Here is a 57,671-nt window from a genome sequence, read left to right as displayed (position 1 = left end):
AGAATTTTCTCAGATGTTCAATATTGCAAGTCGGCCGATTATTGTCGCTGGTAGCTCTCATGCTCCAGAAGAAGATGTACTCCTTGATGCTCACAAATTAATTCTGCAACACATTCCTGACGCACTGCTTATCATAGTACCTCGCCACCCCCAGCGTTTTGACGATGTCTATCAGATATGTAAATCAAGTGGCTTATGCAGCCTGAGAAGCTCTGACGAAAAGCCTTGTGATACAGACACCCAAGTCTTGCTAGTTGATGAAATGGGCAAACTGCAAGCCTTGTATGCTCTGGCTACAATTGCCTTTGTAGGGGGCAGTATTGCAGATAGAGGCGGGCATAACGCCCTTGAACCTGCGGCCTTTGAAGTCCCCATATTGATGGGAGTGCACCGGTATAACAACCCAGCAATATGCCAAGTGCTCAGTGACAATGGCGCGTTATTCGAAGCTGATACCCCAGAACAAATAAGCCAAAAAGTCATGCTGTGGTTAGGGAATGAGACACTACGTAAACGTGCAGGCAAAGCAGGAAAACAAGTTTTACAGGAAAACAGTGGCGCTGTTAGCGCCACGTTGCAGGCGTTAGGATTTGCTATGAGCAATCATTAACGAGTGCTATTGCAACCCTTTAAACAAATCAACCAAGGCTTTCGCTTCCCGCTCTACCGTGTAATGAGCCAATACCCGTTCACGGCCAGCTAAGCCTTTTTGTTTCAATTTTTCTGGATCTGATAGTAGTGAATCCATTTTTGCTGTCACCGCGGGTAAATCATTCACAGGCACTACGTGGCCATCTATGTCTTCGCGAATGATCTCTTCCCACGCGCCTGCTTGCGTCGCTAACACCGCAGCGCTGCAACTCATAGCTTCAAGTACAGTTAAACCAAAGCCTTCATTGTCGCTCAACGCAGATACCATAGATAAAGCACTGAAAATGGGCGGAATGCGCTCAAACGGCAGTTCACCAGTAAAGATGATACGCTCGCTCAAACCTGCTTTATCGATTTTCGCTTTTAATTCTTCAACAAACTCTTGATGACTAGATGAGATAGCCCCCACTACAACCGCTGTGTAGTCCGGGTATTTCGGCAGCACTTCGATGCACGCATCGACGAACAGATGAACACCTTTTTGTTTGCGCACACGGCCTAAAATACCGATACCGTATTTTCCACCATAGCCTAAATCCTGCCACGCTTGCTCTTTGTTCGGGGCTGGGGCGAAGTTTTCAATTTGAATACCGTGAGGAATAATCGCATCGGGTGGCTCAGCCAAATACTTTGCTGATGACTGACTAATGGCCACCACAGCGTCCATTTTGCGGGTTAACCATAAGGTAGAGCCTGAACGAAAGCGCTGAGCAGCAGAACTGAAGACCATTTTTATTTTGGCACCGAATACATATTTCAACAGCACAGCTTGGATCATTTCATCTACACGGCGAGCATGAAAAACACGGTACTTACCATTGCTCAGCGGCTTACGACACATCTTCACCACCTGCCAGAATGTCATAGCTTGGCTCTGATCAGGTAAAAAATGCTTACCCATGACACGCAAATTAATCAACTTTTGTTGATAAGACATGACCTGCAACATGGTTGAAGTCACACCCGAAAAATTGGAATTCGAATTTCCCAGAATCAACTCAACTTCATCTTGCTTACTGGTTTTCGTCACATCATTTTCCATAGTTAATGGGTACTCACTTATTTAAAATTAATCGTTATGCATTTATTCAGAATCAATCGTTACAGATTTGGCGCGAGCCATGGGCGTAGAAGCTCGCATTCATCAGCGATACAGGTATACACTAAGCCAAATTTTGCAACCACCTCGTGTTAAATGCCAAACATTCAGCAAACATCTAAAGATCGCAGCACCATTATATTTGATGCTGAAATATTCGCAGCCCCTGATTTGCATATTTTTGATGGTCACTACTGGCAATCGAAACAGCAATTAACCGGCAGTGCTACCGGTCGCGGCACAACGTATTTTTTTAGGCATAAAAATAACGAATATGTTTTGCGCCATTATCGACGCGGTGGCTTAATCGGCAAGTTAATTGAAGACAGCTATCTTTTTAGAGGTTTGTCACGCACGAGAGCATGGCGCGAGTTTACTCTTCTAGAACAGATGCACAGTCTTGGTTTGCCCGTACCTGAGCCTGTCGCAGCACAAGTAACACGACACAATGTGATGTACCGAGGCGACATCATTATAAAGCGTATACCCAATAGCCAAGATATGTTTAGCCATTTATGTGAAGCGCCGCAACCACAAACCACTTGGCAAGCCATTGGCACCTGCATTCGCCAATTTCATGATCACAATGTATATCATCACGACTTAAACATTCACAATGTTATGCTCGATGGTGCAGGCAAAATTTGGCTTATCGATTTTGATAAATGTGCCATACATGCTAGCAATAATTGGAAAAAAGCTAATTTAGACCGACTCTTACGCTCATTGCATAAAGAGCAAGCCAAACAACAAACCTTCCATTTCAATGAGCAAAATTGGCAAGTTTTGCTGTCCGCCTACGGTGAGCCAGCCTAATGAAGACAACCTGTGGCGACATCACTGATTGATCTGGTGAATACTCATTACAAAGCACAATACAATTTAATCTTGAATTGTTACACTCGATTTTTTGTCACCTGCCGTTTTGGAATGAAATAATACATGTCACGTTATTGGATAATCGGCTTTTTGCTAGTCGCGTCACAAGGATGGGCGAAAGGGCTTTCCCCCTACCTTCCGCTACAAATTTCACCTGAAATTGAATCTCAGATAGAAAAAGTCATGGCACTGACCCCTGGGGCACCCCTTACCAAGCCGTACAAAGCGGTTGATGTTATGCGCCGCAACAAACTTATTGCCACACGATTTCCTGAGCTTCACCGCTCGGTTGACGCTTATTTAGCCCGGTTTAAAGATACGTTAGCGTTAACCCATGTGAGCGCATCAATATCTGCAGTTGACGATGAAAGCAGCCCTGTGCCGAATCAAAGAGGTATTAAACGCGACTCCAGCTACCAAATCTCGGCTTCTGGCGTGGCTTTTATCTCACCTTATGCCTATGTGGCAGGCGGTGCCTTGTATGCTGATGGCGAAGATGCCGTGTTGTATAACACCCATGTCGCCTTTGGTTATGAGTACGCACAAATCGAAGCGGGTTACCGAGAACACTGGTTATCGCCAATGCAAGATTCGGCTTTATTAAGTAGTACCAACGCCGAGCCAAGCCTGTCTGTTACTGTGAGTAACGCCACCCCTATCACAGATTGGGGTATCCGATATGAGCTGTTTTATTCGAAGCTTGAAGATACGCTGGGCGTTAGCCAGCAAGGTGAATTGTTCCGTGGTGAACCCAATTTATTAGGCTTTCACTTGAGTGTATCCCCTGTTGAAGCGTGGACTATAGGCTACAGCCGCACCCTGAAATATGCTGGAGCGAATAACAACTTGAGTGTCGGTGATGCTTTCCAAGATTTATTCAGCCCCTCAGGTGAAGATAAAGCACCTGAACTTTATCCTCAAGCGTTAGCAAGCGATCAGAAAACGGCAATTTCCAGTAAGATTAATTTACCCTTCGCTTTCCCTGTATCTCTTTATGGCGAGATTGCCTTTGACCACGCTCCTGAAAGCAAGGATCAAGAAGCAGATGACAAAGCCCTTGCTTTTGGGGTCTATTTCCCTATGGTAACCAACAACCTGTCTTTGCGATATGAATTCACTCGCTTAGACGAGCTTTTCTACCAATCCAGCTTCTACACCACAGGTTACACCAATGAAGGCTTATCACTTGGTCATTGGGCGAGCGATCTTTTTGCTTCCCAAGATCAGGTTCAAAAGACAACGCATTCGGTCAATATGAATTGGAAATTTGCGTCTGATCAGGTTATTGATATCACATTCAGAAGTGCAGATAGCGACATGAACCCAAACACGGAACAAGCATTCCGGGAATTAACGGTGCGTTATAGTTACGCGACACAGTACGGTTTCTGGGGTATTGATCTTGATGTAGGTGAAGATCGTTTTGGCGAACAATTTAAACGAGTAAGTGCATTTTACCGCTGGTAAGCATTTAACAAGGCGGCATACGCGGCCACATTGATAAGGTATAACAACATGCACACAAAAGCTGTCTATCCGGGCACATTTGATCCCATCACAAATGGCCATGCAGATTTAATTGAGCGCGCAGCCAACATGTTTGCACATGTCATTGTCGGCATTGCCGCAAACCCCAGTAAAAAACCTTTGTTCAGCTTACAGGAGCGTGTTGACCTGATTAAAGAAGTGACAGAGCACCTGCCTAACGTTGAGGTCATCGGCTTTGAAGGTTTGCTGGCAGATTTTGCTGATAGCCAAGGCGCTACCGTATTGATCCGCGGTTTACGTGCGGTATCAGATTTTGAGTATGAATTTCAGTTAGCCAACATGAATCGTCGATTAAATCCCAATTTGGAAAGTATTTTCTTAACCCCTGCCGAAGAGAACTCGTTTATATCATCGACGCTGGTCAAAGAGGTCGCGCTGCACCGTGGCAAAGTCGATCAATTCTGCCACCCAGCGGTTCAAGCGGCATTAAAAGAAAAACTTCAGCAATAACCTATACTCGCTTTTGTTGCATCAAACAGAGCGAGAACAGCAAAGTAATATACCATCGCGCGCTTATCCTCTAAGCGCGTCATTAACAATACAATTGAGAAACCATGGCAAAACATTACCTTTTTTACATCTCCGAAAATTATGCATTTCAAATACTGCGCCCCTTGCAGGACGAAATTCAAAGAAGAGGCGATACCGTCGCTTGGTTTGTAGAAGGTAACAACGTCAACAGAGCTTATTTCAAGCCCCATGAAACGCAACTACCTGATGTTCAGGCCGTAATTGATTTTCACCCTATTGCCGTATTTGTTCCTGGTAATATGATTCCGTCATTTATCCCTGGCTTGAAAGTCTGTGTCCGCCATGGCTTCATTGGTTTTAAAACTCGTAAAAAAGACGGTTTGAACTATTCGTTTATTATTCGAGATTGTTTTGATTTGTATTGTACGCATGGGCCATCAATGACCGACACATTCAAATTACTGGAGCAAAAGCATCAGTTCTTCAAAGTAGTCGAAACAGGGTTTTGTAAAATGGACCCGTTTTTTGATCGTTCAATGGTTGCTGAGAAGGACGCTGCCGCTAACACAACAGCACAAAGGGACGAGCGCCCAGTGGTGTTATTTTCATCCACATTTTCTCCTCGAATGTCTCAAGCCGAAGCGCTTTTGCCAACCATTAAGCGCTTATCTCAAGATACTAAATGGCGTTGGTTAGTGACCTTCCATCCTAAAATGGCACAAAGTACGGTGGATGCCTATAAAGCCGCTCAACATGAGAATTTAACCTTTATCGAAACCGATAATGCCATGCCATTAATGCTCGAGGCTGACTTAATGCTTGGGGATAATTCATCTATGCTGGTTGAGTTTTTAATGTTGAATAAACCTGTGGTGACCATGAAAAATGAGCATCCTAAGCCGCATTTTATTAATGTTACCGATGCTGAAAAAATTGAAGAAAGCATAGAATACGCATTAACTAGGCCGCCTGAGTTGATGGATAAATTAGACGACTACGCAGCGCAAACTCACCCTTACACTGATGGTCAGTCAAGTGCTCGTATAGTAGATGCCACACAAGACATGCTGGACAATCCCCCTAAGTTGAAAAATAAGCCGTTCAATCTAATCCGAAGTATCAAAATGCGTAAAAAGCTAGGTTACTGGAGGTGGTAAAGGCGTGTGACGCCCGCTAGCAATAACGTCGGGGCGATCATGCTTTGAGCCTTTTAGTGCTATTAATCTTTATTCACAATCGTGTGACTATTTTTGGCACTGCTCACAAAAAAACGTATTACGCTGCCCTAAGGTCACTGACTGAATTTCGCTCTCGCAGACTTCGCACGCTTGGCCTTTACGCCCATATACGCGCAGGTGCTGTGCAAAATAGCCTGGGTTGCCATCTGCTTGGGTAAAGTCTTTTAACGTTGTACCGCCCTGCTCTATCGCTTTTGCGAGTACTTGCTTAATAATGTTACCTAACGCTAAATAACTTTTTTTGCTGACTTTTTTAGCTGCTTTGCGTGGGTCAATACCAGCAATGAATAACGACTCATTGGCGTAGATATTCCCCACGCCGACCACGACTTTGTTGTCCATGATAAAGTTCTTCACTGGCACACTCTTGGTGCGAGAAAGATCATATAAGCGTTGCCCATCAAAGTCAGATGTTAATGGCTCAGGCCCAAGAGCAGCTATCATACCAATTTCAGGGTCGCCGACACGTTGCCATAAACAAGCGCCAAAGCGGCGGGCGTCGTTGAAACGTAAACACACACCATTGGTCAATACGATATCGACATGATCATGTTTAATCACCGGTGTTTCACTGTTCACAATCCGTAATTTACCCGACATACCCAAATGCAAAATAATGCTACCTGCATCGGTATCAATAAATAGGTACTTAGCGCGACGACGCACGTCATTCACCATGTGCCCCTCAGCTAAATGCACGTCATCAGGCACCCACCAACGTAATTGTTTATGACGCACAATAATCTGCTCAATATGCTGACCAATTAAGTGTGGGCTAATACCTAAACGGCTCACTTCAACTTCGGGTAATTCAGGCATAGGGTGTGTCCGTTAAAAGGTATTGGTTAAAAAGCACTTGTTAAAAGCGATTATCAAAAAAGAGCTCAGACCATGTTTTGTTGGTCACTTTATAAAGTTGAGCGCCTTGCGTTGGGTATTGCACCAGCATGTCAGCACCGACTTGAAAAAACAGATAGTGACGGGGGGCGCTTTCTCCCGCTAGCCAAACATTGACCTGAGTCGCGCCCGCCAGCGTCGCCTCACCGATAGGCTCAAGCAAGGCCTCTTGCCATGCCATGACGTTGTCTGTGAGTATCTGATTGTCTATTTCGTTGTCGCTCGTTTCTTTGTTCTTATTTGCTACAAGGTCGTTGTTATTACTCTCTTTGGTAGCCATTAAAAAGCGCCATCCTCTGCCTACTCGCTCGAGAGTATAGTCATGGGTGACAATGCTCGTGAGCATAGCGTCAGTGGGGACAAGCTTATCAATAGTTTCATCTTTAACGCTACTGCCGGAAAACAGATTTCCAGTTAGGTTAAACATCAAAATCAGCAGCAACATCGAAATAATTAATACATTATTCCATGCGCGGGACGTCAATCGGATCATCGTGAAATAGAGTAAAATAACGAATGCATTGACTGATTATGCCATGTAATGCACAACAGAAAACAGTCTATTTGGCAGGTCTACGAGAGAAAGTAAAACGCAAAAAACCCGACATGAGCCGGGTTTTTCGGGAGACAAAACAAGTATTAATTACTTAATTTTGGCTTCTTTAAACAAAACGTGCTGACGTACTTTAGGATCAAACTTTTTGATCTCCATTTTGCCAGGCATGTTACGTTTGTTTTTATCTGTGGTGTAGTAAAAACCGGTACCAGCAGAAGACACTAACTTGATTTTATCACGCATAATCTGTGTTCCTTAAATTTTTACGCCATTGGCACGGATATCAGTTAATACTGAATCAATACCTTTCTTATCAATAATACGCATACCTTTAGCAGATAAACGCAATTTAACGAAACGGTTTTCGCTTTCAACCCAAAAACGGTGGGTTTGTAGATTTGGCAAAAAACGACGACGAGTCGAGTTTTTAGCGTGTGAACGGTTGTTACCTACCGCTGGACGCTTGCCTGTCACTATACATACTTTGGACATCGTATTTGTCTCCAAACAATTCTAAAAATATTTAGCTCTGACAAGCATGCAAATACGCGTGCCAGCTTTAGCTATCAACAAGAGGGCGCATTTTATACAGCAAACAGCTATTTAATTCAACGATTAACTGATAAAAACCCTAGTCTTTTATTATGCCATAAGCGGTACGGGTTAATTTATTTGATTTTGTGGTCGCTCGAATAGCTTTATTTTTAGCAATCATGTCAGGTGTAACATAGCGATGATCGTGCTCCAAATGCAGGCAGGCTGCAGAATAGCGAATTTGGATGCCTCGAACACCACGGTTAAACAAGCGCTCGCCTAACTCCCTGTCTTGCCCACCGTACTGCATTCTCTCATCAAATCCATTGACGGCAAAAATATCGTCGCGCCAGCCAGAAGCATTGTGCCCATTCCAGGTTGGTTTAGCCGGAGTGACTGAATTTAGTACCGTTCGCTTCCATTGCAATGTGGTCAATTTCCCCAATTTGCGATTACGTTTAACGCCATTTTCTACCAGCCAATTTCGCTCAAACGCCTGACCCGAGGCAATGTGTTGCTGGTTAATCAAATCACTAGTGGGCATAGGAAGTTTGAAATAACCTCCCGAGAGAAATTTTCCCGGTCTGGCATGCGCTTTATGCACAGCAACAAAATCACGTCTGGGTATACAGTCACCATCGGTAAACAGCACATAATCACAGGTACTGGTGAGCAGTGCTTTGTTCATAATACGTGACTTTTGAAAACCATCATCTTCTTGCCACACGTGTTTAATGTCCAAACCTGAGCCCTGAATAAAACGGTCAATACAGGCTTTCGTATCCGACGTTGAACCATCATCTGCGATGATCAGCTCAAAATTTTTATCCGTTTGATAATGAAAGCCCCACAGGACCTTTTCAAGCCATACGGGAGAGTTGTAGGTAGTAAAAATAACAGATATTTTCATAATGAAACCGATTTTGACTTTAGAAGCAATCGTGTTATCTAATCTCGTTTCTTTGACAATGACATGACCAACGCATGACACTTTTGTGGTAGTTGACGAGCCTTAAGGTCACGTCGTCAAGCTACGGCTACGGCTACGGCTAAATCAAACCCCGCTCGGCAAACGATACGGCAACACCATCCCCAACCACAAGATGATCAAGCACTTTGATGTCCAGTAAGCTCATCGCGCTGATAATCCTCGCGGTGATGTGCTCATCGGCCTGACTCGGCTCAGCCACGCCTGACGGATGATTGTGGGTCAATATCACAGCAGCAGCGTTATCTTCTAGCGCCTGTTTCACTAGAACTCGAGGATAGACCGATGCGCTATCAATGGTGCCGAAGAACATTTTGCGAAATTTGATCAATTGGTGCTGACTGTCTAGCAGTAGCATGCCAAACACCTCATTGGGCTCGTCACGCAATTGGGCGATCAAAAAGTGCTTGGTTTGTTGAGCGCTGTTAAACACGGTTTCACGCTGTAATTGTTCGGCAAAAAAGCGCTGACTTAACTCGATGGATGCTTGCAGTTGCACAAATTTCGCTTCCCCTAACCCTTTGGCTAAGCAGAAATCCTGCTGACTCGCACTGATTAGCCCCCGCAGTGAGCCAAAGGTATTTAGAAGGTTGCGCGCCAAATCAACGGCACTTAATCCTTTGATGCCCGTTCGCAAAAATATGGCCAATAGCTCCGCATCAGACAAGGCATCGGGCCCTTGGGTGAGCAGCTTTTCTCTTGGTCTTTCATGGGCAGGCCATTGGGTTATTTTCATGCGTCCCTGTCTTATTAAACGTTTCTTTTTTGCGCCTACTACCGGTACGAAATAGAAATTAAGTGGAAATTAAGTGGAAATTAAGCCTAGCAAAAGCGGTCTATTCCAGCCAATAATGGCCGTATAAAATGAGTAAGATAGCAAAATGATCCCTATGCAATTAGCCCAACAGAAGATCCTACTTGGTATAACAGGCGGTATAGCAGCCTACAAAACCCCAGATTTAGTCAGAAAACTCACTGCGCTTGGCGCACAGGTACGTTGCGTGATGAGTGCTTCAGCAGCAGAATTCGTGAGCCCACTGGCTTTACAGGCGGTCTCAGGTAACCCTGTAGGTGATGACCTACTGGATCGTACCGCGGAAGCCGCTATGGGCCACATAGAGCTGGCAAAATGGGCTGATAAAGTGCTTATTGCCCCTGCTACGGCAAATTTCATGGCCAAACTCACCCATGGCTTAGCCGATGATTTGTTATCCACGTTATGCCTAGCCACCAGCGCACCGATGTATATTGCCCCTGCGATGAATCAGCAGATGTGGCATGCGCAGGCAACACAAGCAAACCTCAATATTTTACAACAAAGAGGCGTCACCATTTTAGGGCCAGCTCCCGGCGAGCAAGCCTGTGGTGATATCGGCCTAGGGCGAATGATAGAGCCGATTGATATCGCCAATATGTTAGCCCAAAGTCCAATGGAGCCCTTGCTCGCTAACAGGCATATTGTGATTACGGCAGGGCCAACACGGGAAGAAATCGATCCCGTGCGCTTCATTAGCAATCACAGCTCAGGAAAGATGGGCTACGCATTAGCGAAAGCGGCTGTTGCTTTAGGTGCAAGAGTCACATTGGTATCAGGGCCGGTGAATTTGACGCGCCCAGTAGGTGTTAATGTCATTGATGTAGTCAGTGCAGAGCAAATGCACAATGCCGTTATGACAGCCGTGAGCAAGTCCCAAGTTAATGACGCGCAGTCAGATAGCATGCAGCTTAATTGCGACATATTCATCGGTTGTGCAGCCGTAGCAGATTACAAGCCACAGCAAAAAACCGAGCAAAAGATTAAGAAGTCCGATACGGAGTTAACACTTACTTTTACTAGAAACCCTGATATCCTTAGTGATGTTGCCCATTTAGCTCAACCCCCTTTCACGGTTGGCTTCGCCGCTGAAACGCAAGACGTGGCTCATTACGCACAAGACAAACTGAAACGCAAAAAGCTCGATATGATTGCCGCAAACGACGTATCCCAAGCCGGTTTAGGCTTCAATAGCGAGCAAAACGCACTCAATGTTTATTGGAATAATGGTGGAAAAAACCTTGGCGTTGCCGATAAGAGTCAGTTGGCGATTTCGCTATTGACCTTAGTTGCTCAGCGTCACGCATTAAAAACAACATAAACCACACTAGGGATAAAACTCGTTAGGTAATAACGCACACAGAGGTCACTTTAGGATAGAAAATGGCAATAGCAAAAAAGATAAATCGCCGTGCGCAAATATTACAAGCACTTGCCAGTATGCTGCAAACCAACCCAGGCCAGCGGATCACTACCGCTAAATTAGCGGCTCATGTTGGTGTGTCAGAAGCCGCGCTGTACCGTCACTTTCCCAGCAAAGCCCGCATGTTTGAGGGCTTAATAGAGTTTATTGAAGAGACTCTTTTTTCGCGTATTAATAAAATTATTAATGAAGAAAAAGATTCCACGACTCGCTGCCAACTGATTCTGCGCCTTATACTTGGCTTTGCGGAGAAAAACCCGGGGATCACACGCATCTTAAACGGTGACGCTTTAATGGGCGAGCAAGACCGATTGCGTGACCGAATAGCCCAATTATTTGAACGTTTAGAAACCCAGTTAAAACAAGTTCTCAGAGAAAGAAAATTACGCGAAGGTAAATCACTTCCCGCTGAAGAGGCCATAATCGCGAATTTCCTTATTTGCTATGTAGACGGGCGAATTAATCTGTTTATTCGCAGTAAATTTACCCGCCGCCCAACAGAGGGTTTCAACGACCAATGGCAGTTAATTAGCACTCAGTTCTTTTTGAACTAACCACGTTAGAATTTGCACATAAAAAAGCCCGTTGAGTCACAACTCAACGGGCTTTTTACTTTTATTTATATCTGCAATGAATTAATCCGCTTTATTCGCAGATTGCTGCACATCCGCTACCCAAGCTTTGACTTTCTGTTCAAGAATATTCAGTGGCACAGGGCCATCTTTTAGCACTTGGGCATGAAAGCCACGAATATCGAATTGCTCACCGAGTTCTGCTTGCGACCATGCACGCAATTCCATGATCTTCAACTTACCAATCATATATGCCGTCGCTTGGCCCGGCATAGCAATGTAACGCTCAATCGCTTTAACCGAGTCATTCTTCGGGTTTGGTGTATTTTCGATGAGATAATTAATAGCTTGCTCACGACTCCACTTTTTACTGTGAATACCGGTATCAACCACTAATCGACAAGCACGCCATAGCTCCATCGCTAAGCGACCAAAGTCAGAGTATGGGTCTTGGTAAAAACCCATATCTTTAGCTAGTTCTTCAGTATACAGGCCCCACCCTTCGGTATAGGCAGTAAATGAACTGTATTTTTGAAACTCAGGAATATCCTCAAGCTCTTGAGCGATCGCTCGCTGCATATGATGCCCAGGTATACCTTCATGATAGGCCAAGGCTTCCATTTGATAGGTAGGCATGTCGTTCATGTCGTAAAGGTTTGCGTAGTATATGCCTGGTCGAGAGCCATCTTTCGCAGGGCTTTGATAAAACGCTTTGCCGGCTGACTTTTCACGAAACGGCTCAACACGTTTAACCACCATCTCAGCCTGTGGAATTAAGCTAAAATATTCAGGTAGTTTGTCACGCATGGTGTCAATAAGCGCTTTCGCTTCAAGCAAGTAAGCATCACGCCCTTCGTCCGTATTGGCGTAGTAGAATTGTTTGTCAGTTCGCATAAATTCGAAAAATTCATTCAAACTGCCGTCAAACTTCACTTTTTTCATGATGCTGCGCATATCTTGATGAATACGCTCAACGTTTTGTAAGCCAATGTTGTGCACTTCATCGGCGCTTAAATCAGTAGTAGTAAACCATGCAAGACGATTTTCGTACCACTTGTCGCCGTCAGGCAAGCGCCATACACCATCACCTTCTGGGGTTAAATCTCGCTGCACTTTCAACTCGCGAATGAGTGCTTGATACGCAGGTTGAACCGACGTCAGAAGGGCGTTGCTAGCATCATCAAGTAAGGTCTTACGCTCGCTGTCGGTTAACTCTAACTTGCTGACTTTGTCTTGGAAGTCCTGCCAGATGCTTGATGTACTGTCGCTGCTATCAAAGGGGGCTCCGGTAATCACGTTTTTTGATGCTTGTAGCATCTGATCGTAAGACCATTTTGGTGGAAATACGCCTATTTTTTGTCGAATACGTAGCTGGTCAATGACTTGTGAAAACAAGGTTTTTACCCCTTGCAGACGACTGATGTAGGCTTGAGCGTCTTCCGTGTTGGTGACTCTGTGCACATTAATCAAGAAGCTGGGGACCATAGTGTGGTAAGCACTAAACTGATCCATGATATAAGTGTGATGACGAAACTCATCATTAGCTAGTTGGCGCTCTAAGGACACTTTATTGAGCGCTAAACTGATTTTCTCTGCGGCGCTTAACTGACTTTCATCAAAACCTTTTAACGTATTTAACTGCTTCTTGGCGAGTTCGCTGCTTTGTTCAATGAATGTTTCACTGATGTTGTTCCACTTATCGTAATCCCACTTGTAACCTAAATAGCTTTGAAACTGCGGTGAACGATGCAGTCGCTGTTTAAAGTTATTAGCAAAAAAGTCGGCTAATCGTTGTGATTCCGTTTGCGCGGTGTCGACTGTATGGGTGGTGGATTCATTATCCTGGCGGGCTTGTACGTTCAATGCCGCAAACGACAAAGACGCAGCCGCAAGCGAAAGGGCGATGATAGATAGTTTCATGTTAGCTCCCTGATTTTTTTATTATGTATTTTAAGCCTCTGTGAGTCATGCAATTGCAAAGGTAGGTAACTGCATGACGGCACAAAACAAAATGAGTGCAAGTTAGTAAGCTTGCACTCACTGGTCCATGATGAATAACGCAATAACGCGCCTTACACGCTGCTACTTAGAAAACGTATCACCAAAGAAGTCACCTTCATTCCAACTAGAACGCTTAGCTTGGTTAGCCAAGGTGAGACCGATGTAATAATTCACTTCGGCGAATTTAGTTGCCGCCTTCCAGTTAAAGGGCTGATTAAAATCATCCCCTGGCTTGTGGTAATTAGTTGCTAAAAATTCACCGAATTTTTTGCTGCCATCAACTGCTGGGTCGGCTGATTGCAGACCAGGCACTAAAAATACTGACGGTACCCCCTGTTTAACAAAACTGTAGTGATCAGAACGGGTAAACAACGCCTGCTCAGGCCACGGATCTGGGCTTAGGGTTAAACCAATTTTTTGTGCTGCAAGACTCACCGACTCTTTCAAATCACTATGATCTGCACCAAAGGCGATGACGTCGTTGAACTCGTAAGTTAAAATCGGCATGTCTAAATTAACGTTCGCCACCATGGCGTCTTTTGCCACGGTGGGGTTTTGTGCGAAGTAATCTGAGCCAAGTAAACCCTTTTCTTCTGCCGTGACCGCAACAAATAATATTGAACGCTTAGGGCGCTCAGCCAGTTGGCTGAACAAGCGGGCGGTTTCAAGTAACACCGAAGTACCTGTTGCGTTGTCCATGGCGCCATTGTTGATCTTGTCTTTCTTGACTGTTTTGGCGATCCCGATGTGATCAGAGTGGGCTGAATACACAATATACTCATTCTTCAGTGTCGGGTCTGAGCCTTCCAATATAGCCGCAACATTAGGGCTACTGATGGTCTTGTGCACGCTACGCTTACTGAAATCAATACTTACCGGTAAAGAGAAACCTTTAGGTGACTCGTCTTCTTCAAGTAGTTGGTAAATCTGCTCTAAATTCATATCCGCATTGGCAAACAATAATTCAGCCGCTTCTTTGCTTAAATAAGCACTGTTTTTCAGTGCAGGATAAACATTGGCTGGCTGGCCGTTTTGATTTAACCAGCGTACCGTCGGCGTGTGAATGTAATTAAGAAGGTTTTGATAAGGTCGCACTTTCTCAGCAGTAGGCGTGGTAATAGTCACATAACCAATGGCGCCGTGCTCTGCAGCGTGGCGTTTCTTCTCATTGGTTGAACCAAAGTGCGCGCCTTCTTCACTTGGGAAAGAAGCCGGCTTACCAGAAAGCACCACTACAACTTTGCCTTTTACGTCTAAGTCAGCGTAGTCATCGTGTTCAAGTTCTGGGGCAATAATCCCATAACCTGCAAAGACCAATTGCCCTTTGACACTGGCCATTTCGCTCACTGGGCTTGCACTGGTGATGTATTGTTTGGGATAAGCTAATTCGACACTGCCTTTGGCAGTTTCAAGTACGAACGAAGGCGAAGCTTGATCAAGTGATGCTTGGCGAAAAGGGGCGCGTTGTAGAAAACTGCCGTCATCGCCAGCAGGTTTAAGGCCATAACCTTCTAATTCTGAGGCAATGTACAAAGAAGCAATTTCATGACCACGAGAGCCAGTATCACGACCTTCTAATAAGTCATCAGATAAAAAACGTAAGTGGGATTTAATTCGTTCTGCATCAGCATGAACACTTTGTTTGACAGGGGCTTCTTGGGTTGCATTTTGATTTGCTGATTGGCAACCAGCAAGCATAAGCCCAGCTGAAAGCATGCCTAAATACATGATTTGGCGCATTGTTGTTCCTTTCTATCGGTGCGTTTATATTATTTTATCAACAGCTTGACGAGCAAAGTAGGTGTTCGCAAGACTTGTGGCTAAAATTGCTGTCATCCTGTTGTTCGCTAAATTGTACGGCAAAGCCTAGGGCAAACAAAATCAAGTACGGCCAATGACGGGTTTTATCAGCTCACTTGTGCTTTTCTTGGCTATATTGGTTTTCACTGTAATTTCTAGTACTTGGCGAAAAGCCATGGACTGGGTAGACTGCAGCACTTTTTAAATTATCTACACTTTACGCAGTAATAACCCAAACTATGTCGAAAAATACTTCACTCTTTAGAATTCAATTTATCGCCAATGGCGTACGCTACGAACTATATGTGCGCGAATTATGTCAGGGCAGCTTATTTGGTTTTATCGAAATTGGCGATTTTGTGTGGGACAACCACACCAGCGTGGTAGTTGACCCAAGCCATGAAAAACTCAAAGATGAGTTTGCTGATGTCACCACCACGTACATACCAATGCACAATGTTTTACGCATCGATGAGGTAAAAAAACAAGGTACGGCTAAAATCAGCGAGCTATCTGATAAGGTAACGGCTTTCCCAAGCCCAATTTATACTCCGAAAAAGTAAATACCTTGAACGCGAAATAATAATCGAAATGACAACGAGGGATCTTTATGTACAAGCGCAGTTTGATGCTAGCGGCAGTAATGTTGAGTTTTTGCTTTCAAGCCTTCGGAGCAAGCGAGCCTTCACAGTCACGTAAATTAAGTGCTTTGCTAGAGCAAATTTGGCAGTACCAGTTGTCAGTTGACCCAATAAAGGCCACCCGTTATCGAAACAACCGCTACAACGACAAACTGAAAGATCTCTCCCCCGAGGCTTTACAGATCCATGAACAGCGAAACCAGCAGTTTTTAGCTCGCTTAAAGGGCGTGGACGATAGCGGCTTAAACCATCAGCAAAAGATCAACAAATTGATGCAGATGCGCGGGCTGCAAAACGACATTGACTTATATCGCTTCAACGCCCATTACACACCGATTACGTCAGAGTCGGGCTTTTACAGCTCGTTGGCATTTTTACCAGCCTCAGCCCCGTTTAAAACTCAGCAAGATTATCAAAACTACCTAGCTCGCTTAAACCAATTTCCTCGCTATTTCGCCCAACAAATTGCTTGGATGAAAAAAGGTATTGAAACTGGCCGCGTGCAGCCAAAATCGGTGCTTGTTGGGTTTGACGACACTGTTAAAAAATTCATTACCGAAGACCTACACGACAGTCAATTTTTCGCCCCGTTTAAACGCCTTGCCGAATCAAGTTTTAGTTCAGCCGTTCAGGCTAGCTTATACACGCAAGGTGAAACCGCCATTAACCAGAGTGTGTTGCCTGCCTATCAGAGCTTTTATGACTTTTTAGTGAATGAATACATCCCCAATGCAAAACAAGATATTGCCGCCAACACATGGCAAAACGGCGCTGCGTTTTATCAAAATCGTAGCGATTACTACACCAGTACCAACCTAGATGTAGCCGATATTCACCAAACCGGTTTGCAAGAGGTAAAACGCATTCGCAGTGAAATGCAGAGCGTTTTAGACACCCTTAACTTTGAAGGTGATATTAATCAGTTTATTCAGTACTTACGCACCTCCCCTAAGTTTTATGCCACCAGTGCAGACGAGCTTTTAATGCGTGCTTCATATATAGCCAAACGCATTGATGCCATGCTCACTCAGTTATTTTACACTTTGCCCCGCGTGCCTTACGGTGTGGCGCCGGTGCCTGATAATATCGCCCCTAAATATACCACTGGGCGTTATATCGCCCCAACAAGAGACGACCAGCCGGGTTACTATTGGGTGAACACTTATGCGCTGGATAAGCGCCCCTTGTATGCCCTGCCCGCGCTTACCTTGCACGAAGCCGTACCCGGTCATCATTTGCAAATATCGCTGGCAAGTGAAATGCAAGACTTACCTCCTGTTCGCCGTTACACCTATATTTCAGCGTTTGGTGAGGGCTGGGGTTTATATTCTGAATTCTTGGGTAAAGAAGTGGGGATTTACACCACACCTTATGAAGAATTTGGCCGCTTAAGCTATGAAATGTGGCGCGCGTGTCGTTTAGTGGTCGATACGGGTATGCATATGCAAGGTTGGTCGCGCCAACAAGCCATTGACTACATGCTGGAAAACACTGCTTTGTCTGAACATAATGTCACCACAGAAGTGGACCGCTACATATCATGGCCAGCCCAGGCTTTATCCTACAAAATTGGTGAATTAACCATTAAACGCCTACGTAAAAAAGCCGAAGACGCATTGGGCGACAAGTTCGACTTACGCGCCTTTCACGATGCAGTGCTAGCCTACGGCTCGGTGCCCTTGTCGATTTTAGAACAGAATATAGATATGTTTATTGAGGAGAGTCGTTGACTTAGAGTTTTAATATGCCAGCTTGTTGTTAAATATTAAATAGTGCCTTTCGATAAATATAGGTTTGATACCAAAAATGACTGCTGGCACAAATACATTTGGTTCTTGATAGATAGTCATTTTATCGATGTAGCCAACATCAATGTAAAACTAGGAACAAAAATAATTTTAAATAAGAACGGAGTGAGATTATCTATAATTGCATCTCCACCCCATGTTTTATGTTTGTTCCCAAGTGCAAAAAGAGTTGCCCATGCAGTTAGCAACGTTCCCGTAAAATTGAGTGTTTTTTTGAAACCAATAGCCCAAAAAAGATTTAAGGCATCAGCATAAAAACCATAGATAACACATAAAAAACCAATACATATGGTAATGACGAATGTTAAAAATAATTGCTTTCGAAAATTAGTCCATTCTCGATCTCTTCTATCATCCTCGTAGTCCATTGTTCGTCCAACTAATCGACCAAACGCAACTCGATTGAAAAGCAAATATAGCACTGCCAATAATAAGTTCTTCACAATTCTAACTATGACCTCTTGCACTCTTAATCGTTTGTTAGTCAATAATCTTTTAGTTATAAAGACAAGCTAATATTTGATTTTCAGGCGGATGCACTATCCTTTTGCCACCGCCAACAACGCTGAAAACTCATGCTCATTCACTGGCATGATAGACAATCGATGGCCTTTTTTGACTAAGCCGATTTCGTTTATCTCGGGCATGCTTTTTATTTTTTTAAGCGACAAAATAGCGGGAAATTTCTCGACAAACCTCACTTCGACCATCACCCATCTGGGATTGTCAGGGCTTGATTTAGGGTCATAGTAATGGCTTTCAGGGTCAAACTGTGTGTGATCTGGGTAGGCTTCTTTGACGACTTCTGCAAGCCCCGCGATGCCAACGTCTTTACAGCTAGAATGATAAATAAAGACCTTATCGCCCTGCTTTACTTGGTCACGCAAAAAATTACGCGCTTGGTAATTGCGAATACCGTCCCAGTGCTCCGTCTGCTCAGGCTTTGCAGCTAAGTCATCGATGCTAAACGCATCAGGTTCTGTTTTAAATAACCAATATTGCATTTGGGTTCTCATCTCTTAAAAAGACAACTTATCAATCAAAAAGTAATTATGCCAACAATAAACCTGCGTGGAATCAATCAGATCCATAGTTTGACAAAAGTGCCCTGCACCTAAAACTTGCTAATCATATTGTGTTTTATATACTGTATGAATGCACAGTATATAAAACCCATGGTGATGTATGAACTCAACAATCGATCAGCTCAAAAACAAGCGTCTAGTTTGGCGAGCCAGCCAAGCAAGTGGTGCTCATAAGGTTTTGCCCAGCGGTTTTGATGCTCTCGATGCTCACCTAGAAGGTGGTTTACCTGAGCAAGGTGTAGTTGATATTAGTAGCCCAATTGGCATTGGTGAATTGCGCTTACTCTTACCTAGCTTCGTATTGCGCCAACAAAACAGCGACAAACTTTTAGTCTTTATTGGTGCCCCCGCACGGTTGAATGCACCCATGCTGGCGAAAATGGGCTTTGAGTTATCGCGTATTCTGATTATTGAACCCAAGAATGCGAAGGATGCTTTATGGTCAACTGAGCAATGCTTAAAAAGTGGCTGCTGTGATGGAGTATTGTTGTGGCATCAGGGCCTAGAAGTACACCAAGCAAAGCGACTACAATTCGCGGCAGAGGCAGGCGGGGCATTAAATATTGTGCTACGCCAGCAACAAAAACAGGTATTTTCATTGCCGGTGGCTTTAGCAATGCAGTTATCCTCATCTTCTCAGGGTATCGAGGTAACCATTACTAAACGCAAAGGCGGTTGTCATAGCCAGCCCTTCACCGTCAATATGAGCAAGATCTGGCCATCATTAACGCGACCTATACCAGCAAATAATGTTCTTCCTCTCACTGGCTTACATAGCCTTACCGGCTAATTAGCCACCATGCAACCTCTATGGCTCTACCTACATTTCCCAAATTTGCAGCTCGACTCTTATCACGTGCATGAGGGTGCCGAGAGCAAAGGATATATTGACGGCACAGGCAATCATAAGAGTACATCGTCGATCCCTATTGTAATACTCGATACAGCCCATGGTATCGTGCAGCTTAATAAATGCGCCAGGCAAGCAGGCATTCAACCCTTCATGAGCTTAGGCACAGCTGCGGCTTTACATGGAGGCTTGCAGGTTATGCCGTTTAACCCGGAAACCGAAAAACAGCAGCTGAGTATAATTGCGCAACGCTTATACATGGTTGTTTCAGATATTTGCTTTTTCAGTGAGCAAGGGCTGTTACTTCGAGTGCACAATATGTTGCGTTTATATTCGAGTTTAAACGAACTGTGGAGCATGATTAAAAGCCAGCTTGTACCATTGAATGTAAGTTTCTCATTCGCCACTGGCCATTCACCTTTAGCGGCCAAATTACTCGCCGTCAAAGGATGGAACCAAATCACGGATGAACCCTCGGCCATACAGCACGCCTTAAAAAAAGTCGATTTAAGCCTTACTGAACTTTCTTCAAAGGATGTAACTAAGCTTAACAGCATTGGCGTAAAATCTGTTGAGCAACTTCTCATCATTCCGTTTAGTGATTTACACAAACGCTTCGATACTCAAATGATTACTTACTTAGGGCAGCTAAGAGGCGATTTCAAACATCCGGTAATTTTTTTTCATCCCCAAGCAAACTTCAAGCAATACATTGAACTGCTGTATGAGATAGAGCGCACCGATTTACTTCTCAAACCCATACAAAAATTGCTTTCAAACTTAGAGAATTTTTTGCTGCTAAGAGACGAGTTAACCCAAGAGCTGCGCATAATTTTATATCAGCGAGATAAAAGCAAAATCGAATTTACGGTAGGGGCGCAGCAAGGAGAATATCGTGCCAAAGACTGGTTGGGGTTGCTCGCATTAAAACTCGAAAATGTGCTGCTGAATGCTCCAATTATCGCACTGCAACTTTCCACTGGTAAAACTTTTGTTCGTCATCCTGATAAACAAGATTTGTTCCTTGGGAAACAAGGGGTTGTATCCCGCTTACAACTTATATCAGCATTACAAGCTAAGCTTGGCGATGATGTACTTTTTAGCCCGCAAACCATTAACGACTATCGACCTGAGCGGGCATCCCAATATTGTTCCGTATTAACAGTGAATGAGGGAAACCCAATTTACCGCTCTCCGCTAAGACCAAGTTTTTTGTTAACTGAACCTAGTTTGCTTACTCAACACGTTTCAATCGTGCATGGCCCTGAACGCATTAGCACAGGTTGGTGGGACCAACAACCTGTGCTACGAGATTACTTCATTGCGGTGAGTAAAGAGGGGCAATGGTTTTGGGTGTTCAAAACACCAGAAAACACGTGGTTCTTGCAAGGCATTTTTAGTTAATTATGGCATTCAAAAAGGATCAGTATGCTGAGTTATTTTGTCAGAGTAATTTCAGTTTCTTACAAGCCGCATCGCATCCAAGTGAACTCATTAATCAAGCAGAATTTTTAGGTTACCAAGCACTTGCTATTACTGATGAATGCAGTGTAGCAGGGATAGTACGTGCTCACTCCGCAATAAAAAGAAAAGGCTTATCCATTAAGTTAGTTGTCGGTAGCATGTTCTACTACAATGCTGAACTTCAACTTATTCTATTATGCCCTAATCATAAAGCATACGCCGAGCTATGCCGCATTATTACCAATGCGCGACGCCGTGCAGATAAGGGGGAGTATAAGCTCGATTTATGGGATCTTAGAACGACCAAGCATTGCTTGGCTATTTGGATCCCAAGTGGCAACCCCGAGCAAAATGAGTATTGGGCAACATGGCTAACCAATCATTATGACGCTCGTTTATGGATAGGATATCAACGACATTTACTTGCTGAAGAGCATATTCATCAAGCACATTGCGAGCATTTAAGCAGTCGCTTTAATATCCCTATTACCGCTTGCGGTGGGGTATTAATGCACGAAATTGAACGATATGACTTACTCTGCGTTATAAATTCGATACGAAAAGTAAAAAATATTGAACATTCAGTGCAAGACATCCCACAAAACGCTGAACGCTCCTTGAGACCAGTCCAAAATCTATCTCGCCTATATCCTGCCCTATGGTTGGCCGAAAGTGTCAGTATTGCGAATTTATGTACTTTCGATTTGAGCGAATTAAGTTATCAATACCCTGCGGAACTCATTCCTGAGGGTTCAACACCGACACTTTATTTACGTAAGTTGGTTAAGCAAGGTATGTCTTTACGATTCCCTGAAGGAGTAAATTTCGCAATAAAACGCATCATTGCAAAAGAGTTAAAGCTGATCGAGGAACTTAAATACGAGTTCTTTTTTTTAACTATTTCAGACATCGTGCAATATGCAAAATCCCAGCATATTTTATATCAAGGTCGAGGCTCTGCAGCGAATTCTGTGGTCTGCTATTGCTTAGAAATTACCGCTGTTGATCCAAGACAAATATCAGTTTTATTCGAGCGATTTATCTCAAAAGAGCGCAACGAACCACCAGATATTGATGTTGATTTTGAGCACGAAAGACGTGAAGAGATCATTCAGTATATTTATAAAAAATATGGTCGCGAACGAACAGCTATCGCAGCAACAGTGATCTCATATCGGCAAAAAAGTGCGATTCGAGACGTGGGAAAAGCGCTGGGTATTCACGAATCACAGTTGGATTTTTTTATTAAAAATATTAACCGACGTGACAAAGGGCTTAACTGGCAAGCACAAATTTCAGAACTGGGTTTGGACCCAAGCTCAGGCAAAGGTAAACACTTCATTAAGCTCGTTAATGAGATAAAAGGCTTCCCTCGTCACTTGTCTCAACATGTAGGCGGGTTCGTCATATCAGCTACCCCTTTATATCAACTTGTTCCTATTGAAAATGCCTCGATGCCCGATCGTAGTGTTATTCAGTGGGACAAAGACGATTTAGAGAACTTAGGGCTACTCAAGGTCGATGTACTCGCTCTCGGCATGTTGACTGCTATTCGCAAGAGTTTTGATTTAATTGAGAAACATCAGGGTAAAACCATTTCAATTGCCGATATCACCCGACTGCCTAGCGACCCAGATGTTTACGCTATGATACAGCGCGCCGATACAGTAGGTGTATTTCAGATAGAGTCCCGAGCCCAGATGACCATGCTACCTCGTCTACGCCCTAAGTGTTTCTATGATCTTGTGATTCAGATTGCCATTGTTAGACCTGGGCCTATTCAGGGCGATATGGTCCATCCCTTCCTTAAACGGCGCGACGGTCTTGAACCCGTTGATTATCCGTCTAAAGAAGTAGAGTCTGTACTGTCACGCACTATGGGCGTTCCTATCTTCCAAGAACAGGTCATTAAGATAGCGATGGTCGCTGCTGGCTTTAGTGGAGGCGAGGCAGACCAGCTTCGTAGAGCAATGGCCAGTTGGAAGAAAACCGGTGAATTAATTAAATTTAAGCACAAGCTGATTAAAGGCATGCTTGCTAGAGGTTATAAAAGTCAATTTGCCGAACAGTTATATAAACAGATTTGCGGCTTTGGTGAATATGGTTTTCCCGAATCACATTCAGCCTCTTTTTCCGTATTGGCTTATGTGTCTTCTTGGTTGAAATACTATTATCCAGAAAGCTTTTATTGTGGCCTACTCAATAGTTGGCCCATGGGTTTCTATACCCCAGATCAACTGATTCAAGATGCTAAGCGTCATCACATTGAAGTTTTGCCTGTATGCATTAATGCATCTGACTATGATCACATCCTAGAGCAGGTTAAAGGAAACCTTGCTCTTCGTTTAGGTTATCGACTAATTAAAGGCTTATCCCGAAAGGAAATGGAAAGCTTTGTGAATTTGCGCCCAAATAAAGGCTTTAGTGCTTTAGCTCAACTTAAAGAATCAGGCTTAACTAAAACATCCTTAGAAGTATTGGCTAGTGCCAATGCATTTAGCAGTATTAGCGATAACCGCTACACAGCCAAATGGTTACTTATGGATTCAGAAAGTGAATTACCGCTGTTTAAACAACTGACTATGGATAATTCATTTGACCCTGAGCGGCCTAGTGACCTTAACGCCCTGTTAGAAGATTACCGAACTACAGGGCTAAGCTTAGACTCTCACCCAGTACGTTTACTCAATCACGCCCGATTATTGGGCCATTATACGCCGGCGGCTCAACTAGACACCATCGCACATAAATCTGTGGTCAAGGTCGTTGGCTTAGTAAAAGGAAGGCAAAGCCCAGGCACAGCATCGGGTGTTACCTTCATCACCCTTGAAGATGATACAGGCAATAGCAACGTGATCGTATGGCAGGCAACCGCCCGCGCCCAAAAGCAAGCCTACTTAAAAGCTCAAATACTCAAAGTCAGCGGTATATTAGAAAGAGGAGATGGCGGCGTAACTCATATCATCGCCGGAAGACTAGAAGACCTAAGCCATTTAGTAGACGAACTAGCCATCCACTCAAGAGATTTTCATTAGTAATGATCCGCTAAAAACACGCATGGTTTTAAACCACTACCCCCTCACAGCGCTATTGCAACACGGTTGTCGCATCGGATGCCGCGCATGGGGGTGAAAGCGGGGCTTTTAGGAGCGTAGTTCCTGGCGCTTGAACGGGTAGCATGGATGCTGCACTGGAGGTAGCCCCATGGATGGGTGGCAACGAGTAGCTTAATATTTTCTCAGCTATTGCATGGGATGCCCCGCATGAAATTCGAGGGATTTGGTTTATCCATGTGTGGGTAGCATTGCGCGACAGCGCTTAAGGGGAAGGGCTATCCGTTTGTGTTTGCATTTCCCTTGCAATAATATTTCTTACACATGCAAAAAAGGGCTACCTCGGTCGCCGCGCGATTGAGGATAGTCATTTCTTTATTGGGAGTCTGGGTAAGGCTGGTATCTTTAGTTGCGCAGCAACGTCCAGCCGCACGACACGCCATGGAGGGCGTGGCTGCCACTTTGTTGCGGGGAATGCTTCATCATGGACGTGTTTATATCGTAGTTGATACACCCCTGAAGGTTTGTTGCTGAGTCGCTTTTGCGCGAAGCGCATATACGAAAAAGCCCTGACCGTTTTTTTGGTCAGGGCTTTTCGTGTAATGGGAGTCTGGCAGTGTGCTACTCTCGCATGGGGGCGAAGGCGGAGGCTTTTGCGAAGCGCAGCTTTGCGCGACTGAACGACACGCCATGGATGGCGTGGCTGGTGCGCAACACCAGGGATGGGTTGTTCTTCAGCTTTCATGCAAAGCACTAGAGTTGAAAGCCCTTGATGGATGAAAACGCGGCTCTGTGGAGCACCGCTCCAGCCGTTTGAACGACCGACATGGATGTCGGGCTGGACTGAACTACAGGGAAGTATGACACCTAGGCGTCTACTTCGTTAACAAGCTTTAAAATGCGATTTCGACTACAGTTGATTTTTCTATAGCAGAAACGAAAAAAGCCACCCGATTAGGTGGCTTCATTCTAAATGGGAGTCTGGCAGTGTGCTACTCTCGCATGGGGAAACCCCATACTACCATCGCCGCTAATGCGTTTCACTTCTGAGTTCGAGATGGGATCAGGTGGGGCCGCATCGCTATGGCCGCCAGACATAAACTGTTATTTATCAAGCCGTAGCTCAATAAATCAATATGTAAAAAGCTGATGCCGTTCCCTTGCAGGTCTGGCTGTAATCATCGCTAAATCTCTTTAGTCTTACTCTTGATTTTAATACTTGTCATACATGCAACACTCAAACATTTTATTTAGCTCTAACTTTAGCGAGTAGGTAATTGGTCAGGAAGGTTTCCTTCCGTTTAAGCCATTTAACACGACTCGTTCGCTAGAACGATATAAAAAGTCATTTGGGCGTTGTATGGTTAAGCCTCACGGGCAATTAGTACAGGTTAGCTTAACGCCTTGCAACGCTTCCACATCCTGCCTATCAACGTCGTAGTCTTCAACAACCCTTTAGGACAGTTAAACTGCCAGGGATGACTCATCTTGGGGCTCGCTTCCCGCTTAGATGCTTTCAGCGGTTATCGATTCCGAACGTAGCTACCGGGCAATGCTTTTGGCAAAACAACCCGAACACCAGCGGTTCGTCCACTCCGGTCCTCTCGTACTAGGAGCAGCTCCCCTCAATCATCCAACGCCCACACCAGATAGGGACCGAACTGTCTCACGACGTTCTAAACCCAGCTCGCGTACCACTTTAAATGGCGAACAGCCATACCCTTGGGACCGACTTCAGCCCCAGGATGTGATGAGCCGACATCGAGGTGCCAAACACCGCCGTCGATATGAACTCTTGGGCGGTATCAGCCTGTTATCCCCGGAGTACCTTTTATCCGTTGAGCGATGGCCCTTCCATACAGAACCACCGGATCACTATGACCTACTTTCGTACCTGCTCGACGTGTCTGTCTCGCAGTTAAGCTGGCTTATGCCATTGCACTAACCTCCTGATGTCCGACCAGGATTAGCCAACCTTCGTGCTCCTCCGTTACTCTTTGGGAGGAGACCGCCCCAGTCAAACTACCCACCAGGCACTGTCCGCATTCCCGATAAGGGAACAACGTTAGAACATCAAACGTACAAGGGTGGTATTTCAAGGTTGACTCCACGCAAACTGGCGTTCACGCTTCAAAGTCTCCCACCTATCCTACACATGTAGGGTCAATGTTCAGTGCCAAGCTATAGTAAAGGTTCACGGGGTCTTTCCGTCTAGGTGCGGGTACACAGCATCTTCACTGCGATTTCAATTTCACTGAGTCTCGGGTGGAGACAGCGTGGCCATGGTTACACCATTCGTGCAGGTCGGAACTTACCCGACAAGGAATTTCGCTACCTTAGGACCGTTATAGTTACGGCCGCCGTTTACCGGGGCTTCGATCAAGAGCTTCGCTTGCGCTAACCCCATCAATTAACCTTCCGGCACCGGGCAGGTGTCACACCGTATACGTCATCTTTCGATTTAGCACAGTGCTGTGTTTTTAATAAACAGTCCCAGCCACCTTTTCACTGCGGCCCCCATTCGCTCAAAGAGCAAGTCTCATCACAAACAGGGGCGTACCTTCTCCCGAAGTTACGGTACGATTTTGCCGAGTTCCTTCACCCGAGTTCTCTCAAGCGCCTTAGTATTCTCTACCTGACCACCTGTGTCGGTTTGGGGTACGGTTCGATATATCATAAGTTTAGAGGCTTTTCCTGGAAGCAGGGTATTTGCAACTTCAATTCCGTAGAATCTCGTCTCGTGTCTCAGGCATGTAGAATCCCGGATTTACCTAAGATTCAACCCTACACACTTTCACATAGACAACCAACGCTATGCTTGCATAACCTTCTCCGTCCCCCCATCACTGATATACCAAGTACGGAAATATTAATCCGTTTCCCATCGACTACGCATTTCTGCCTCGCCTTAGGGGCCGACTTACCCTGCCCTGATTAGCATGGGACAGGAAACCTTGGTCTTCCGGCGTGCGGGTTTTTCACCCGCATTATCGTTACTCATGTCAGCATTCGCACTTGTGATATGTCCAGCAAACCTCTCAGTTCACCTTCAGCCACTTACACAACGCTCCCCTACCACGCAAAGTAAACTTTGCGTCCGCAGCTTCGGTATATTGCTTAGCCCCGTTACATCTTCCGCGCAGGCCGACTCGACTAGTGAGCTATTACGCTTTCTTTAAAGGGTGGCTGCTTCTAAGCCAACCTCCTAGCTGTCTTAGCCTTCCCACATCGTTTCCCACTTAGCAATAATTTTGGGACCTTAGCTGGCGGTCTGGGTTGTTTCCCTCTTCACGACGGACGTTAGCACCCGCCGTGTGTCTCCCGGATAGTACTCACTGGTATTCGGAGTTTGCAAAGGGTTGGTAAGTCGGGATGACCCCCTAGCCTTAACAGTGCTCTACCCCCAGTGGTATTCGTCCGAGGCGCTACCTAAATAGCTTTCGGGGAGAACCAGCTATCTCCCGGTTTGATTGGCCTTTCACCCCCAGCCACAAGTCATCCGCTAACTTTTCAACGTTAGTCGGTTCGGTCCTCCAGTTGATGTTACTCAACCTTCAACCTGCCCATGGCTAGATCACCGGGTTTCGGGTCTATACCTTGCAACTAAAACGCGCAGTTAACACTCGCTTTCGCTACGGCTCCCCTATTCGGTTAACCTTGCTACAAAATATAAGTCGCTGACCCATTATACAAAAGGTACGCAGTCACAGAACAAGTCTGCTCCCACTGCTTGTACGTATACGGTTTCAGGTTCTATTTCACTCCCCTCACAGGGGTTCTTTTCGCCTTTCCCTCACGGTACTAGTTCACTATCGGTCAGTTAGGAGTATTTAGCCTTGGAGGATGGTCCCCCCATGTTCAGTCAAGATAACACGTGTCCCGACCTACTCGATTTCACTTAAAATTCGCGTTCGTGTACAGGGCTATCACCTTGTATCGCTGTGCTTTCCAACACCTTCCACTCGCTTATTATTAGCTTAAGGGCTAATCCCCGTTCGCTCGCCGCTACTAGGGGAATCTCGGTTGATTTCTTTTCCTAAGGGTACTTAGATGTTTCAGTTCCCCTCGTTTGCCTCATACAGCTATGTATTCACTGTATGATACCGCCGAAGCGGTGGGTTTCCCCATTCGGACATTTGTGGATCAAAGCATTTTGTCGGCTCCCCACAACTTTTCGCAGACTTACACGTCCTTCATCGCCTCTAACTGCCTAGGCATCCACCGTATACGCTTAGTCACTTAACCATACAACCCCAAATAACCTTCAATATTTGACGTATAGACGTTACTCATAACCGAAGTTATCAGCGTATCTACTGTGTATGCGTGACAAGTATTCATTTTCAAATCAGATAGAGTAAGCTCTTAAAGAGTTCTCTTAGTTTTGATTACTTTTATCAGCTTTCCATATTGTTAAAGAACATTGTGATACCGAAGTACGCACAATTAAGGTTTAAAAAACCTTAATCAATAAACATTTAATGTAATGCGTATTGATTAAGGCTACTTAATCTTTTTGAGCAAAAATCACTTTCTTAGAAAGTGGTGGAGCTAAGCAGGATCGAACTGCTGACCTCCTGCGTGCAAGGCAGGCGCTCTCCCAGCTGAGCTATAGCCCCTCAAAAATCATTGAGGATTTTATTTTTTGGCCAGTTCGTATTTAGGCTAGGCGGATACCGAGGACGTTTAGCCTGCTAAACGACGAGGTGTCCAACACCGCATAAATGCGAAATGGTAGGCTTGGGCAGACTTGAACTGCCGACCTCACCCTTATCAGGGGTGCGCTCTAACCAGCTGAGCTACAAGCCTCTTGCTCGGTCTTTGTCATTGATACTGCCTTGCTGCAGAATTTGCTTGGTCATTAACAGACGTTAACTCCCGGCGACAAATTCTTCGCGGCGTTGCCTCAATAACAAATCCACTTCGCAATCTTCTTTCGAACATTGCGACAAGTTGCTTGAATATCCCAAGCACTTCTTTTTTGCTCTTCTTTACTAACAACAAAACAATCTGTGTGAACACTCAGCCTGATGAGGCCTAACCTAATAGTAAGGAGGTGATCCAACCCCAGGTTCCCCTAGGGTTACCTTGTTACGACTTCACCCCAGTCATGAATCACAAAGTGGTAACCGTCCTCCCGAAGGTTAAACTAGCTACTTCTTTTGCAACCCACTCCCATGGTGTGACGGGCGGTGTGTACAAGGCCCGGGAACGTATTCACCGCAACATTCTGATTTGCGATTACTAGCGATTCCGACTTCATGGAGTCGAGTTGCAGACTCCAATCCGGACTACGACGAGCTTTAAGGGATCCGCTTACTCTCGCAAGTTTGCTTCCCTCTGTACTCGCCATTGTAGCACGTGTGTAGCCCTACTCGTAAGGGCCATGATGACTTGACGTCGTCCCCACCTTCCTCCGGTTTGTCACCGGCAGTCTCCTTAGAGTGCCCAACTTAAGGCTGGCAACTAAGGACAGGGGTTGCGCTCGTTGCGGGACTTAACCCAACATCTCACGACACGAGCTGACGACAGCCATGCAGCACCTGTATCTAGATTCCCGAAGGCACCAATTCATCTCTGAAAAGTTTCTAGTATGTCAAGAGTAGGTAAGGTTCTTCGCGTTGCATCGAATTAAACCACATGCTCCACCGCTTGTGCGGGCCCCCGTCAATTCATTTGAGTTTTAACCTTGCGGCCGTACTCCCCAGGCGGTCTACTTATCGCGTTAGCTTCGCTACTCACGGATTAAATCCACAAACAGCTAGTAGACAGCGTTTACGGTGTGGACTACCAGGGTATCTAATCCTGTTCGCTACCCACACTTTCGCACATGAGCGTCAGTTACTGACCAGGGAGTCGCCTTCGCCACTGATGTTCCTCCAGATATCTACGCATTTCACCGCTACACCTGGAATTCCACTCCCCTCTCCAAAACTCTAGCCTGCCAGTTCTAAATGCAATTCCCAGGTTGAGCCCAGGGCTTTCACATCTAGCTTAACAAACCGCCTGCGTGCGCTTTACGCCCAGTAATTCCGATTAACGCTCGGACCCTCCGTATTACCGCGGCTGCTGGCACGGAGTTAGCCGGTCCTTCTTCTGTTGCTAACGTCACAGCTAACGGGTATTAACCGTTAACCTTTCCTCACAACTGAAAGTGCTTTACAACCCGAAGGCCTTCTTCACACACGCGGCATGGCTGCATCAGGGTTTCCCCCATTGTGCAATATTCCCCACTGCTGCCTCCCGTAGGAGTCTGGACCGTGTCTCAGTTCCAGTGTGGCTGATCTTCCTCTCAGAACAGCTAGAGATCGTCGCCTTGGTGAGCCTTTACCTCACCAACAAGCTAATCTCGCTTAGGCTACTCTTTGCGCGGGAGCCGAAGCCCCCTTTGGTCCGAAGACGTTATGCGGTATTAGCTATCGTTTCCAATAGTTATCCCCCACACAAAGGCATATTCCTAAGTATTACTCACCCGTCCGCCACTCGTCATCTTCTAGCAAGCTAGAAATGTTACCGTTCGACTTGCATGTGTTAGGCCTGCCGCCAGCGTTCAATCTGAGCCATGATCAAACTCTTCAATTAAATATTTATCGAACATGAATTTTTTTGGTAGACACTCATCAAGTGAGTGCCCACACAGATTGTCTTGTTATTAATTGTTAAAGAACAGTGCTACCGAAGTAGCGTGCTTCCTTGGAAGCGGCTTAAGATGCTGTCCGTGGACCCTCTTAAGCGGGAGGCGTATAATACGCTCTCAAGTTTTGATGTCAACAAATTTTTTAATTTAATTTCAAACTAAGCAACTTGCTGAATCCCACTAACCACAACACTCTTAGAGCATCGCAATGACATGATTTATAGTTAAAAAATCCTGTCTCGATAAGCCGTTTTAAGTGGCCTCCCCGAAGCGAGATGCGCATTATAGAGATCCCAACTTAGAGCGCAACCCTTTATTTGAAAAAATCGTTCAACTGCCGATTTAATAAGCGGTTCGTTCAAAGTAAAAGCAAACCGATGATTTTTACGACAGTAATAGTGATTCCAAGACATATTCAGTTTGTTATCATCACGCTATAACACAGCAGAATGGACTGACAATGAGTATTAGAATGTATAAGGGCATAAAGCCAACTCTGGCAGAGAGTTGTTATATAGATGAATCAAGTGTGGTGGTGGGTGATATCGAATGCGGCGATGACGTGAGTATTTGGCCATTGGTTGCAGCACGTGGTGATGTTAACTACATAAAGATAGGTGCTAGAAGTAATATTCAAGATGGTTCAGTGCTGCATGTGAGCCGAGTGACTAAAGAAAACCCTAAAGGCCATCCGCTTATTATTGGGGAGGATGTCACTGTCGGTCATAAATGTATGTTGCATGGCTGCGTGTTAGGTAACCGCATTCTCGTTGGTATGGGGGCGATCGTAATGGATGGTGCTATCGTTGAAGACGACGTATTTATTGGAGCAGGCAGTTTAGTTCCACCAAATAAGCGTTTAGAGAGCGGTTATCTTTATGTAGGTAGCCCAATTAAGCAAGCTAGGCCACTGAAAGATTCTGAACGTGCTTTTTTGAAAGTATCGGCTGATAACTACGTCAGACTTAAAAATGAGTATCTAGAAGAAGTATAGGCGTATCTTAGAAAGCTCAAGAAAGAGCTTTCTGACAAGTTTTACTCTAGGCTTCCATCGATTTGGCGTTAATGTGAATAACGCCATTTTCATCCCATTGCTCATTCTCTACAAGTTCGGAGATTGTTTCTTCCAAGTCGAACTGATTCGCTTGGTAAAATTCATCCATATCACCTATTGCTATTCCACATACATGGCAATGCATAATGAGCCCAGACACGATTAGATTTATAACCATAATGTCGTCTAGTATTTCGAAGCCATCTTGAATTTGAACAGCCTGATTCACAGCATTTCTCGCACAATTTCAATAATAGGTTCTATTTTGGGTCGAACTTTTCGCCAAACATAGAAGCTTTCGGCTGCTTGACCCACTAACATGCCCAGTCCATCGGCCGTTCTAATACTAGGGGTACATTCTTGAGCCCAGACCATAAAAGATGTTGCCTGTGCTTTATACGTCATGTCATAAGCATATGATGCATTGATAAAAATACTCGGAGTGATTTCGGGTAACCCTCCATCCAAGCTCGAAGAGGTACAGTTAACAATCAGGTCGAACTGTATTTCGGGTAAGTCGTTAAAGCCTGAAGCAGTAATAACCCCTTCTTTTTTAAACCTATCCGCTAGCTGCTGGGCTTTGCTCGCCGTACGATTAGCAATATGAATATTTTGTACTTTAGCAGTGAGTAGAGGAAGAATGACTCCACGAGTCGCCCCACCAGCGCCAATCAACAATAAACGCTTTCCGTTTAACTCCCCCCATAAGCGCTGAAGATCCTGAACTAAGCCAGCCCCATCGGTGTTGTCACCCAAAATTGAACCATCTTGGCGCTTATATAGCGTATTGACCGCTTCAGCAGCTCTAGCGCGTGGTGTCAGTTCATCGGCAAAGCGAAATGCGTCAAGTTTGAATGGGGAAGTAACGTTTGCTCCAATAAAGCCCTCGGTAAAGAATGCATTGATTGCATCATTGAACCCGTTAGCATCGGGTTGTTGACGTCCGTATTCAATGACTTGTTGGGTCTGTTTAGCGAACAGCGTGTGGATCAAAGGGGATTTACTGTGCTCAATGGGATTACCAAAAACGGCGTATCGGTCCATAGTCTCAAAGGTCGTAATCAATTTGTATGGCAAGACTAGCGTAAAATTATGTTCGACTGAATAGCGAAGGTGCTGAATAAAGATAAGAAAGGCTGAATTAGTAATAAGTAACTGGAAGCGACGCACTTACGTCGCTTCCATTTGTATTAAAACTTGTAGCCTAGCATGAGCGAATATACCCATGGGTCGATATCGACTGATACCTGAGCAGGCAAATCCAAAACGTCAAACTTTGCTTCTGTATCAATATCGATATAGCGCACCGACGCGTTTATTAACCAGTGTTCATCTAACTTGTAATCCATACCTATTTGCGCGGCAATACCAAACGACTCATCAAGACTTAAATTATTAAAAGACTGAGCTTCTCTATTGCCCACAAATTGCTCATCGAAGAAAACTGTGTAATTTAGTCCAATCCCCACATACGGCTGTATGGTTTCAGAAACGGGGAAGTAATAAAGAGCACTAAGTGTCGGAGGTAATTGTTTACTTTCAGCTAATTTACCGTCACCTAAACCTAGCTCATTATCGAGTGTGTTATTCAACGTAATATCATGTGTGAATGGGCTGGCTGCTAATAATTCTAAGCCAATGTTGCTGGTAAACATATAGACCGCATTCAGACCCAACTGAGTGTTGTTGTTTACTGATGCTCCCATGCCCACATTTCCAACGCTTTGCACCGTTACATTTGAACTTGATTCATCTGGAGCGACTGTCGTTAAACCTGCTCGTACTATCATGTCACCTGGTTCGTAGGCATTGGCTGTGCCCATTATGGTGGCCGTTAAAGCTAAACTGGATAACACTATTTTGAAGACTTTCATTATTACCTCTGCGTATAAATTTTAACGGCAGTGTAATGAGCAATCGCCAGTCATTATTGATCTATATCAATATTTTTATCAGGTTATAAGTGAGAGAATTCGAGGGATGATTAAATTTGAGCTGGATCAAGAAAACAATAGATTCGCACCGACACCAATTGATGGTGCCAAGTGCTAATACTTATACATGTTTAGTAAAGGGCTACTCGTTTAACCAGTCCCGAGGATGCAGATAATCTGCATACAAAGCATCTTCTTTACTGCCTGGTATTGGGTGGAAGTCGTACTCCCAACGAGCAAGAGGCGGCATAGACATCAATATTGACTCTGTTCGCCCTCCCGTTTGCAAGCCGAATAAGGTTCCTCTGTCCCAAACCAAATTAAACTCTACATACCGGCCTCTTCTATATAGCTGGAAGCTTCTTTCCTGCTCTGAAAAAGACGTATCTTTACGTTTTTCTAAAATAGGTACATAGGCATCTAAAAAACCATTACCGACAGCTTGCATGAATGCAAAACTACGTTCAAAGCCCCATTCATTTAAATCATCAAAGAAAAGCCCCCCTACTCCCCGCGTTTCATCGCGATGTTTTAAGTAAAAGTAGTCGTCACACCATTTTTTATATTTGCTGTATACGTCTTTACCAAAGGGCTCACATAAATCCTTGGCAGTTTGATGCCAATGGAGTACATCTTCATGCACCGGGTAGAAAGGTGTTAAGTCGAAACCACCGCCAAACCACCAGATAGGCTCTTCACCTTCTTTTTCAGCAATGAATATGCGCACATTCGCATGGGAGGTCGGTACGTGAGGATTTTTAGGATGAATAACGAGTGAAACGCCCATCGCTTGAAAGCTCCGACCTGCTAGCTCTGGTCGAGACGCCGTTGCAGATGCCGGAAGTTGCCCACCGTATACATGAGAAAAGTTAACTCCGCCCTGCTCAATCACCTGGCCATTCGTCAGCACGCGCGTACGCCCGCCCCCACCTAATTCTCTCTGCCAGTTGTCTTCGATGAAACTACCCTTACCGTCAGCCATTTCTAGCGTTTGGCAAATATTGTCTTGCAGATCAAGCAAAAACTGCTTTACCGATTCGATATCGGTCACGTGTGGTTGGGGCATGGTTTAATTATCTCTAATAGTTTGGCCACTATGGCCGTGACGAATTTTACTGGGGCTGCGGGATCCACCAAGCGAGCCGTCGATTAAGATCACTTGGTCAGAAAAATAAGATGTAACCTCATCGGCACTCAGCGCTGGCGGATGACCAGCAGTGTTTGCACTTGTAGAAACTAGCGGCTTATTTGCTCGCTGACAAAGATCCTTTATGAGTGGGTGAGCACTGACTCTGACAGCAATGAATTCAGACTCCCCTGTCACCCAACTCGGTGCTGTTTTCGATTTAGGAAGCAGCCAGGTTATCGGTCCAGGCCAACTTGAAAATATCTCGGTGCGCTTAGTCATTTTGATGGCGCTGTCATCTACATATGGCAATAACTGTGAATAGTTATCCCCGACCAGAATCAATCCCTTGCTGACATCGCGTTGCTTTAAAGCAAGTAGTTTGGTGACCGCCTGTTCGTTATCAGGATCGCATCCTAGGCCAAAGACGGCTTCCGTCGGATAGGCAAAAACCTTCCCAGCTAAATAGTCGAGTAAAAAAGGGTCGTCAGTGTGGTTTGCTGTCATTTTTATATTGCTTAGAGTTTATATGGCACAGAGTGTAAAACAGGACGTAACAAGGATAAACCTAAAGGTCATTCCTGCGCAGGCTGCTTGTAACCACATTTACGCTCGGGGCACTGCCAAATAAGTCCTGCCGCTGCTTTTTTCTCCTGCATAACAGGCCAAGCGCATTTGGGGCACGCATGGGCGACTGGTGTAAAATTCAGTGCGTAGTGACATTGAGGATACTGGTCACAGGGATAGAAGTTCTTCCCATATTTATTGGCCCTCTTTGTTAGGTGCCCTTTATGGCAAGAGGGGCATTCGACCTTATCTGTGTCTTGAGTTTTATTTGATTTTACGTAGTGGCATTCAGGAAAATTGCTGCAAGCGATATACATACCGTAGCGCCCTTTTCTAATCACCAACTCGGACTCGCATTCAGGACAGTGGGAGCCTTCAATAACGGTTAATTCAGTATTGTCGCTATCATGAAGTGGTTTGCTGTACTCACATTTTGGATAATCACTACAGCCGATAAACGCACCATTTTTACTATGTCGAAGTTGCAATGGCGCATTGCAATCCGGACAGGGCCCGGGGTCAAACGCGGATTCATGAGTGCTGAAAAGAGAATGATCAATTTTAGACATGTGACAGGTGTGCCTTAGCAATCACGGGTTTACGCTCTAAACCCGTGTCAGAGTGATTAATGCAACGGCCCTTCTGGCTCTTCAAATAATAAATCTTCCATTTGTGCATAAGCATTTTCTTTACCCGGCACGTTGAACAGCACCATAAGCACAACCCACTTCATGTCCTCTAAACAGAATTCTTTAGAGTCGATTTCCATGACGCGATCAATAACCATCTCACGCGTTGTAGAGTCCAGTACATTAATTTGCTCTAAAAACATGAGAAAGCCACGGCACTCGATATCGAGGCGCATCTCTTCTTCATGCGTATAAATACGTGTAACAAAAGAAGTAGGCCCTTTCACTAAATAAGGGTTTATGTCAGTTTCTTGTAAAGCCGCTAGTTTTTCGAGCCAAGATAATGCTTTGTATATTTCATCTTGATGAAAACCGGCGCGCACCAGTTCGTCGGTCAATTCATCTTGATCGACGCGAATTTCTGTTTCACTGTGAATGAAATTTTCAAAAAGATACATGAGGATATCAAACATGTTATTTTTCCCCCAATTTAAGGTAACCGCCTGGGACTGCTGCAACTAACCCACGCAATTCGTATTCTAATAATTGAGACATAACCTCAGCAACTGGCATGCCACATCGCTCTACAACTATATCCAACGGTGTGGTTTCAAAATCTACACTATCTAACAATTTGTCAGAAGCCAAGCTTTGTCTCGCGCTTTTTTGCAATTCACTCTGCTGGATATTCAAGAAATTAAGTGCCAGATGCTGATATTCATCGTTAATATCACCCACACATTCCACCAGCTTTGCACCCTGTTTTATTAAATAGTGGCATCCTTTAGATAATACGTTGTTTATATTACCAGGCACCGCAAACACGTCCCTGTTTTGCTCAAGCGCATAACGTGCGGTGATTAGAGACCCGCTTTTTATAGCAGCTTCGATGATTAATGTACCCAACGACATGCCGCTGATAATTCGATTCCGCCGGGGAAAATTTTCAGGCTTTGCAGGCATCTCAGGGACAAATTCAGAAACAAGCGCGCCCCCTTGTTCAAGTATACTGTCAGCCATTTTAACGTGCCGCTTGGGATAAATATTATTTAGACCTGTCCCTAGCACCGCAACAGTATTGCCTTGAACGTTAAGTACTCCATCATGAGCAAGACCATCAATGCCCAATGCCAACCCGCTGGTTACTGTCCATCCGCATTGAGATAAACCTTGGGCAAAATACTGAGCGTTTTGCTTACCAGCGATAGAAGGGTTGCGACTTCCTACTATTGCTATCTGATGAGTATTTAATAAATCTTTATTTCCAAGACAATATAATAATATGGGTGGTCTGGCCGTTTGCAATAGCACTTTAGGGTAATGCTTCGAGGTTATGTTAAGCAGTGAGCTGCTTGTTTGCTCAGACCACTGTAAGCTTTTGTCCAATCGCCGCTCATCAGGATGCTGCAATTGCTGTATTTGCCCATCGGTGAAGCCGTAGGCAGCTAGTTGCTTTGGATTAGCGTTAAATAAATCCGCTATTTGTATAGCGTTCTTGCGCAATATGGTTGCCAGTTTAGCAACAGAAAATCGTGGTAGCTGGGCTAGTATTAGCCACTGGCGCTGCTCACTCTCAGATGTTTCACGATAGGCATGTTCGTTTTCTTGATACATAAGGCTCCACTCAAACTGGCAGCCCTACGGTTTTGCAACGATAGCGCCTTTTCGAATAACTGTAGACGAACGCGTGACGAGTGCATAACTTACCTTGTCAAAGACGCTAAAGACCAAAAGTTCTCCCACCTTCATCCACAGCTGGGGCAATACATCATTTTCTGCAAACAGTTTCTCAATCGTTTGAGCCTCAGCGAGATACTTTGGCGGCTCTCCATCGATCACTGCTGCACCTTGTTGATAAATGCCCATTACCGTGCCGCGTTTAATATTACTGCTGCCAACATCGATAACCACAACGCTAAATTTGCCTGATAATTGGTATTGGGATACATCAGCAATAATATTTCCTCTTTGCTCTATCGCTGCTGTTATATTGAGCAACGCTTCAACATTATTATTAGGGGTTTCTTTTAAGAGTTTATCACCTCGCTTTACTTCCAAATTAGCGGATGACAACGTCACTAAGGATTGCTTAGGTAAAGCTGGAGCTAATGCCTGCCCGTCGGCCACATGGCGAACTTGCACACCCAAAAATTCACCTTTGGCACTGAATAGAGACTGCTGCTTACGCACAACCTGATAATGACCCAATGGCAATTTTTCATGATTAACCAACACCAGATCATTGTTTGAAAAGTATTCAGTTCCTTTCGTGCTACCGACAATAGATGGTAATTCAGCATAGAGCTTTTCACTCAGCACAAGCTCTTGATTAAAATAAGGTTCTATCTCATGCCAAGGGAGTACAGCAATAGGTTGATTCGATTTATTGATTTGTGTGGCTGAGGGTGAGCGCACTAGATACGGTTTTTTTTCGCCACGAATTAAATCGACGAACGGCTTTCCCGCGGCACTAACCGTTAGGCGTAATTGGTCCCCCGGAAAAATGAGATGCGGATTGATAATTTGCGTATTCGTTCGCCAAATTTGCGGCCAATACCAAGGTTTGTGCAGAAAAAGGTTAGAGATGTCCCACAATGTGTCGCCATGTTTTACGACATAAGTACGTGGGGCGTTCTCTTTTAGTTTTATCACGTCCGCATGCGCCCAAAATGGCGAAAGTAGAAGCACAAGGCTCAAGCGAAGTAGATTATTCAACATGTGGCATGGCACCTTGTATCTAGGGCTATTATGTTTTTATTCCATATCGGTTAGAATAGCCTGTTATTGCAAAGATTAAATAGCCTGAAGATCAGGTTAGTATGATAATTGATACCAAGAGCACCGATACCTCCTTGATTGACAACCATAGAATTGAGGAACCGAGTGCGCTATTTTTTGAATACCTCCTTGCCATTTTTTATTTATTTGGTGGGAGCAAAATGAGTTAAATGTAAACATGGCTATATTAGATGTATTGAGATTTCCTGATGAGCGCTTGCGCACAGTTGCCACGCCTGTTGATAAAATAGACAGCTCCATAAAGACACTGGTGAGCGACATGCTTGAAACCATGAAGGATGAAAATGGTATTGGGTTAGCAGCAACACAAATAAACGTGCACAAGCGCGTAGTGGTCATTGACGTTTCTGAAGAGCAAGATAAACCACAAGTGTTTATTAATCCTGAGATTACGCACATGGATGGCACAACGATCAGTGAAGAAGGCTGCTTGTCTGTTCCTAATAACTACGCCAAAGTTGAGCGAGCAGAGAAAGTAACCGTAAAAGCGTTAGACGAAAATGGCGATGCATTTACGTTGGATGCAGATGGCTTACTGGCTATTTGTATTCAACATGAGTTGGATCATTTAAAAGGTAAACTTTTTGTAGATTACTTGTCGCCACTTAAGCGCCAGCGTATCCGAACCAAATTAGAAAAAGAAGCCCGCTTAGCAGCCAAGGCTTAAGAGGTTACATTGAAATCAGGTCTTAAAATTGTTTTCGCTGGTACGCCAGAGTTCGCCGCCAATCATTTATCCGCGCTAATAGAATCTGAACATCAGGTAATCGCGGCTTACACTCAACCTGATAGACCTGCTGGTCGAGGGAAAAAACTGCACGCTAGCGCGGTGAAGCAGCTTGCTCAGCAGCACGATATACCGGTTTACCAACCAGCATCACTTAAATCAGAAGAAGCCCAACAGCAACTTGCTGCATTAAATGCTGATGTCATGGTTGTCGTCGCCTATGGCTTGATTTTACCGCAGATTATTCTTGATACGCCCAAGTACGGTTGCTTGAATGTACATGGTTCACTGTTACCCAAGTGGCGTGGTGCGGCTCCTATTCAAAGAGCAATATGGGCAGGTGATGCAGAAACAGGGGTCACCATCATGCAAATGGATAAAGGTTTGGATACAGGCGCGGTGCTAAGCGAATTACGTCTTGCGATTACCCCTATAGATACCAGCGCAACCTTATATACAAAGTTAGCGGAGCTTGGCCCTAAGGGATTATTAGAGACTTTAGCCTCTTTAGGAGACCTTACGCCTCAGGCACAAGACAACACATTGGCTACTTACGCTGAAAAGCTATCCAAACAAGAAGCTAAAATTGATTGGACCATGACAGCAGCTCAGCTTGAGCGTAATGTTCGTGCATTTGACCCTTGGCCTGTTGCGTATTTCGAAGCAAACGGCGCCGCTATTAAAGTGCGTAGCGCTGAAGTGCAACAGACGCCAATTTGCGATAACGCTAAGCCAGGCCAAATTATTCAAGCAGATAAGCATGCAATTGGTGTACAAACCGGTGACGGCGTTTTGTTGATTAAAACATTACAGTTACCGGGTAAGAAGCCGCTGGCGACTCAAGACATACTCAATGGTCACAGTGATTGGTTTAGCGTCGGTACAATACTTTCATGAGCCAATCAAAAGGTAGATACCAGCAAAACTTGCGCGCCGATGCCGCCCGTGTGCTTTTTCAAATATTAGAGCAAGGTATGTCAGCTAGAGAATGCTTACCTGCAGCACAACAAGATCATAATGAAAAAGACAAAGCATGGTTGCAAGAAATGACTTACGGCGTACTTCGCCAGCTGCCCTTACTACAGCACTGGCTAAGATTGTTGCTCGATAAGCCGTTAAAGAAAAATGTGAAAGTGGTAGAGCACCTAATTATGCTTGGGTTTTATCAACTTGCCTTTTCTCGAGTGTCAACTCATGCCGCTGTTTCTGAATGTGTGAATGCCTGCGTGCCATTAAATGCGATAGCAACCAAGGGTTTAGTAAATGCTGTTTTGCGTAATTTCATACGCCAAGATACGGCGCATAATTTACCTGATAATGAACAAGTTTTGAGCGGACAGCCAAAATGGTTCTATAAAAAGCTCGTTGATGCTTACCCCGATAATTACAAGACCATATTAGACGCAATGCAAGTAAAAGCACCTATTTGGTTGCGCGTTAATAATAAGCACAAGAGTACTGATGAATATTGTCGACTTTTAGACGACAGGGAAGTGGCCTATGAGCGTCAAGCAACCCAGCCTCAAGGTATTATTTTATCAAAAGGGTGCGACATCACCACTCTGCCAGGTTATGACGAAGGTTGGTTTGCGGTGCAAGATGGTGCAGCACAATTAGCCGCTGGGCTGCTAGGCTCACAACCTAATGATCGCGTATTAGATTGTTGTGCAGCGCCGGGAGGCAAAACGTGTCACATAATTGAGCTACAGCCCGATTTAGCCACATGCGTAGCAATAGATATAGAAAGCAGCCGCCTTAAACGCATCGAAGAAAACTTAACTCGCTTAGGGCATCAAGCGACACTCATTTGCGGTGACGCCAGCGAGCCAGCATCATGGTGGGACGGCCAGTTATTCGACCGCATATTGCTAGATGCGCCTTGCTCAGCCACGGGCATTATTCGCCGCCACCCAGATATAAAGTGGTTGCGTAAATCCAGCGACATTGACGTACTTGTCGCGTTACAAAGCAAAATAATCGATGCAATGTGGGCGTTGTTAAAGCCTGGTGGAACTATGCTTTACGCAACGTGTTCAATTCTTCCAGCGGAGAATCAGTTGCAAATTAATGCGTTTTTAAATCGTACGCCTGATGCGCTGTTAGACGATAAATTTGATAACGACGCAGCACAAAAGCCAGGAAGACAGATTTTACCTGGTGAAAAACAAATGGACGGTTTCTATTACGCTCGACTACTAAAAGCCTAAAAACCGTATATTGTCTAAACAGAGCAACACGTTAGAATGAATCTACAATGAAAATAATAATTATTGGTGCGGGCCAGGTCGGCGCAACCCTCGCTGAAAACCTCGTGGGTGAAATGAACGAAATCACTGTTATAGATTCTCATCAAGACACCCTTAGACAGTTGCAAGACCGATTAGATTTACGTGTTATTAATGGCGTTGGCTCGCACCCTGATGTGTTAAAAAAGGCCGGTGCTGAAGATGCTGATATGCTCATCGCTGTAACGAGCAGCGATGAAAGCAACATGATGGCCTGTCAGGTAGCTTATAGTTTATTTAAAACCCCTACCAAAATCGCCCGTGTTCGTTCAGAGCAATACATTATTTATCAAGAGCAACTCTTTAAGCATCAGGATGTCCCTGTAGATCACTTAATTGCTCCCGAGCAATTAGTTACTAAGGCGATTAAACGCTTAATTGACTATCCCGGTGCGTTGCAAGTAGTTGAGTTCGCTGACGGCAAAGCCAGCCTAGTGGCGGTAAAAGCCTATTACGGGGGCCTACTAGTTGGTCATGCCCTGTCAACGTTAAAGCAGCACATGCCGAACGTGGAGACTCGTGTAGCTGCAATATATCGACGTGGCCGCCCTATCCGCCCACTTGGCACGACGGTGATAGAAGCAGACGACGAGGTTTTCTTCATCGCAGCGACTAAGCATATTCGTGCTGTCATGAGTGAACTACAAAAATTAGAGTCTAGTTATAAACGCATTATGATCGCTGGCGGCGGTCTGATTGGCGCTGGTTTGGCTAAATTGCTGGAACATAATCACAACGTAAAGTTAATCGAATACAGTCAAGAACGGGCTAAATACCTATCTGCTCACTTAGACAAAACCATCGTATTTTGCGGTGATGCCTCTGATCATGAATTGCTCACTGAAGAAAACGTTGAACAAGTAGATGCCTTTATCGCTGTGACTAATGACGATGAAGCAAATATCATGTCTGCCATGCTCGCTAAACGCTTAGGTGCACAGAAGGCCATGGTATTAATTCAGCGCAGTGCTTATGTAGATTTAGTGCAAGGAGGGGAAATAGACATCGCCTTCTCGCCTCAACAAGCCACCATCTCAGCTCTACTGACCCATATACGCCGCGGGGATATTGTCAATGTTTACTCACTTAGACGTGGTGCTGCAGAAGCAATTGAAGCGATAGCGCATGGCGATCAAAACACGTCTAAAGTGGTGGGGCGTGAAATTCGCGACATCAAATTACCGCCAGGCACGACAATTGGCGCCATAGTCAGAGCTGACGAAGTAATTATTGCCCACAGTAATACGAAAATTGAAGCTAACGATCACGTGATCTTATTTTTGGTCGACAAAAAGTTTATTAGCCATGTTGAGAAACTGTTTCAACCCAGTGCTTTCTTCTTTGGGTAAGCAAGCACATAAACTTAACTCCCTTAGCCTAAAGACTAGATTGGCGAATGGACTGAAGTAACCTAAAATCCGGCTCACCACTTTGGTTAATTAAAGGAATGATAATGAAAAAACTAAGTATCGTACTTACAGTCGCAGCACTCAGTATTCAGCCACAGGCACACGCAGAAGGCTGGTTAGATTCAATTAAAAGCATGCTAGGTATGGAAACACAGCAAGAAGCTGCCACGCCTTCTATCTCTGGCATGGTCTCCTCTGTAACTGATTCTCTTGGCGTTACACAAACTCAAGCCTCTGGCGGTTTAGGCGCAATATTTAATTATGCCAAAGAAAATATCTCTTCAGATCAATACGGCCAACTGACCGATGCTCTACCTGGCGTAAGCGGTTTATTGGAATCAGTACCTGATATTAGCAATATGACGAGTGAAGGCGGTTTAGGAGGCATTTTAGATAAAGCTGCAAGCTATAATGAATCACTAAAAGCTATTAATGATGTGAAAAAACAATTTGAAGCATTGGGCTTGAAACCTGAAATGATTACGCAATTTGTTAGCAAAGCTCAGGCTTACTTGGATACCCCAGAAGGCCAGCAAGCTAAGCAATTGCTGACTCAAGGTTTAGGTAAATTACTCGGTTAAGTCCTAAAGTGAATATGCCAACGCTTATATGGCAGACAAAATGAATAATTAAAAAGCCACTTCGTGGCTTTTTTCATTTCAGATAGCTTCGTTTAGATTCAAAAATTTACCGTTAATCAAGACTTTCAGCGAAAAAGCTAAAAATTCACACAAATGCACTTTGCATTACGTGAGTTTAGCGTTAAGGTTTTTAGACGCTGCTCAGGAAGAGGTCGTGTCAGCTCGATTGCCATGATGAATTTATGGAGGAATATTATGCTAAATATCAATTCATCTCTTAGAAAATCCCCCACTTTACCGCAAGTGCTTTTAAGCCTTTGCTGTATGTTGCTATCGCTTTTTACTTTCGCACAGGAAGAAACAGAAGAAGAAGCGCTAGCAAGAATGCAAGCACAACTCAATGGTGAGGTAATGTCACGCCCATTTTTGGCTGAACGCCCAAAAGAAGTAGATAACTATATTGAGAGTATGCTTAAAAAGAACGTTAAGCCACCAGAATACCAAGGCACTTATTGGCGCCGAGGATATACATGCCGTGACTTGTTACGTTACAACTGGACGCAGTACCGAAACTGTCGTTACTACCATAGGTACCATGGTCGGTACTACTACTAAAACCACAATTTAATCAATAACATAAGTAAAGGTAATTACTATGAAAAATTATGTTCGTTCCGCCAAAATCGCATTCGTCGGACTCGCTATTTTAGCTTTAACAAGTTGCGCTGCGGTTCACACATCAATAGCCAAAAAGGACTTAGATGTTCAAACTAAACTCAGCACTTCAATCTTTGTTGATGCCGTTCCACCTGAAAAACGCAAAGTGTATTTAGAAGTACGCTCTGCCGTGATGGAATTTGACCGAAATGCATTTAGACAAGCGCTTAACGAACAAATTTCTGGTAGTGGTAATGGCTACTCTTTTGTGGATAGCCCAGATAAGGCCCAGTACACCATGAGCGTTTTTGTGCGCAATCTTGAGAAAGCATCACCTAGCGCCGCTGAAAACTATCTTTCTAGTGGTTTTCAAGGTGTAGCAGCTGGTTCAGCTATTGGCTACGCCACCGGGGGGAGCTACCGAGGTGCTGCAGCAGCGGGTCTAATTGGTGGTTTAGCATCAACGGCAGCAAACGCGTTCGTTAAAGACGTTACCTATTTACTTGTTGCTGATATTCAAATTCGTGAGCGCGCTAAGAAAGGAGTCATCGTACGTCGTGACTCTAAGGTCAACAGCAAAATCTCTGATGACGGCGCTACAACGCAAACCTATTCTGAAGCGACAAATCAAAAAGAATATCGTACACGTGTTGTGACTACCGCTAATAAAGCGAATCTTGAACTAGAAGAAGCACAGCCTCTTATGTTCGAAAAAACGGCTTACGCTATGGCATCTTTCTTCTAAATTAAAACGAAATATGGCAGCGTGAAGCTGCCCTTTTTAGCATTCAACGGCTACTCGACTTAACGGCGAGTAGCCTTTTTTATGCATGGGGTACAAGTAAGCGCTTTATTTCCCATTCCAATACTGAGAACGTAGTACAAAACACGCTAGGGCTTTGCCTTTGGACAAATTTTAAAAGGACTGACTCTGTGTAGCTAAAACTTGAAAGTGCACATGTTAGTTATCTATTGGAGTAAAGATTAACTGCGCCAAAAAGTTGGCGAGAACAGTACAAGAAGCGAAAACACCTCTAACCGCCCAAATAGCATGGCTAAAATAAGTAGCCATTTTCCTGTATCAGACACATCAGCAAATGAACCGGACACAGTGCCTAAACCAGGGCCTAAGTTATTCAAGGTTGCAGCGGTCGCAGTAAAAGCGGATACATCATCCATCCCGGTAGCAATAAGACAGACCATAATGATAACGAAAATCATCGCATATGCAGAAAAGAATCCCCATACCGCTTCTACTACCCTATCGGGCAAGGCTCTATCTCCTAGCTTTACGGTATAAACGGCCTTGGGATGAATCAAGCGGTCGACTTCTCGTTTACCTTGTAAGAAAAGTAGCAATACGCGTACAACCTTTAGGCCGCCTCCAGTTGAACCTGCACACCCACCTATGAAGCTAGAAAAAATTAACATAATTGGTAAAAAAGCCGGCCAATGTGAGAAGTCGGTAGTGGCGAAACCTGCGGTAGTACTGAATGAAACAGATTGAATCAATGCTTGGTCAAAGGCGATCCCTGCACCATCAAACCAACTGAATTTCATTAGTACGAAAAAATACACAGCGACCAGTACAAACTGAATTAAAAAGAACGCACGTAGCTCAGGATCATAAAAATAACCCATTAACGTTCTGCCACTGGCAGCAGCATAATGCAGGGCGAAATTTAGCGCTGCTATCCACAGAAATATAACGCAGACGATGTTAATCCAAGGACTATCAAAATAACCAATACTTGCGTCATAATTTGAGAAGCCACCTATCGCCACGGTTGAAAATGCATGACAAAGGGCGTCAAACCAATTCATACCAGCAAACCAATAGGCCACACCACAACAAATTGTTAACGTTAGATAGATGTACCACAAGTGCTTGGCAGTATCTGCGATGCGAGGTGTCATTTTTGAATCTTTCACTGGCCCGGGCGTTTCAGCTCGGTACAGTTGCATCCCACCGACGCCAAGAATAGGAAGAATAGCAACTGCCAGTACGATGATCCCCATCCCACCTAACCATTGGAGTTGTTGTCTGTAAAACTGCACCGCTTTAGGTAAATAGTCGATCCCTTGGATCACCGTCGCCCCAGTCGTCGTTAGACCTGAAAACGCCTCAAAAAACGCGTCAGAAACCGACATTTCAGGTTGTTCCAGTAGAAGCAACGGTAACGCACCGAAACTTGCTAGAACGGTCCAAAAAAGTACAACTATTAAAAATCCTTCCTTAGCGCGCAAATCTCTGCGATGAAGCCGGTTTGGATACCAAAACATCAGGCCTGTGCCTAAGCACAGCAGAAAGGCAAGGAAAAACGGAAGTCCACTGCCATCTTTAAAGTACAATGAAATGATGGCAGGTGGGATCATAGTCACACTAAACAACGCAACAAGTAGGCCTAAGATCCGAATTATCGTTCGGTATTGCATCGCTTAACTTTTACCAACTAAAATACGCACGCCAGTGCGCTTAAAAAATACCAGCATTAGTAGTCTTTCTTAATCTTTTTATTTACCAAGGGATATGAGGTGATTGTCCGCCCCAATAAATTCAAAAGCAATACACAAAGCCGAATAATAGTACAAACAGCCTTTTATGAGCATTAGCAAAGACTTAGGCAACACAGGTATTTCTGAACTGATATGGAGAATACAGGGCAACTACTTATTCTATGTATTGACTTAAACACTCCTCTATAAGATTAGGGCTCTACAAGTCCGCAGCAGGAAAACCAACAATTTAGTAACAAATTTTCCCAGTCCACATAAACAAAGAGACCGAAATAACTTTGTTGTAGGTTATCAGCTAAGTGTACGGACCATAATGTTAATAAATTGTAATCAAACAAACCGCTATCCCTTACTATTCCTGCCTTATACTTATCGACATCAAAACTGTATTATTTTCAGACAAAAATAGTTTAACATTTAACCTTTCCTCTCCATTAAATTACGTGTAAAGTCTTCATCCCCTTTGGATAGCACCGAATATTTATTAATAATGTTATCCACATCGGTAAATTCTCTTAAGTAGTTACATTTTGCCTGAAGTAATTAATTTCACCCCAATAAATTCAAGGGCTGTGGATCGTTAACTTGATCCCTAACGATCCGTTTACTCTTCATCGAAAAATTTATTCAACAGAGTTATCCACAAATTGATCGGATCTCTGCATGGATGAATAGTGCTGTGTGTGGCATCCTTTACGCGTTTACATAATTCCTGAGAAAAATACCATATGAGCAATACTGATCCTGCTACTACGCCCGTCATTCCCAATAACCCGTTTATATTAGTCGACGGATCATCTTATTTATTTCGTGCTTTTCACGGCATGCCCCCCTTGACTAATTCTAAAGGTCAAGATACCGGCGCGATCTACGGCGTGATTAATATGTTGCGTAGCTTGATCAAGCAGTTTACCCCTACGCATATGGCAGTTGTATTTGATGCTAAAGGTAAAACATTTAGGGATGATATTTATAAGGAATATAAGGCTAATCGTCCCTCCATGCCTGAAGAACTGCGCAGCCAAATTGAACCTTTGCATAAGATCATTAGGGCGATGGGCCTACCTATTATTGTGGAGTCAGGTGTTGAAGCTGATGACGTGATCGGCACATTAGCTGATCAAGCCAGCAAACTGGGGATCCCTACGCTTATTAGTACGGGTGATAAAGACATGGCGCAGTTGGTTAATGAGCACGTAACCCTGATTAATACGATGAACAATCATGTGATGGATCCACAAGGCGTGGTCGAGAAATTTGGCATTCCTCCAGAATTAGTTATCGATTTTCTCGCTCTCAAAGGCGACAAAGTAGACAATATTCCTGGCGTACCTGGTGTAGGCGATAAAAGTGCATTGGGCCTACTCCAAGGTATTGGCAGCATCAATGACATATACCAAAACCTTGATAAAATTGCCTCGTTAGATTTTCGTGGGGCCAAGAAAATGGCAGACAAGATGCGCGAATATGAAGAGCAAGCGCGCTTGTCTTATACATTGGCGACAATCAAGTTAGATGTGGAAATGGATTGTAACCCCACGAGCCTATCACCCATCGCGGCTGACTATAGTGTATTGAAGGAACTATTCGCAGAACTTGAATTTAAACGTTGGCTTAAAGATGCAACTGATGCTTTGAATAATGGAGCTGAAACAGAACAAGCAATGTCAGCCAGTGACGAGCCCTCCCCTAAATCAGAGGTTCAAGTCACTTACCAAACAATACTCACGCAAGACGCACTTGAAAAATGGTTCGCTAAGTTACAACAGGCTGACCTATTTGCTTTTGATACAGAAACCACAAGTTTGAATTATATGCAGGCTGAATTGGTCGGTATGTCATTTTGTATTGAAGAGGGCGACGCGGCTTACCTTCCTTTAGCACATGATTATGTAGATGCCCCACAGCAGCTAGATCGCAGTGCAGTTTTAGCCTTGTTCAAACCTTTACTAGAAGACAAAAGCAAAGCCAAAGTTGGACAACATTTAAAATACGACAAAAACGTACTCGCGAACTATGACATTAATCTGCAAGGTATTGCTTACGACACCATGCTTGAGTCATATGTGCTAAACAGTGTCGCAACACGCCATGATATGGACAGCTTAGCGCAGTACTACTTAGGTTTATCAACAGTTCATTTTGAGGATATTGCCGGCAAAGGGGCGAAACAGCTGACCTTTAATCAGATTCCATTAGATCAGGCTGCGCATTATGCAGCCGAAGATGCCGATATCACCTTGAGATTGCACAACCATATTTGGCAAAAGCTACATCAAACGCCCGAGCTAGCGTCGGTCCTGATCGAAATAGAAGTACCTTTAGCGACCGTGCTGGCTAAAATGGAGCAGTTTGGCGTATTAATTGATAGTCAAAAACTCAGTCAACAAAGTCAAGATCTTGCTACGAGGATCATGCAGCTAGAGCGCGAAGTTCACGAATTAGCAGGTGAAGAGTTCAACTTGGGTTCAACGAAGCAATTGCAAGAAATTCTGTTTAATAAACTAAGTCTTCCGGTGTTGAAGAAAACGCCTAAAGGCGCCCCCTCTACTTCTGAGGAAGTTTTACAGGAGTTAGCACTTACATACCCGCTACCTAAATTATTAATGGAATTTAGAGTGTTAAGTAAGTTGAAGAACACCTATACAGATAAGCTTCCTAAGATGATAAACCCGCGTAGTGGCCGTGTGCATACTTCATATCATCAAGCCATCACTGCTACGGGGCGCCTGTCTTCTACCGAACCCAATTTGCAGAATATTCCAATTAGAACGGAACAAGGACGCAGAGTAAGGCAAGCGTTTATTGCTCGTCCTGGGTACAAAATAGTTGCTGCGGATTACTCCCAAATAGAACTTAGAATTATGGCGCACCTTTCCCAAGATGAAGGGTTATTGAAGGCCTTTTCTCAAGGTAAAGATATACATACTGCCACAGCGGCAGAAGTGTTTAACGTTTCGCTAACGGAAGTGACCACAGAACAGAGACGCAACGCCAAGGCTATTAATTTTGGGTTGATTTACGGAATGTCAGCTTTCGGCCTGTCGAAGCAACTCAATGTATCTCGCCATGATGCCCAGCATTATATGGATCTTTACTTTGAACGTTATCCTGGCGTGCTTAAGTACATGGAAGACTCCCGTATTGTCGCGAAAGAAAACGGTTATGTGTCAACTGTATTTGGTCGTCGCCTCTACCTACCTGATATTAATGCGAGTAATGGGTTGCGCCGAAAAGGCGCAGAAAGAGCCGCGATTAACGCCCCAATGCAAGGCACAGCTGCCGACATTATTAAAAAAGCTATGTTGAAAGTGGATGCCTGGATTGACACGTTACCAAGCGATCAAACGCGTATGATAATGCAAGTTCACGATGAGCTTATTTTTGAAATAAAAGAACAAAACGTAGAAAATGATAAAAATACTATCGTTGACCTTATGGAAAAAGCAGTTTCATTAGACGTACCGCTTATTGTCGAAGCAGGAGTTGGCGAAAATTGGGACCAAGCTCATTAGTCAGTACCCCAGAAACACAAAAAATAAGCGCTTTATGTAATTTAATTACATAAAGCGGTTGGCATTTTAATGAACTTTGCTAATATCTGTGATGTAGGGTACAGAGGTATGTATTTTCAGACCTTTGCTTCGACCCCAGCAATTTGCTGGGGTTTTTTTATGGGCGCATGAAAATCCGCCTCATGTACAGCGCACACATCTCTGAAAATCTGACTATTTTCACTCCGCTAAGATAAAACTGAATTAAATCGTAAAACATTGAACTTATGTCAACAATTGCGCTCTTATTATCGTGTGTGTTCTAGATGTGAAAAACCTTGTCAATTGACAAGGTTTTTTTTTGGTCTTTATTCTTGCTCTAGCTCTTCATCTTGAGCATATCCAAACCACTTATCTAGCACTCGTTCACAGTTATCTAAGCCTAATCCGTTTAATGACGAAAACAGATGGATCGTCACATCACCGCAAAAAGCAAGAGAGGCTTCTCTCGCCATCAGCAGCTGTGCTTTACGCTTACCTGATTTGAGTTTATCCGCTTTAGTAAGTAAACCTAGCACTGGCAAATCTGCTGCGACAGCCCATTGAATTAACTCTTGGTCTAAATCTTTGAAAGGGTGACGAATGTCCATTAATACAACAAGTCCTTTTAGGCTTTCGCGTTTTTGTAGGTATTCCCCTAAAGATTTCTGCCACTTCAGTTTGATGGCCATTGGTACTTTTGCATAACCGTAACCCGGCAAATCAATTAAGCGTCGATCTTCGTCTAAATCGAAAACGTTAATTAATTGCGTGCGTCCCGGCGTTTTACTGGTGCGGGCTAAGCTCTTTTGCCGTGTCAAACGATTAAGCGCACTAGACTTACCCGCATTTGAACGTCCAGCAAAAGCGACTTCAATCCCTTGGTCTGCACTTAAGTGGCTAATATCTGGCGCGCTTAAATTAAACTTGGCTTGACTATAATGACTCACACTTGCTCCTAGTAATAAAACGATTTTTGATCATTACCTTTATTGATAAGCTCATTATATCAGGTAAATACGAATCGAAAGTGGTTGTTATGTCGTATAATATTGCGCTAATCCTGTGGAATATATTTTACTGACGCTGTAAATGTGTAAAATACGCAGTTACTATTCTGATAATGGTCAATTAATCAGCAGCTTAATGAGAAAGAATATGAAAATGATGGGTTTGTTAGTTAGCGTTTTTTTAGGTTTATCTGCTAGTGCAATGGCAGCCGGTGATGTTGAAGCAGGTAAAACGAAGTCTGCTTCTTGTGGTGCTTGTCATGGTGCTGACGGAAACAGCATGATTGATATGAACCCCAAATTAGCCGGTCAACATGCTGGTTATCTTGTTAAACAGTTAAAAGAATTTAAACTTGCTTCACAAACAGGTGGTGAAGAAGGACGCAATAATGCCGTGATGAATGGCATGGCTGGTGTGCTGTCTGAGCAGGACATGTTAGATATTGCCGCTTATTTTGAAAGCCAAACACCTTCTGAAGGCGAAACGCCTGAAGATGCGATTGCCGCAGGCAGTAAACTGTATCGCGGTGGTGATTTAGATCGTGGTATTACTGCATGCACAGCATGTCATGGTCCTAGAGGTAATGGTACCAGCTTATCAGGGTTCCCTGATATTAGTGGACAACACACAACGTACCTCAAAGCCCAATTAGAAGCTTTTAGATCAGGTCAACGTGCTAACTCACATAACGGCATGATGGAGGACATAGCGAAACGCTTAACCGACCAAGATATTGACGTGTTGTCTAAATATATTTCAGGCCTTTATTAGGTAATCAAAAACGACCCTTCTGGGTCGTTTTTTTGTATTGAAGACATAAAATACAAAAGTAATAACAGAATACTATGTAAATGAGTTGTAAAATATTGGTTATCATGTATTCTCTGTTCCCAGAAAAACAACATGGACTGCAAACGAACGTTTGCTCACGGAAGATAATTAGCAAGCAGTGCTAAAACTTAGTGCCTTTGGTGAAAAGGCAAGGACGATAATAATAAAGTGTCAGGAAGACCTAAAACTATATTCTGTTTTCGTTAAAATAAATAAAAAGTGAAAACATGAAGGACCACCATTCACTGTTCAGGAAGAACAAATGTCGGGATTCGTGTCGCAAGACACATCTATGATACGAAGGGCGATAGCTAGGCTATCGCCCTTTTTCTTATCTAAATTTCGCTCCATCGATACCGAGCCATATTTAACCAGTCTAATTTAAGGTAAAATCCGCACAAATATTGTGGAGGTTAAAATGCCTAGAAAAAAGAAGTCACGCAAAATCGGTCAAATCGGTACCCCGTTAGCACCTAAAGCTAATCGTAAACCAGCGCCGGCAAGCCCAAAACGTAATAAAAAAACCTTAGGTAAGCCCTCTGGAACCCGTAACAACCCTGAGCAAACAAGCTCACAAAGCAAACCAAGCAAAGTGCAAAAGGACCCAAGGGTTGGCAGCAAGAAGCCGATACCCTTAATTGTTGATGACAAGCCTAAAGCCAAAACTACCAAACCTAAGTTCTTCTCACCTGCTCAAGAGTTAGAAAGCATTGAACAGAACGAACGTTTCGGTATGCTGCTAGAAAAACTCGATTCTGATACGGCGTTAAGCCGCGAAGAGCGAGCATTTGTCAATAAATTAACGGCTCGACATCAAGAGCTGTGTGATTTACTGGGCATATCCAATGATGATGACAGTACGGCCAATGCAGGCAACAGCGAAAACTCAACTGACGATGATCTTTATGATCAATTTGAATCTATTGATATAAACAAATTCAAGTAAGTTCTTATATGAGTTCTATCACTATTTTACTGCTCCTTGTTGCCTTCGTTATTATTGCGTCATTAGCATTCTATGCTGGCAAGTTATTGTTTATGCTCAACAAGCAAAACAAAAAAATGGCTCGAACGAAACAACAACGAGTAGAGCGGCTTATGGAAAGTATCCATACCATTTCCATGGCTGTTGAGCAGCAACAATGCAATCTATCAGAGGGAAGCATTCGCTTATATCATTTGCATGAGAGCTTACCCATTGACGATAAACCAGATTACGAGACCCGCTACCCTGGTTTGTACGCGCTATATGTGAAAGTGAGTGACTTACCTACGCATGAAGCAAGAGATAAGCTTTCTGCGCTTGAGCGTAAAACTCAGGATATTGCTCGCGAAGCATTAGAAAGCGAATTAGAAAGCCAGATCTTGGAAGACGTAGCCAAGTTAAGAGCGTTTACACCTTAAACGCTCTTAACCGTTTTCTTTTTATCTCTTTTCATTAACTGAGTAACAAAAGCAGTCTTGGGTGTGGTCATTAACCAACCCAACGGCTTGCATAAAGGCGTAACAAATAGTGCTTCCCACGAATGAGAAGCCGCGCTTTTTCAAGGCCTTGGCCATCGCATCAGATTCGTTAGAGGTATTAGGTACCTGACTTTTCTCAGCCCAAGCGTTTATGATCGGTTCATTTGCGACAAAAGACCAAATGAATTCTGAAAAGTCAGTGCCTTCACGTTCTATCTCAAGAAACCCCTTAGCATTCTTAATAATTGAATTTATCTTAAGTCTGTTTCTAACGATCCCTTTATCTTGCATTAAGCGCTCAACATCATCTTCTGTCATTTCACTGATGCGTTGCGGGTCAAATTGATGAAAGGCTTGATAATAGTTTTGCTGTTTTTTTAGAATAGTTATCCAGCTTAAACCAGCTTGTTGGCCGTCTAGGCATAATTTAGCGAAAAGCTCATATTTGTTTCTTACTGGGCGACCCCAAACTTTGTCGTGATATTCTTGATATATGGGATCCTGTGAAACCCATGCACAGCGTATATGTTGCATTTTTCGGCCTTTAAACGCTCAATAGCGTATTAATATGGTTATTTAACCTACATTCATCGATGCGCAGCAGGTATACTATCCGGCGTTTTTTCGGATTATTTTGTGGCAGCAATTAATGAATAAGTTTGATAGTAAAACCTTCCAAGGACTGATCTTATCACTCCAAGACTACTGGGCAAGACAAGGGTGCGTAATCATTCAACCTCTCGATATGGAAGTTGGCGCAGGTACTTTCCATCCCATGACATTTTTACGCTCTATTGGTCCAGAACCGATTAGCAGTGCTTATGTTCAACCATGTCGTCGACCCACAGATGGCCGATATGGTGAGAACCCAAACAGATTACAGCATTACTACCAATTTCAGGTCATGTTGAAACCATCACCCAGTAATATTCAAGAACTCTATTTGGGCTCATTAAAAGAGCTAGGCTTCGATCCGTTAGTGCATGATATTCGCTTTGTGGAAGATAACTGGGAATCCCCCACCCTGGGTGCTTGGGGTCTTGGCTGGGAAGTTTGGCTAAATGGTATGGAAGTCACTCAATTTACTTATTTCCAACAGGTTGGAGGGATTGAATGTTCGCCTGTTACCGGCGAAATCACCTACGGTTTAGAGCGTCTTGCTATGTACATTCAAGGTGTAGACAGTATTTATGATCTCGTTTGGACTGACGGCCCTATGGGCAAAGTCACCTATGGTGATGTTTTCCATCAAAACGAAGTTGAGCAGTCTACTTATAATTTTGAGTATGCTGACGTAGATGCGTTGTTCGGTATGTTTGATCACTGCGAAAAAGAAAGTCAGAAGATGATTGAAGCTGGATTACCTCTACCTGCATACGAGCAGGTAATGAAGGCGTCTCACGCGTTTAACCTGTTAGATGCCCGCCACGCCATCTCAGTAACAGAGCGTCAACGTTACATACTGCGTGTTCGTACGCTATCAAAAGCCTGTGCAGAGGCTTATTATCAAGCACGAGAAAAGCTTGGATTTCCAATGTGTAAGAAGGAGGCTTAATTCATGCGTTACGAAAATCTATTGGTTGAAATTGGCACCGAAGAATTACCGCCTAAAGCACTGAGTAAATTAGCTCAGGCCTTCGCTGATAACTTGCAAGGCGCGCTGGACACAGCTGAACTCAAGTATACCTCGATTAAATGGTTTGCCTCCCCTCGCCGCTTAGCTGTCAATGTCATTGGACTGGCTGAGCAACAAGAAGACAAGTCGATCGAAAAGAAAGGTCCTGCCGTGTCAGTGGCATTCGATGAATCAGGCCAGGCAACGAAAGCCGCTCAAGGTTGGGCTCGTTCTAATGGCATTACCGTCGAGCAAGCGGAACGGTTAACTACCGACAAAGGCGAGTGGCTTTTGTTCAAAGGCGAAGCAAAAGGCGAGCAAGTCTCTTCGTTGTTGCCAGCCATGATTGATGGAGCCCTTAAAAAACTGCCAATCCCTAAAGCGATGCGCTGGGGAAGCAGTTCCATTCAGTTTATTCGGCCTGTTCATACAGTTACTATGCTCTTTGGGGCGGATGTTATTGAAGGCAATATTTTAGGTATTGATTCAGACCGTATTATTAATGGTCATCGCTTTCATGGCGAAAAGCAATTTAGTCTATCTCACGCCGATGAGTACCTTGCACAGCTTGAAGCGCACTACGTATTAGCCGATTTTTCAGCTCGTAAAGATAAAATACGTCACCAAGTTAATGCGGCAGCACAAAAAGAAGATGCTGTTGCTGATATGAATGAAGACCTGCTGGACGAAGTTACAGCGCTGGTTGAATGGCCCGTCGCATTGACCGCGAGTTTCGACGATTCCTTCTTAGAAGTTCCAAAAGAAGCCCTTATCTATACGATGAAGGATGATCAAAAGTACTTCCCGCTTATCGACCAAAACGGCCAGCTAAAGTCTCGATTCGTGTTTGTGACAAATATTGAAAGCAAAGACCCAATGCAGATTATTAGTGGCAACGAGAAAGTGATTCGACCTCGTTTGGCTGATGCGGAGTTCTTCTTTAATACCGATAAAAAGACCACGCTTGAATCACGTTTAGAAAGCCTGAAGACAGTGTTGTTTCAGAAACAGTTAGGCACTTTATACGAAAAGTCACAACGCATATCTGAGCTCGCAGGCATCATCGCGAACATGCTTAGTAGTGACGTCTCTCAGGCCTCACGCGCCGGTTTACTATCAAAAACAGATCTTATGACCAATATGGTCATGGAGTTCCCTGATGTTCAGGGTGTGATGGGTATGCATTACGCTAAACATGATGGCGAACACGATAAAGTCGCATTGGCACTGAATGAACAATACATGCCTCGCTTCGCTGGTGACCAATTGCCCACGTCGAACATCAGTTGTGCAGTAGCAATAGCAGATAAAATTGATACGCTGGTAGGTATATTTGGTATTGGCCAGGTCCCTAAAGGCGATAAAGACCCTTTCGCGCTCAGACGTGCGGCCATTGGTGTTTTGCGAATTAGCGTAGAAATGAAACTACCACTGGACCTCACTGCCTTAGTGCAAGCATCAATAAACTCGTTCGGCACTAAGTTAACTCATGTTGAAGACTTAGAGTCTCAAGTAATTGATTTTATCTTGGGACGCTTCAGAGCTTGGTACCAAGATCAAAATATTGATATCGATGTGATTCAAGCTGTAGCAGCTCGCCGCCCTACTAAACCCGCTGATTTCGCAGCACGAATAGAAGCAGTATCTGCTTTTAAGAGTCTAGCCTCCGGGTTAGCACTTGCTTCCGCGAATAAACGGGTAGCAAATATTCTCGCTAAGAATAAGGTGACTGATACTAATAATATCAATCCGAGCTTGTTTGAAAATGAGCATGAATCAGCGTTAGCAGAAGCATTGAGTGACATAGAAGAAACAGTCAATGCTTTCGTCTTGGATGCTAATTACCAAGGGGTATTTACAGAATTAGCCACACTACACGACAAAGTGGATGCGTTTTTCGATAATGTAATGGTCATGGCAGAA

At 44.1% G+C, this 57,671-nt stretch carries 49 protein-coding genes, 2 tRNA genes and 3 rRNA genes (2 of these 54 cut by a window edge); 26 read left to right on the top strand and 28 right to left on the bottom strand.

Annotation, left to right across the window (positions count from 1 at the left end):
• On the top strand, positions 1-610 hold the end of the coding sequence (locus AC0L6N_RS20390) for a 3-deoxy-D-manno-octulosonic acid transferase (RefSeq protein ID WP_473477273.1). 707 nt of this gene lie to the left of the window's left edge; 610 of the gene's 1,317 nt are visible here — the last part of the coding sequence; its start codon lies beyond the left edge, outside the window; it ends in the stop codon at positions 608-610.
• 6 nt (positions 611-616) lie between these two features.
• Here AC0L6N_RS20390 and AC0L6N_RS20385 read toward each other — a convergent pair whose 3' ends face one another.
• The gene (locus tag AC0L6N_RS20385; RefSeq protein WP_473477272.1) at positions 617-1,693 is read right to left on the bottom strand and encodes a glycosyltransferase family 4 protein; all 1,077 of its coding nucleotides are present in this window, start codon (positions 1,691-1,693) and stop codon (positions 617-619) included.
• A 153-nt stretch (positions 1,694-1,846) separates the two neighbouring features.
• Between AC0L6N_RS20385 and AC0L6N_RS20380 the strand changes: the two genes are divergently transcribed.
• From AC0L6N_RS20380 to AC0L6N_RS20365, 4 genes are all read left to right on the top strand, one after another.
• Complete coding sequence (locus AC0L6N_RS20380; protein WP_473477269.1) at positions 1,847-2,566, top strand: 3-deoxy-D-manno-octulosonic acid kinase; 720 nt, start codon at positions 1,847-1,849, stop codon at positions 2,564-2,566.
• Positions 2,567-2,692: 126 nt separating this feature from the next.
• Entirely contained in the window at positions 2,693-4,096 is a 1,404-nt protein-coding gene (locus tag AC0L6N_RS20375; protein WP_473477266.1) for a capsule assembly Wzi family protein, read from the top strand.
• Positions 4,097-4,144: 48 nt separating this feature from the next.
• Positions 4,145-4,627: a pantetheine-phosphate adenylyltransferase gene (gene coaD, locus AC0L6N_RS20370; protein ID WP_006993460.1), complete on the top strand. Its 483-nt coding sequence runs from the start codon at positions 4,145-4,147 to the stop codon at positions 4,625-4,627.
• Positions 4,628-4,731: 104 nt separating this feature from the next.
• The gene (locus tag AC0L6N_RS20365; RefSeq protein ID WP_011572996.1) at positions 4,732-5,805 is read left to right on the top strand and encodes a CDP-glycerol--glycerophosphate glycerophosphotransferase; all 1,074 of its coding nucleotides are present in this window, start codon (positions 4,732-4,734) and stop codon (positions 5,803-5,805) included.
• An 87-nt stretch (positions 5,806-5,892) separates the two neighbouring features.
• On the opposite strand, the gene mutM is transcribed toward AC0L6N_RS20365, so the two are convergent.
• The 6 genes from mutM to radC all read right to left on the bottom strand — a co-directional run bounded on the left by mutM (position 5,893) and on the right by radC (position 9,597).
• Positions 5,893-6,705, bottom strand: a complete 813-nt coding sequence (gene mutM / locus AC0L6N_RS20360) for a bifunctional DNA-formamidopyrimidine glycosylase/DNA-(apurinic or apyrimidinic site) lyase (protein WP_473477264.1) — start codon at positions 6,703-6,705, stop codon at positions 5,893-5,895.
• 40 nt (positions 6,706-6,745) lie between these two features.
• The gene (locus AC0L6N_RS20355; protein ID WP_473477263.1) at positions 6,746-7,276 is read right to left on the bottom strand and encodes a hypothetical protein; all 531 of its coding nucleotides are present in this window, start codon (positions 7,274-7,276) and stop codon (positions 6,746-6,748) included.
• A gap of 150 nt (positions 7,277-7,426) precedes the next feature.
• Positions 7,427-7,582 (bottom strand): 50S ribosomal protein L33, encoded by a 156-nt coding sequence (gene rpmG, locus AC0L6N_RS20350; RefSeq protein ID WP_006993456.1) that lies wholly within the window; start codon positions 7,580-7,582, stop codon positions 7,427-7,429.
• Positions 7,583-7,594: 12 nt separating this feature from the next.
• Positions 7,595-7,831, bottom strand: coding sequence for a 50S ribosomal protein L28 (gene rpmB, locus AC0L6N_RS20345; RefSeq protein WP_006993455.1), 237 nt, complete (start codon positions 7,829-7,831; stop codon positions 7,595-7,597).
• Positions 7,832-7,970: 139 nt separating this feature from the next.
• A complete protein-coding gene (locus AC0L6N_RS20340) occupies positions 7,971-8,783 on the bottom strand; it encodes a glycosyltransferase family 2 protein (protein WP_473477260.1) in 813 nt (270 codons plus the stop codon).
• Positions 8,784-8,922: 139 nt separating this feature from the next.
• Positions 8,923-9,597 carry a RadC family protein gene (gene radC / locus AC0L6N_RS20335; RefSeq protein WP_011572992.1) on the bottom strand — a complete coding sequence of 225 codons (675 nt, stop codon included), beginning with the start codon at positions 9,595-9,597 and terminating at the stop codon, positions 8,923-8,925.
• Positions 9,598-9,751: 154 nt separating this feature from the next.
• Between radC and coaBC the strand changes: the two genes are divergently transcribed.
• Positions 9,752-10,996 (top strand): bifunctional phosphopantothenoylcysteine decarboxylase/phosphopantothenate--cysteine ligase CoaBC, encoded by a 1,245-nt coding sequence (coaBC, locus tag AC0L6N_RS20330; RefSeq protein ID WP_473481397.1) that lies wholly within the window; start codon positions 9,752-9,754, stop codon positions 10,994-10,996.
• Positions 10,997-11,058: 62 nt separating this feature from the next.
• Positions 11,059-11,652, top strand: a complete 594-nt coding sequence (gene slmA / locus AC0L6N_RS20325) for a nucleoid occlusion factor SlmA (protein WP_011572990.1) — start codon at positions 11,059-11,061, stop codon at positions 11,650-11,652.
• 81 nt (positions 11,653-11,733) lie between these two features.
• Here slmA and AC0L6N_RS20320 read toward each other — a convergent pair whose 3' ends face one another.
• Positions 11,734-13,590 carry a DUF885 domain-containing protein gene (locus tag AC0L6N_RS20320; RefSeq protein WP_473477257.1) on the bottom strand — a complete coding sequence of 619 codons (1,857 nt, stop codon included), beginning with the start codon at positions 13,588-13,590 and terminating at the stop codon, positions 11,734-11,736.
• Between the two features lie 162 nt (positions 13,591-13,752).
• Positions 13,753-15,411, bottom strand: a complete 1,659-nt coding sequence (locus AC0L6N_RS20315; RefSeq protein WP_473477256.1) for a M28 family metallopeptidase — start codon at positions 15,409-15,411, stop codon at positions 13,753-13,755.
• A gap of 299 nt (positions 15,412-15,710) precedes the next feature.
• On the opposite strand from AC0L6N_RS20315, the gene AC0L6N_RS20310 reads away from it, so the two are divergent.
• Together AC0L6N_RS20310 and AC0L6N_RS20305 are read left to right on the top strand one after the other, a co-directional pair.
• Positions 15,711-16,034: a DUF1820 family protein gene (locus tag AC0L6N_RS20310; protein WP_011572987.1), complete on the top strand. Its 324-nt coding sequence runs from the start codon at positions 15,711-15,713 to the stop codon at positions 16,032-16,034.
• 47 nt (positions 16,035-16,081) lie between these two features.
• Complete coding sequence (locus AC0L6N_RS20305) at positions 16,082-17,842, top strand: DUF885 domain-containing protein (protein WP_473477253.1); 1,761 nt, start codon at positions 16,082-16,084, stop codon at positions 17,840-17,842.
• Between the two features lie 116 nt (positions 17,843-17,958).
• On the opposite strand, the gene AC0L6N_RS20300 is transcribed toward AC0L6N_RS20305, so the two are convergent.
• Together AC0L6N_RS20300 and AC0L6N_RS20295 are read right to left on the bottom strand one after the other, a co-directional pair.
• Complete coding sequence (locus tag AC0L6N_RS20300; protein ID WP_473477251.1) at positions 17,959-18,363, bottom strand: hypothetical protein; 405 nt, start codon at positions 18,361-18,363, stop codon at positions 17,959-17,961.
• Between the two features lie 96 nt (positions 18,364-18,459).
• Positions 18,460-18,924, bottom strand: a complete 465-nt coding sequence (locus AC0L6N_RS20295; protein WP_473477248.1) for an EVE domain-containing protein — start codon at positions 18,922-18,924, stop codon at positions 18,460-18,462.
• A gap of 181 nt (positions 18,925-19,105) precedes the next feature.
• Between AC0L6N_RS20295 and imuA the strand changes: the two genes are divergently transcribed.
• Genes imuA through AC0L6N_RS20280 form a run of 3 tightly spaced genes read left to right on the top strand, consistent with a single transcriptional unit; the run spans position 19,106 to position 24,354 of the window.
• Positions 19,106-19,795 (top strand): translesion DNA synthesis-associated protein ImuA, encoded by a 690-nt coding sequence (gene imuA / locus AC0L6N_RS20290; RefSeq protein ID WP_473477245.1) that lies wholly within the window; start codon positions 19,106-19,108, stop codon positions 19,793-19,795.
• Between the two features lie 9 nt (positions 19,796-19,804).
• Entirely contained in the window at positions 19,805-21,259 is a 1,455-nt protein-coding gene (locus AC0L6N_RS20285; RefSeq protein WP_473477242.1) for a Y-family DNA polymerase, read from the top strand.
• A gap of 2 nt (positions 21,260-21,261) precedes the next feature.
• Positions 21,262-24,354, top strand: coding sequence for an error-prone DNA polymerase (locus tag AC0L6N_RS20280; protein ID WP_473477240.1), 3,093 nt, complete (start codon positions 21,262-21,264; stop codon positions 24,352-24,354).
• Positions 24,355-25,351: 997 nt separating this feature from the next.
• On the opposite strand, the gene rrf is transcribed toward AC0L6N_RS20280, so the two are convergent.
• The 5 genes from rrf to AC0L6N_RS20255 form a co-directional block, all read right to left on the bottom strand.
• A 5S ribosomal RNA gene (gene rrf, locus AC0L6N_RS20275) occupies positions 25,352-25,467 on the bottom strand.
• A 265-nt stretch (positions 25,468-25,732) separates the two neighbouring features.
• Positions 25,733-28,617: ribosomal RNA gene (locus AC0L6N_RS20270) — 23S ribosomal RNA — on the bottom strand.
• 298 nt (positions 28,618-28,915) lie between these two features.
• A tRNA-Ala gene (locus AC0L6N_RS20265) sits at positions 28,916-28,991 on the bottom strand.
• A 113-nt stretch (positions 28,992-29,104) separates the two neighbouring features.
• A tRNA-Ile gene (locus tag AC0L6N_RS20260) sits at positions 29,105-29,181 on the bottom strand.
• A gap of 240 nt (positions 29,182-29,421) precedes the next feature.
• Positions 29,422-30,954 (bottom strand): 16S ribosomal RNA (locus AC0L6N_RS20255).
• Together the 16S, 23S and 5S rRNA genes with 2 tRNA genes alongside form the textbook arrangement of a ribosomal RNA operon.
• Before the next feature lie 515 nt (positions 30,955-31,469).
• On the opposite strand from AC0L6N_RS20255, the gene AC0L6N_RS20250 reads away from it, so the two are divergent.
• Entirely contained in the window at positions 31,470-32,003 is a 534-nt protein-coding gene (locus tag AC0L6N_RS20250) for a gamma carbonic anhydrase family protein (protein WP_011572980.1), read from the top strand.
• Positions 32,004-32,049: 46 nt separating this feature from the next.
• Here AC0L6N_RS20250 and AC0L6N_RS20245 read toward each other — a convergent pair whose 3' ends face one another.
• The 9 genes from AC0L6N_RS20245 to AC0L6N_RS20205 form a co-directional block, all read right to left on the bottom strand.
• Positions 32,050-32,292: a hypothetical protein gene (locus tag AC0L6N_RS20245; RefSeq protein WP_473477238.1), complete on the bottom strand. Its 243-nt coding sequence runs from the start codon at positions 32,290-32,292 to the stop codon at positions 32,050-32,052.
• Positions 32,289-33,107 carry a shikimate dehydrogenase gene (gene aroE / locus AC0L6N_RS20240; protein WP_473481395.1) on the bottom strand — a complete coding sequence of 273 codons (819 nt, stop codon included), beginning with the start codon at positions 33,105-33,107 and terminating at the stop codon, positions 32,289-32,291. The genes AC0L6N_RS20245 and aroE overlap by 4 nt, the downstream gene beginning before the upstream one ends.
• Positions 33,108-33,253: 146 nt before the next feature.
• Positions 33,254-33,937 carry an OmpW/AlkL family protein gene (locus AC0L6N_RS20235; RefSeq protein ID WP_473477235.1) on the bottom strand — a complete coding sequence of 228 codons (684 nt, stop codon included), beginning with the start codon at positions 33,935-33,937 and terminating at the stop codon, positions 33,254-33,256.
• A 202-nt stretch (positions 33,938-34,139) separates the two neighbouring features.
• A complete protein-coding gene (gene hemF, locus AC0L6N_RS20230) occupies positions 34,140-35,063 on the bottom strand; it encodes an oxygen-dependent coproporphyrinogen oxidase (protein ID WP_011572976.1) in 924 nt (307 codons plus the stop codon).
• Between the two features lie 3 nt (positions 35,064-35,066).
• Positions 35,067-35,630: an L-threonylcarbamoyladenylate synthase type 1 TsaC gene (gene tsaC / locus AC0L6N_RS20225; RefSeq protein WP_473477232.1), complete on the bottom strand. Its 564-nt coding sequence runs from the start codon at positions 35,628-35,630 to the stop codon at positions 35,067-35,069.
• Between the two features lie 68 nt (positions 35,631-35,698).
• The gene (locus AC0L6N_RS20220) at positions 35,699-36,259 is read right to left on the bottom strand and encodes a DNA topoisomerase family protein (protein WP_473477229.1); all 561 of its coding nucleotides are present in this window, start codon (positions 36,257-36,259) and stop codon (positions 35,699-35,701) included.
• Between the two features lie 56 nt (positions 36,260-36,315).
• Entirely contained in the window at positions 36,316-36,792 is a 477-nt protein-coding gene (locus AC0L6N_RS20215) for a DUF494 family protein (protein WP_006994873.1), read from the bottom strand.
• Position 36,793: 1 nt separating this feature from the next.
• Positions 36,794-37,933, bottom strand: a complete 1,140-nt coding sequence (dprA, locus tag AC0L6N_RS20210) for a DNA-processing protein DprA (RefSeq protein WP_473477226.1) — start codon at positions 37,931-37,933, stop codon at positions 36,794-36,796.
• Between the two features lie 24 nt (positions 37,934-37,957).
• On the bottom strand, positions 37,958-39,037 hold the full coding sequence (locus tag AC0L6N_RS20205; RefSeq protein WP_473477223.1) for a LysM peptidoglycan-binding domain-containing protein: 1,080 nt from the start codon (positions 39,035-39,037) through the stop codon (positions 37,958-37,960).
• Between the two features lie 238 nt (positions 39,038-39,275).
• On the opposite strand from AC0L6N_RS20205, the gene def reads away from it, so the two are divergent.
• From def to AC0L6N_RS20170, 7 genes are all read left to right on the top strand, one after another.
• Positions 39,276-39,785, top strand: coding sequence for a peptide deformylase (gene def, locus AC0L6N_RS20200; RefSeq protein ID WP_011572971.1), 510 nt, complete (start codon positions 39,276-39,278; stop codon positions 39,783-39,785).
• A 9-nt stretch (positions 39,786-39,794) separates the two neighbouring features.
• Positions 39,795-40,742 carry a methionyl-tRNA formyltransferase gene (fmt, locus tag AC0L6N_RS20195; RefSeq protein ID WP_011572970.1) on the top strand — a complete coding sequence of 316 codons (948 nt, stop codon included), beginning with the start codon at positions 39,795-39,797 and terminating at the stop codon, positions 40,740-40,742.
• The gene (rsmB, locus tag AC0L6N_RS20190) at positions 40,739-42,052 is read left to right on the top strand and encodes a 16S rRNA (cytosine(967)-C(5))-methyltransferase RsmB (protein ID WP_473477221.1); all 1,314 of its coding nucleotides are present in this window, start codon (positions 40,739-40,741) and stop codon (positions 42,050-42,052) included. The genes fmt and rsmB overlap by 4 nt, the downstream gene beginning before the upstream one ends.
• Positions 42,053-42,099: 47 nt before the next feature.
• Positions 42,100-43,479, top strand: coding sequence for a Trk system potassium transporter TrkA (gene trkA / locus AC0L6N_RS20185; RefSeq protein ID WP_006994880.1), 1,380 nt, complete (start codon positions 42,100-42,102; stop codon positions 43,477-43,479).
• Between the two features lie 104 nt (positions 43,480-43,583).
• Positions 43,584-44,120, top strand: a complete 537-nt coding sequence (locus tag AC0L6N_RS20180; RefSeq protein ID WP_006994881.1) for a DUF2780 domain-containing protein — start codon at positions 43,584-43,586, stop codon at positions 44,118-44,120.
• Between the two features lie 255 nt (positions 44,121-44,375).
• Entirely contained in the window at positions 44,376-44,735 is a 360-nt protein-coding gene (locus AC0L6N_RS20175; protein ID WP_011572968.1) for a hypothetical protein, read from the top strand.
• A gap of 40 nt (positions 44,736-44,775) precedes the next feature.
• Positions 44,776-45,522 (top strand): complement resistance protein TraT, encoded by a 747-nt coding sequence (locus AC0L6N_RS20170; RefSeq protein ID WP_006994883.1) that lies wholly within the window; start codon positions 44,776-44,778, stop codon positions 45,520-45,522.
• Positions 45,523-45,761: 239 nt separating this feature from the next.
• On the opposite strand, the gene AC0L6N_RS20165 is transcribed toward AC0L6N_RS20170, so the two are convergent.
• A complete protein-coding gene (locus AC0L6N_RS20165; protein ID WP_011572967.1) occupies positions 45,762-47,213 on the bottom strand; it encodes a TrkH family potassium uptake protein in 1,452 nt (483 codons plus the stop codon).
• An 809-nt stretch (positions 47,214-48,022) separates the two neighbouring features.
• Between AC0L6N_RS20165 and polA the strand changes: the two genes are divergently transcribed.
• Positions 48,023-50,809 (top strand): DNA polymerase I, encoded by a 2,787-nt coding sequence (gene polA / locus AC0L6N_RS20160; protein ID WP_473477219.1) that lies wholly within the window; start codon positions 48,023-48,025, stop codon positions 50,807-50,809.
• Between the two features lie 347 nt (positions 50,810-51,156).
• Here polA and yihA read toward each other — a convergent pair whose 3' ends face one another.
• The gene (gene yihA, locus AC0L6N_RS20155) at positions 51,157-51,777 is read right to left on the bottom strand and encodes a ribosome biogenesis GTP-binding protein YihA/YsxC (RefSeq protein WP_011572965.1); all 621 of its coding nucleotides are present in this window, start codon (positions 51,775-51,777) and stop codon (positions 51,157-51,159) included.
• Positions 51,778-51,985: 208 nt separating this feature from the next.
• On the opposite strand from yihA, the gene AC0L6N_RS20150 reads away from it, so the two are divergent.
• The 3 genes from AC0L6N_RS20150 to AC0L6N_RS20140 all read left to right on the top strand — a co-directional run bounded on the left by AC0L6N_RS20150 (position 51,986) and on the right by AC0L6N_RS20140 (position 54,073).
• Positions 51,986-52,609, top strand: coding sequence for a c-type cytochrome (locus AC0L6N_RS20150; protein WP_041714158.1), 624 nt, complete (start codon positions 51,986-51,988; stop codon positions 52,607-52,609).
• A 478-nt stretch (positions 52,610-53,087) separates the two neighbouring features.
• Complete coding sequence (gene yihI, locus AC0L6N_RS20145; protein ID WP_473477216.1) at positions 53,088-53,615, top strand: Der GTPase-activating protein YihI; 528 nt, start codon at positions 53,088-53,090, stop codon at positions 53,613-53,615.
• 8 nt (positions 53,616-53,623) lie between these two features.
• Positions 53,624-54,073, top strand: a complete 450-nt coding sequence (locus AC0L6N_RS20140; protein WP_473477214.1) for a DUF2489 domain-containing protein — start codon at positions 53,624-53,626, stop codon at positions 54,071-54,073.
• Between the two features lie 21 nt (positions 54,074-54,094).
• On the opposite strand, the gene AC0L6N_RS20135 is transcribed toward AC0L6N_RS20140, so the two are convergent.
• Complete coding sequence (locus AC0L6N_RS20135) at positions 54,095-54,667, bottom strand: DNA-3-methyladenine glycosylase I (RefSeq protein WP_473477211.1); 573 nt, start codon at positions 54,665-54,667, stop codon at positions 54,095-54,097.
• 115 nt (positions 54,668-54,782) lie between these two features.
• On the opposite strand from AC0L6N_RS20135, the gene glyQ reads away from it, so the two are divergent.
• Positions 54,783-55,688, top strand: a complete 906-nt coding sequence (gene glyQ / locus AC0L6N_RS20130) for a glycine--tRNA ligase subunit alpha (protein WP_008305116.1) — start codon at positions 54,783-54,785, stop codon at positions 55,686-55,688.
• 3 nt (positions 55,689-55,691) lie between these two features.
• Positions 55,692-57,671 carry the 5' portion of a glycine--tRNA ligase subunit beta gene (gene glyS / locus AC0L6N_RS20125; protein ID WP_473477208.1) on the top strand. The gene runs 99 nt beyond the window's last position, so only the first 1,980 of its 2,079 coding nucleotides appear in the window; its start codon is at positions 55,692-55,694; its stop codon lies off the right edge, out of view.

This window comes from Paraglaciecola sp. G1-13 (assembly GCF_055809255.1).
The sequence above is the reverse complement of the archived record's forward strand: the minus strand, read 5'-3'. Positions and strand labels throughout refer to the sequence as shown.

Excerpts from the sequence above, each read along its gene's own strand:
- AC0L6N_RS20385 (WP_473477272.1), bottom strand. The coding sequence starts at position 1,693 with ATGGAAAATGATGTGACGAAAACCAGTAAGCAAGATGAAGTTGAGTTG.
- AC0L6N_RS20380 (WP_473477269.1), top strand. The coding sequence starts at position 1,847 with ATGCCAAACATTCAGCAAACATCTAAAGATCGCAGCACCATTATATTT.
- AC0L6N_RS20375 (WP_473477266.1), top strand. The coding sequence starts at position 2,693 with ATGTCACGTTATTGGATAATCGGCTTTTTGCTAGTCGCGTCACAAGGA.
- coaD (WP_006993460.1), top strand. The coding sequence starts at position 4,145 with ATGCACACAAAAGCTGTCTATCCGGGCACATTTGATCCCATCACAAAT.
- AC0L6N_RS20365 (WP_011572996.1), top strand. The coding sequence starts at position 4,732 with ATGGCAAAACATTACCTTTTTTACATCTCCGAAAATTATGCATTTCAA.
- mutM (WP_473477264.1), bottom strand. The coding sequence starts at position 6,705 with ATGCCTGAATTACCCGAAGTTGAAGTGAGCCGTTTAGGTATTAGCCCA.
- AC0L6N_RS20355 (WP_473477263.1), bottom strand. The coding sequence starts at position 7,276 with ATGATCCGATTGACGTCCCGCGCATGGAATAATGTATTAATTATTTCG.
- rpmG (WP_006993456.1), bottom strand. The coding sequence starts at position 7,582 with ATGCGTGATAAAATCAAGTTAGTGTCTTCTGCTGGTACCGGTTTTTAC.
- rpmB (WP_006993455.1), bottom strand. The coding sequence starts at position 7,831 with ATGTCCAAAGTATGTATAGTGACAGGCAAGCGTCCAGCGGTAGGTAAC.
- AC0L6N_RS20340 (WP_473477260.1), bottom strand. The coding sequence starts at position 8,783 with ATGAAAATATCTGTTATTTTTACTACCTACAACTCTCCCGTATGGCTT.
- radC (WP_011572992.1), bottom strand. The coding sequence starts at position 9,597 with ATGAAAATAACCCAATGGCCTGCCCATGAAAGACCAAGAGAAAAGCTG.
- coaBC (WP_473481397.1), top strand. The coding sequence starts at position 9,752 with ATGCAATTAGCCCAACAGAAGATCCTACTTGGTATAACAGGCGGTATA.
- slmA (WP_011572990.1), top strand. The coding sequence starts at position 11,059 with ATGGCAATAGCAAAAAAGATAAATCGCCGTGCGCAAATATTACAAGCA.
- AC0L6N_RS20320 (WP_473477257.1), bottom strand. The coding sequence starts at position 13,590 with ATGAAACTATCTATCATCGCCCTTTCGCTTGCGGCTGCGTCTTTGTCG.
- AC0L6N_RS20315 (WP_473477256.1), bottom strand. The coding sequence starts at position 15,411 with ATGCGCCAAATCATGTATTTAGGCATGCTTTCAGCTGGGCTTATGCTT.
- AC0L6N_RS20310 (WP_011572987.1), top strand. The coding sequence starts at position 15,711 with ATGTCGAAAAATACTTCACTCTTTAGAATTCAATTTATCGCCAATGGC.
- AC0L6N_RS20305 (WP_473477253.1), top strand. The coding sequence starts at position 16,082 with ATGTACAAGCGCAGTTTGATGCTAGCGGCAGTAATGTTGAGTTTTTGC.
- AC0L6N_RS20295 (WP_473477248.1), bottom strand. The coding sequence starts at position 18,924 with ATGCAATATTGGTTATTTAAAACAGAACCTGATGCGTTTAGCATCGAT.
- imuA (WP_473477245.1), top strand. The coding sequence starts at position 19,106 with ATGAACTCAACAATCGATCAGCTCAAAAACAAGCGTCTAGTTTGGCGA.
- AC0L6N_RS20285 (WP_473477242.1), top strand. The coding sequence starts at position 19,805 with ATGCAACCTCTATGGCTCTACCTACATTTCCCAAATTTGCAGCTCGAC.
- AC0L6N_RS20280 (WP_473477240.1), top strand. The coding sequence starts at position 21,262 with ATGGCATTCAAAAAGGATCAGTATGCTGAGTTATTTTGTCAGAGTAAT.
- AC0L6N_RS20250 (WP_011572980.1), top strand. The coding sequence starts at position 31,470 with ATGAGTATTAGAATGTATAAGGGCATAAAGCCAACTCTGGCAGAGAGT.
- aroE (WP_473481395.1), bottom strand. The coding sequence starts at position 33,107 with ATGGACCGATACGCCGTTTTTGGTAATCCCATTGAGCACAGTAAATCC.
- AC0L6N_RS20235 (WP_473477235.1), bottom strand. The coding sequence starts at position 33,937 with ATGAAAGTCTTCAAAATAGTGTTATCCAGTTTAGCTTTAACGGCCACC.
- hemF (WP_011572976.1), bottom strand. The coding sequence starts at position 35,063 with ATGCCCCAACCACACGTGACCGATATCGAATCGGTAAAGCAGTTTTTG.
- tsaC (WP_473477232.1), bottom strand. The coding sequence starts at position 35,630 with ATGACAGCAAACCACACTGACGACCCTTTTTTACTCGACTATTTAGCT.
- AC0L6N_RS20220 (WP_473477229.1), bottom strand. The coding sequence starts at position 36,259 with ATGTCTAAAATTGATCATTCTCTTTTCAGCACTCATGAATCCGCGTTT.
- AC0L6N_RS20215 (WP_006994873.1), bottom strand. The coding sequence starts at position 36,792 with ATGTTTGATATCCTCATGTATCTTTTTGAAAATTTCATTCACAGTGAA.
- dprA (WP_473477226.1), bottom strand. The coding sequence starts at position 37,933 with ATGTATCAAGAAAACGAACATGCCTATCGTGAAACATCTGAGAGTGAG.
- AC0L6N_RS20205 (WP_473477223.1), bottom strand. The coding sequence starts at position 39,037 with ATGTTGAATAATCTACTTCGCTTGAGCCTTGTGCTTCTACTTTCGCCA.
- def (WP_011572971.1), top strand. The coding sequence starts at position 39,276 with ATGGCTATATTAGATGTATTGAGATTTCCTGATGAGCGCTTGCGCACA.
- rsmB (WP_473477221.1), top strand. The coding sequence starts at position 40,739 with ATGAGCCAATCAAAAGGTAGATACCAGCAAAACTTGCGCGCCGATGCC.
- trkA (WP_006994880.1), top strand. The coding sequence starts at position 42,100 with ATGAAAATAATAATTATTGGTGCGGGCCAGGTCGGCGCAACCCTCGCT.
- AC0L6N_RS20180 (WP_006994881.1), top strand. The coding sequence starts at position 43,584 with ATGAAAAAACTAAGTATCGTACTTACAGTCGCAGCACTCAGTATTCAG.
- AC0L6N_RS20175 (WP_011572968.1), top strand. The coding sequence starts at position 44,376 with ATGCTAAATATCAATTCATCTCTTAGAAAATCCCCCACTTTACCGCAA.
- AC0L6N_RS20170 (WP_006994883.1), top strand. The coding sequence starts at position 44,776 with ATGAAAAATTATGTTCGTTCCGCCAAAATCGCATTCGTCGGACTCGCT.
- AC0L6N_RS20165 (WP_011572967.1), bottom strand. The coding sequence starts at position 47,213 with ATGCAATACCGAACGATAATTCGGATCTTAGGCCTACTTGTTGCGTTG.
- polA (WP_473477219.1), top strand. The coding sequence starts at position 48,023 with ATGAGCAATACTGATCCTGCTACTACGCCCGTCATTCCCAATAACCCG.
- AC0L6N_RS20150 (WP_041714158.1), top strand. The coding sequence starts at position 51,986 with ATGAAAATGATGGGTTTGTTAGTTAGCGTTTTTTTAGGTTTATCTGCT.
- yihI (WP_473477216.1), top strand. The coding sequence starts at position 53,088 with ATGCCTAGAAAAAAGAAGTCACGCAAAATCGGTCAAATCGGTACCCCG.
- AC0L6N_RS20140 (WP_473477214.1), top strand. The coding sequence starts at position 53,624 with ATGAGTTCTATCACTATTTTACTGCTCCTTGTTGCCTTCGTTATTATT.
- AC0L6N_RS20135 (WP_473477211.1), bottom strand. The coding sequence starts at position 54,667 with ATGCAACATATACGCTGTGCATGGGTTTCACAGGATCCCATATATCAA.
- glyQ (WP_008305116.1), top strand. The coding sequence starts at position 54,783 with ATGAATAAGTTTGATAGTAAAACCTTCCAAGGACTGATCTTATCACTC.